The organism is Candidatus Villigracilis saccharophilus, from assembly GCF_016711665.1.
In genome coordinates this window covers 1-57507 of record NZ_JADJSO010000048.1, presented here as the reverse complement: position 1 = coordinate 57507, position 57507 = coordinate 1, and the positions used below count along the sequence as shown (strand labels likewise).

59 protein-coding genes (1 of these 59 only partly in view) are annotated in these 57507 nt (G+C 49.7%); 28 read left to right on the top strand and 31 right to left on the bottom strand.

What is annotated here, in order from left to right; translation table 11 throughout:
* The 4 genes from IPL17_RS14690 to IPL17_RS14675 all read left to right on the top strand — a co-directional run.
* Positions 1-1939, top strand: partial view of a helicase-related protein gene (locus IPL17_RS14690; RefSeq protein ID WP_345307830.1) — the 3' portion only. 473 nt of this gene lie to the left of the window's left edge; only the last 1939 of its 2412 coding nucleotides appear in the window; its start codon lies beyond the left edge, outside the window; it ends in the stop codon at positions 1937-1939.
* A 184-nt stretch (positions 1940-2123) separates the two neighbouring features.
* Complete coding sequence (locus tag IPL17_RS14685) at positions 2124-2720, top strand: hypothetical protein (RefSeq protein ID WP_345307829.1); 597 nt, start codon at positions 2124-2126, stop codon at positions 2718-2720.
* Between the two features lie 31 nt (positions 2721-2751).
* On the top strand, positions 2752-3567 hold the full coding sequence (locus IPL17_RS14680; protein ID WP_345307828.1) for a hypothetical protein: 816 nt from the start codon (positions 2752-2754) through the stop codon (positions 3565-3567).
* Between the two features lie 91 nt (positions 3568-3658).
* Positions 3659-4468, top strand: coding sequence for a putative metalloprotease CJM1_0395 family protein (locus tag IPL17_RS14675; RefSeq protein WP_345307827.1), 810 nt, complete (start codon positions 3659-3661; stop codon positions 4466-4468).
* Positions 4469-4574: 106 nt separating this feature from the next.
* Here the strand turns inward: IPL17_RS14675 and ahcY are convergent, their stop codons facing one another.
* The 5 genes from ahcY to IPL17_RS14650 form a co-directional block, all read right to left on the bottom strand.
* A complete protein-coding gene (ahcY, locus tag IPL17_RS14670; protein ID WP_345307826.1) occupies positions 4575-5906 on the bottom strand; it encodes an adenosylhomocysteinase in 1332 nt (443 codons plus the stop codon).
* Between the two features lie 92 nt (positions 5907-5998).
* On the bottom strand, positions 5999-6955 hold the full coding sequence (locus IPL17_RS14665; protein ID WP_345307825.1) for a carbohydrate kinase family protein: 957 nt from the start codon (positions 6953-6955) through the stop codon (positions 5999-6001).
* A 129-nt stretch (positions 6956-7084) separates the two neighbouring features.
* Positions 7085-8119: an S-methyl-5-thioribose-1-phosphate isomerase gene (gene mtnA, locus IPL17_RS14660; RefSeq protein ID WP_345307824.1), complete on the bottom strand. Its 1035-nt coding sequence runs from the start codon at positions 8117-8119 to the stop codon at positions 7085-7087.
* Between the two features lie 3 nt (positions 8120-8122).
* A complete protein-coding gene (locus IPL17_RS14655) occupies positions 8123-8791 on the bottom strand; it encodes a class II aldolase/adducin family protein (protein ID WP_345307823.1) in 669 nt (222 codons plus the stop codon).
* Between the two features lie 13 nt (positions 8792-8804).
* Entirely contained in the window at positions 8805-9941 is a 1137-nt protein-coding gene (locus tag IPL17_RS14650; protein WP_345307822.1) for a spermidine/putrescine ABC transporter substrate-binding protein, read from the bottom strand.
* Positions 9942-10047: 106 nt separating this feature from the next.
* Between IPL17_RS14650 and IPL17_RS14645 the strand changes: the two genes are divergently transcribed.
* Positions 10048-12465: a tetratricopeptide repeat protein gene (locus IPL17_RS14645; RefSeq protein ID WP_345307821.1), complete on the top strand. Its 2418-nt coding sequence runs from the start codon at positions 10048-10050 to the stop codon at positions 12463-12465.
* 74 nt (positions 12466-12539) lie between these two features.
* Here the strand turns inward: IPL17_RS14645 and IPL17_RS14640 are convergent, their stop codons facing one another.
* From IPL17_RS14640 to IPL17_RS14580, 13 genes are all read right to left on the bottom strand, one after another.
* Positions 12540-12848, bottom strand: a complete 309-nt coding sequence (locus IPL17_RS14640; RefSeq protein WP_345307820.1) for a DUF167 domain-containing protein — start codon at positions 12846-12848, stop codon at positions 12540-12542.
* A gap of 7 nt (positions 12849-12855) precedes the next feature.
* Positions 12856-13113 carry a YggT family protein gene (locus tag IPL17_RS14635; RefSeq protein ID WP_345307819.1) on the bottom strand — a complete coding sequence of 86 codons (258 nt, stop codon included), beginning with the start codon at positions 13111-13113 and terminating at the stop codon, positions 12856-12858.
* Positions 13110-13850 carry a YggS family pyridoxal phosphate-dependent enzyme gene (locus IPL17_RS14630; protein WP_345307818.1) on the bottom strand — a complete coding sequence of 247 codons (741 nt, stop codon included), beginning with the start codon at positions 13848-13850 and terminating at the stop codon, positions 13110-13112. The genes IPL17_RS14635 and IPL17_RS14630 overlap by 4 nt, the downstream gene beginning before the upstream one ends.
* Positions 13851-13952: 102 nt before the next feature.
* Positions 13953-14732, bottom strand: a complete 780-nt coding sequence (pgeF, locus tag IPL17_RS14625; protein WP_345307817.1) for a peptidoglycan editing factor PgeF — start codon at positions 14730-14732, stop codon at positions 13953-13955.
* Positions 14732-15742 carry a DUF2085 domain-containing protein gene (locus IPL17_RS14620; RefSeq protein ID WP_345307816.1) on the bottom strand — a complete coding sequence of 337 codons (1011 nt, stop codon included), beginning with the start codon at positions 15740-15742 and terminating at the stop codon, positions 14732-14734. The genes pgeF and IPL17_RS14620 overlap by 1 nt, the downstream gene beginning before the upstream one ends.
* 87 nt (positions 15743-15829) lie before the next feature.
* Positions 15830-16558: a cytochrome c biogenesis protein CcdA gene (locus tag IPL17_RS14615; RefSeq protein WP_345307815.1), complete on the bottom strand. Its 729-nt coding sequence runs from the start codon at positions 16556-16558 to the stop codon at positions 15830-15832.
* 42 nt (positions 16559-16600) lie between these two features.
* Positions 16601-17749, bottom strand: coding sequence for a L,D-transpeptidase (locus IPL17_RS14610; protein WP_345307814.1), 1149 nt, complete (start codon positions 17747-17749; stop codon positions 16601-16603).
* A gap of 75 nt (positions 17750-17824) precedes the next feature.
* Complete coding sequence (locus IPL17_RS14605; protein WP_345307813.1) at positions 17825-18532, bottom strand: hypothetical protein; 708 nt, start codon at positions 18530-18532, stop codon at positions 17825-17827.
* On the bottom strand, positions 18525-18752 hold the full coding sequence (locus IPL17_RS14600) for a hypothetical protein (protein WP_345307812.1): 228 nt from the start codon (positions 18750-18752) through the stop codon (positions 18525-18527). The genes IPL17_RS14605 and IPL17_RS14600 overlap by 8 nt, the downstream gene beginning before the upstream one ends.
* Positions 18749-19630 carry a patatin-like phospholipase family protein gene (locus tag IPL17_RS14595; RefSeq protein WP_345307811.1) on the bottom strand — a complete coding sequence of 294 codons (882 nt, stop codon included), beginning with the start codon at positions 19628-19630 and terminating at the stop codon, positions 18749-18751. The genes IPL17_RS14600 and IPL17_RS14595 overlap by 4 nt, the downstream gene beginning before the upstream one ends.
* An 87-nt stretch (positions 19631-19717) precedes the next feature.
* Entirely contained in the window at positions 19718-20218 is a 501-nt protein-coding gene (locus tag IPL17_RS14590) for a LysM peptidoglycan-binding domain-containing protein (protein WP_345307810.1), read from the bottom strand.
* Positions 20219-20727: 509 nt separating this feature from the next.
* Positions 20728-21420 carry an NBR1-Ig-like domain-containing protein gene (locus tag IPL17_RS14585; RefSeq protein WP_345307809.1) on the bottom strand — a complete coding sequence of 231 codons (693 nt, stop codon included), beginning with the start codon at positions 21418-21420 and terminating at the stop codon, positions 20728-20730.
* 117 nt (positions 21421-21537) lie between these two features.
* On the bottom strand, positions 21538-22236 hold the full coding sequence (locus IPL17_RS14580; RefSeq protein WP_345307808.1) for an NBR1-Ig-like domain-containing protein: 699 nt from the start codon (positions 22234-22236) through the stop codon (positions 21538-21540).
* 172 nt (positions 22237-22408) lie between these two features.
* On the opposite strand from IPL17_RS14580, the gene IPL17_RS14575 reads away from it, so the two are divergent.
* From IPL17_RS14575 to IPL17_RS14560, 4 genes are all read left to right on the top strand, one after another.
* On the top strand, positions 22409-23971 hold the full coding sequence (locus IPL17_RS14575) for an ATP-binding protein (protein ID WP_345307807.1): 1563 nt from the start codon (positions 22409-22411) through the stop codon (positions 23969-23971).
* Positions 23972-24042: 71 nt separating this feature from the next.
* Positions 24043-25014: a M3 family metallopeptidase gene (locus IPL17_RS14570; RefSeq protein WP_345307806.1), complete on the top strand. Its 972-nt coding sequence runs from the start codon at positions 24043-24045 to the stop codon at positions 25012-25014.
* Positions 25005-25847 (top strand): M3 family metallopeptidase, encoded by an 843-nt coding sequence (locus tag IPL17_RS14565; protein WP_345307805.1) that lies wholly within the window; start codon positions 25005-25007, stop codon positions 25845-25847. Before IPL17_RS14570 ends, IPL17_RS14565 begins: the two co-directional genes overlap by 10 nt.
* Before the next feature lie 76 nt (positions 25848-25923).
* Positions 25924-27285 (top strand): CpXC domain-containing protein, encoded by a 1362-nt coding sequence (locus IPL17_RS14560; RefSeq protein WP_345307804.1) that lies wholly within the window; start codon positions 25924-25926, stop codon positions 27283-27285.
* Positions 27286-27328: 43 nt separating this feature from the next.
* Here the strand turns inward: IPL17_RS14560 and IPL17_RS14555 are convergent, their stop codons facing one another.
* The 3 genes from IPL17_RS14555 to IPL17_RS14545 are packed head-to-tail and all read right to left on the bottom strand — an operon-like array spanning position 27329 to position 29288.
* A complete protein-coding gene (locus IPL17_RS14555) occupies positions 27329-28138 on the bottom strand; it encodes a PIG-L deacetylase family protein (RefSeq protein ID WP_345307803.1) in 810 nt (269 codons plus the stop codon).
* A 2-nt stretch (positions 28139-28140) separates the two neighbouring features.
* The gene (locus tag IPL17_RS14550; RefSeq protein WP_345307802.1) at positions 28141-28614 is read right to left on the bottom strand and encodes a pyridoxamine 5'-phosphate oxidase family protein; all 474 of its coding nucleotides are present in this window, start codon (positions 28612-28614) and stop codon (positions 28141-28143) included.
* 5 nt (positions 28615-28619) lie between these two features.
* Positions 28620-29288, bottom strand: coding sequence for an FHA domain-containing protein (locus IPL17_RS14545; RefSeq protein ID WP_345307801.1), 669 nt, complete (start codon positions 29286-29288; stop codon positions 28620-28622).
* 239 nt (positions 29289-29527) lie between these two features.
* On the opposite strand from IPL17_RS14545, the gene IPL17_RS14540 reads away from it, so the two are divergent.
* Entirely contained in the window at positions 29528-30517 is a 990-nt protein-coding gene (locus IPL17_RS14540) for a serine/threonine-protein kinase (RefSeq protein WP_345307800.1), read from the top strand.
* Between the two features lie 3 nt (positions 30518-30520).
* On the opposite strand, the gene IPL17_RS14535 is transcribed toward IPL17_RS14540, so the two are convergent.
* Together IPL17_RS14535 and IPL17_RS14530 are read right to left on the bottom strand one after the other, a co-directional pair.
* Complete coding sequence (locus IPL17_RS14535; protein WP_345307799.1) at positions 30521-31456, bottom strand: ATP-binding protein; 936 nt, start codon at positions 31454-31456, stop codon at positions 30521-30523.
* A 5-nt stretch (positions 31457-31461) separates the two neighbouring features.
* Complete coding sequence (locus IPL17_RS14530) at positions 31462-31656, bottom strand: MoaD/ThiS family protein (RefSeq protein WP_345307798.1); 195 nt, start codon at positions 31654-31656, stop codon at positions 31462-31464.
* Between the two features lie 84 nt (positions 31657-31740).
* Between IPL17_RS14530 and IPL17_RS14525 the strand changes: the two genes are divergently transcribed.
* The 3 genes from IPL17_RS14525 (at position 31741) to IPL17_RS14515 (ending at position 35523) form a co-directional block, all read left to right on the top strand.
* Complete coding sequence (locus IPL17_RS14525; protein WP_345307797.1) at positions 31741-32937, top strand: glycosyltransferase; 1197 nt, start codon at positions 31741-31743, stop codon at positions 32935-32937.
* Positions 32934-33287, top strand: coding sequence for a YraN family protein (locus IPL17_RS14520; RefSeq protein ID WP_345307796.1), 354 nt, complete (start codon positions 32934-32936; stop codon positions 33285-33287). The genes IPL17_RS14525 and IPL17_RS14520 overlap by 4 nt, the downstream gene beginning before the upstream one ends.
* 61 nt (positions 33288-33348) lie before the next feature.
* The gene (locus IPL17_RS14515; RefSeq protein ID WP_345307795.1) at positions 33349-35523 is read left to right on the top strand and encodes an SH3 domain-containing protein; all 2175 of its coding nucleotides are present in this window, start codon (positions 33349-33351) and stop codon (positions 35521-35523) included.
* Between the two features lie 74 nt (positions 35524-35597).
* Here the strand turns inward: IPL17_RS14515 and IPL17_RS14510 are convergent, their stop codons facing one another.
* From IPL17_RS14510 to IPL17_RS14490, 5 genes are all read right to left on the bottom strand, one after another.
* Positions 35598-36482 carry a sensor domain-containing protein gene (locus tag IPL17_RS14510; protein WP_345307794.1) on the bottom strand — a complete coding sequence of 295 codons (885 nt, stop codon included), beginning with the start codon at positions 36480-36482 and terminating at the stop codon, positions 35598-35600.
* A 4-nt stretch (positions 36483-36486) separates the two neighbouring features.
* Complete coding sequence (locus IPL17_RS14505) at positions 36487-36843, bottom strand: PadR family transcriptional regulator (protein ID WP_345307793.1); 357 nt, start codon at positions 36841-36843, stop codon at positions 36487-36489.
* Between the two features lie 146 nt (positions 36844-36989).
* Entirely contained in the window at positions 36990-37901 is a 912-nt protein-coding gene (locus IPL17_RS14500) for a bifunctional 5,10-methylenetetrahydrofolate dehydrogenase/5,10-methenyltetrahydrofolate cyclohydrolase (RefSeq protein WP_345307792.1), read from the bottom strand.
* Between the two features lie 174 nt (positions 37902-38075).
* Positions 38076-38732 (bottom strand): hypothetical protein, encoded by a 657-nt coding sequence (locus IPL17_RS14495; protein WP_345307791.1) that lies wholly within the window; start codon positions 38730-38732, stop codon positions 38076-38078.
* 54 nt (positions 38733-38786) lie between these two features.
* A complete protein-coding gene (locus IPL17_RS14490) occupies positions 38787-40187 on the bottom strand; it encodes a tetratricopeptide repeat protein (RefSeq protein WP_345307790.1) in 1401 nt (466 codons plus the stop codon).
* Between the two features lie 212 nt (positions 40188-40399).
* Here IPL17_RS14490 and IPL17_RS14485 point away from each other — a divergent pair, with 212 nt between their 5' ends.
* The 4 genes from IPL17_RS14485 (at position 40400) to IPL17_RS14470 (ending at position 46070) form a co-directional block, all read left to right on the top strand.
* Positions 40400-42757: an ATP-binding protein gene (locus IPL17_RS14485; RefSeq protein ID WP_345307789.1), complete on the top strand. Its 2358-nt coding sequence runs from the start codon at positions 40400-40402 to the stop codon at positions 42755-42757.
* A complete protein-coding gene (locus IPL17_RS14480; RefSeq protein ID WP_345307788.1) occupies positions 42757-43548 on the top strand; it encodes a LysM peptidoglycan-binding domain-containing protein in 792 nt (263 codons plus the stop codon). Before IPL17_RS14485 ends, IPL17_RS14480 begins: the two co-directional genes overlap by 1 nt.
* A gap of 34 nt (positions 43549-43582) precedes the next feature.
* Entirely contained in the window at positions 43583-45082 is a 1500-nt protein-coding gene (locus IPL17_RS14475; RefSeq protein WP_345307787.1) for an LCP family protein, read from the top strand.
* An 88-nt stretch (positions 45083-45170) separates the two neighbouring features.
* On the top strand, positions 45171-46070 hold the full coding sequence (locus tag IPL17_RS14470) for a site-specific integrase (protein WP_345307786.1): 900 nt from the start codon (positions 45171-45173) through the stop codon (positions 46068-46070).
* A gap of 32 nt (positions 46071-46102) precedes the next feature.
* Here the strand turns inward: IPL17_RS14470 and tilS are convergent, their stop codons facing one another.
* The 3 genes from tilS to IPL17_RS14455 form a co-directional block, all read right to left on the bottom strand.
* The gene (gene tilS, locus IPL17_RS14465) at positions 46103-47545 is read right to left on the bottom strand and encodes a tRNA lysidine(34) synthetase TilS (protein WP_345307785.1); all 1443 of its coding nucleotides are present in this window, start codon (positions 47543-47545) and stop codon (positions 46103-46105) included.
* The gene (gene mce / locus IPL17_RS14460) at positions 47545-47952 is read right to left on the bottom strand and encodes a methylmalonyl-CoA epimerase (RefSeq protein WP_345307784.1); all 408 of its coding nucleotides are present in this window, start codon (positions 47950-47952) and stop codon (positions 47545-47547) included. The genes tilS and mce overlap by 1 nt, the downstream gene beginning before the upstream one ends.
* Before the next feature lie 186 nt (positions 47953-48138).
* Positions 48139-49086 (bottom strand): phytoene/squalene synthase family protein, encoded by a 948-nt coding sequence (locus tag IPL17_RS14455; RefSeq protein ID WP_345307783.1) that lies wholly within the window; start codon positions 49084-49086, stop codon positions 48139-48141.
* A gap of 181 nt (positions 49087-49267) precedes the next feature.
* Between IPL17_RS14455 and crtI the strand changes: the two genes are divergently transcribed.
* The 11 genes from crtI to IPL17_RS14400 all read left to right on the top strand — a co-directional run bounded on the left by crtI (position 49268) and on the right by IPL17_RS14400 (position 57373).
* Complete coding sequence (gene crtI / locus IPL17_RS14450) at positions 49268-50797, top strand: phytoene desaturase family protein (protein ID WP_345307782.1); 1530 nt, start codon at positions 49268-49270, stop codon at positions 50795-50797.
* A gap of 74 nt (positions 50798-50871) precedes the next feature.
* A complete protein-coding gene (locus tag IPL17_RS14445) occupies positions 50872-52194 on the top strand; it encodes a MerR family transcriptional regulator (RefSeq protein ID WP_345307781.1) in 1323 nt (440 codons plus the stop codon).
* Positions 52195-52247: 53 nt separating this feature from the next.
* A complete protein-coding gene (heR, locus tag IPL17_RS14440) occupies positions 52248-53027 on the top strand; it encodes a heliorhodopsin HeR (RefSeq protein WP_345307780.1) in 780 nt (259 codons plus the stop codon).
* A gap of 30 nt (positions 53028-53057) precedes the next feature.
* Positions 53058-53894, top strand: coding sequence for a DegV family protein (locus IPL17_RS14435; protein WP_345307779.1), 837 nt, complete (start codon positions 53058-53060; stop codon positions 53892-53894).
* A 3-nt stretch (positions 53895-53897) separates the two neighbouring features.
* A complete protein-coding gene (locus IPL17_RS14430) occupies positions 53898-54224 on the top strand; it encodes a DUF1475 family protein (protein WP_345307778.1) in 327 nt (108 codons plus the stop codon).
* Between the two features lie 3 nt (positions 54225-54227).
* Positions 54228-55205, top strand: coding sequence for a DUF3159 domain-containing protein (locus IPL17_RS14425; protein ID WP_345307777.1), 978 nt, complete (start codon positions 54228-54230; stop codon positions 55203-55205).
* The gene (locus IPL17_RS14420; RefSeq protein ID WP_345307776.1) at positions 55120-55422 is read left to right on the top strand and encodes a DUF4345 domain-containing protein; all 303 of its coding nucleotides are present in this window, start codon (positions 55120-55122) and stop codon (positions 55420-55422) included. Before IPL17_RS14425 ends, IPL17_RS14420 begins: the two co-directional genes overlap by 86 nt.
* Entirely contained in the window at positions 55419-55910 is a 492-nt protein-coding gene (locus IPL17_RS14415) for a peroxiredoxin family protein (RefSeq protein ID WP_345307775.1), read from the top strand. The genes IPL17_RS14420 and IPL17_RS14415 overlap by 4 nt, the downstream gene beginning before the upstream one ends.
* Before the next feature lie 31 nt (positions 55911-55941).
* The gene (locus IPL17_RS14410; RefSeq protein WP_345307774.1) at positions 55942-56955 is read left to right on the top strand and encodes a hypothetical protein; all 1014 of its coding nucleotides are present in this window, start codon (positions 55942-55944) and stop codon (positions 56953-56955) included.
* A complete protein-coding gene (locus tag IPL17_RS14405) occupies positions 56955-57119 on the top strand; it encodes an SDR family NAD(P)-dependent oxidoreductase (RefSeq protein ID WP_345307773.1) in 165 nt (54 codons plus the stop codon). The genes IPL17_RS14410 and IPL17_RS14405 overlap by 1 nt, the downstream gene beginning before the upstream one ends.
* Positions 57120-57130: 11 nt before the next feature.
* Positions 57131-57373, top strand: coding sequence for an SDR family NAD(P)-dependent oxidoreductase (locus IPL17_RS14400; RefSeq protein ID WP_345307772.1), 243 nt, complete (start codon positions 57131-57133; stop codon positions 57371-57373).
* Positions 57374-57507 lie beyond the last annotated feature (134 nt).

The window sequence follows — 57507 nt, the reverse complement described above, 5'->3', positions numbered from 1 at the left end:
TGTGGGCGGGAAGATCGCGCAGCCCAACCTCATGCAGAAACTGGCGGCGTATCGCGTGCTATCTGAAAAGCGGCTCGGTAACTGGTCAGGCGTCGGCGCGGGCAAGACCCTCTCCGCCATTCTGGCAAGCCGCGTCATTGACGCGCGCCTGACGGTCATCATCGCCTTCAACAGCACGGTCGAGCCGTGGGCGCAGCGCGTCAAAGAAACCTATCCAGACAGTAAGATCCACATCAAGGAACGCGGCGATGTCAGCATTGACCCGTCGAGGCACACCTATCTCATTTTGAATTTCGAAACATTCCAGCAGCCCGACTCCGCCGCGATGGTGGCGCAGCTGGTCGAAAAGCACAAAATAGATTTCGTGGTGCTGGATGAAATTCAAAGCGTCAAACAGCGCACACCCAAAGTCACCAGCAAACGGCGGCAGGTGGTCAGCGGCTTGCTATCTTCCGCGAGCGAAAAGAATCCCGACCTGCGCGTGCTGGGCATGAGCGCAACCCCGGTCATCAACAACCTGTACGAAGCCAAAGCCCTGCTCGAACTGGTACGCGGCGTGTCGTTCGATGAACTGGAAACCTTCAGCAATATTCCCAACGCCATCGCTATGCACGAAAAGTTGATCCTGTACGGCATCCGCTACCGCCCCGAATACAAGCAGACCATCGAAACGGAATTCATCGAGATCCCCGCCAACGAATACCTGCCCAAGCTGACCAGGGTCCGCAAAGGCGCGATCCTTGACCTGGAACGCGTCCTGCTCGACGCGAAGATGGAGACGCTTCTTTCCGCGCTCAAGCCTGGTACGCTGATCTACACACATTATCTCGGCGGATTGATCACACCGCTGCGCGAAGCGATCGGATCGGCGGGTTTCAAGGTCGGCTTGTTCACAGGCGACGACAAAAGCGGTTTGGAGTTATTCAAAAAAGGAAAAGTGGATGTGTTGATCGGTTCCGTTCCCGTCGGCACAGGCGTGGACGGATTGCAATACGTCTGCAACCGCATGATCATCCTCAGCCTGCCGTGGACGAACGCCGAATACGAACAACTCATCGGGCGCTTATACCGTCAGGGCTCGGCCTTCGACAAAGTGGAAGTCATCGTTCCGCAGGTGGTCCTCGAACACAACGGCGACATCTGGTCATGGGACAAGATGCGCATGAACCGCATCCAATACAAAAAGACTCTCGCCGATGCCGCGATGGACGGCGTCATCCCCGAAGGCGAATTGTCCTCGCCCGAAGTGATGTTCAAGAAAGCGCGCGAAGCCCTGCAAACATGGATCCAGCGCATTGAAGAAGACGGCATCGCGGTCATTGACCGCGCCCAATTAAAAGTTCCGATGCCCAAAGATACCGCGGCCATTATTCAACGCCGCTTCGGCGACCTGTCTGTGATGAACAGCCGTTTCAACACAGCCTACAGTTCCACCACGCACGAACGCCTGAATCAAAATCCCGAGGAATGGTTCCTGTATCACACCCTCTATCGTGAAGCCCGCAAAGAATGGACGGAAGTTCCATTTGAACGCATCGCCAAATCCCTGAAGAAACGCCCCGATTGGGTCATCGGTGATTTCGGCTGCGGCGAAGCCAAACTCGCGTCCCTGCTCCCGAACAAGGTCTATTCCTTCGATCACATTGCCATCAACGAAAACGTGCTCGCCTGTGACATCACGCATGTCCCTGTGGAGGACGGCGCGCTGGATGTGGCTGTCTTCTCCCTCTCGTTAATGGGCTTGAACTATCCCGACTATCTCAAGGAAGCCTATCGGGCATTGCGCTTCGGCGGACTGCTAAAGATTGCCGAACCCATTTCCCGCTGGGCAGACAAACGCCCCGAACTACTTTCGGCCATCTCCGAGGCTGGCTTTTCACTGGTCGGCAAGGTCGAGGAATCAAATCAATTTATGTATATTGATGCGATCAAAATGTAATTATAAGGGCTTGAAAATTAATAACTTCCGTCATTGCGAGGAGGGTGCACTTCCCGACGAAGCAATCTCCCTCACAAAAAAGGGATTGCTTCGCCCTGTCGGGCTCGCAATGACGAGGTTGCGGGAAGTTATATTTTTACGAACTCTAATAGAACTTCGGAACTCTCTGATGCAAGGAGAACTCATGTCAAAGAAAATTCTTTTCGCGGTCATCCCGATCATCATCCTCGCCTGCAACATTCCAGGCGGACTCATGCCTGTCAGCACCCCAAATTATATAGCGACCATCACCGCGCAGGCGGCTCTGCTTGCCCAACAGACGATGGTATCCTCCGCACAAACGGCGTCCCCGCTGATCGTGCCAACCGAGGCAGTCATTCAACCCACAGTTGCGGCAGCTCCGCCGCCAGAAGCGGTCATCCAATCCAACCTGCCCACGGTCACCATGGATGGAGGCACGGGGTATGTTTTTTCCAGCCAGGCAATGACCAAGGATGAGCGCGATATATGGTGGAACGCGGCTCAGTTCGTTCCGGAGCGCACAGTTCGAATGGTATCGCTCGGCATCATCAACAGCCCGTCCGATATCAACTCCCTCACGTTTGCAGGCGCGTGGCAGGCGATTTTCGAGCCGGTCATCGGCGAAGGCTATGGGGTCGAGATCTCAAGCAATGATGAGAAAAAATATGCCGTCATTCGAGTGATGAAGATCGAAAGCGATGGAAAAATAACATTTGATTGGGTATATCCTTATAATGGCCCCGTGACGAGCAATCCATAATTTGCAAGCAGGATACAGACCAGGAGCAAACATGTCAAAGTCAAATAGATATCTGTTCTCGATCATCGCTTTAATAACCATCCTTGCATGTACCATGCCGGGCGGAATAACACCCACCGCCGGCCCGGATTTCGTCGCCACCATCACGGCGCAGGCAGCCTTACTGATCCAGCCGCCCGTAAATATCCAACCATCGCCGCAGCCGAGCATCGCCTCCGAGACTCCCGCGCCCCCCGCGCCTCCCGCAAATACCCAGATCGTGTTCACTGAGACACCATCACCAACCGCGAGCATCACGCTAACATCCACCTCCAGCGTTCCCATGGTCACCGTCAGCAAGGATACCAACTGCCGCACCGGCCCGGGCAAGGAATACGATTATCTGGGCGCGCTCCTGATCGGTGAAACTGCCGAAGTGATCGGGAAGAACACGGTCACTGACTATTGGATCATCAAGAACCCTGACAGGGACGGGAACTGCTGGCTATGGGGAAATTACGCTACTGTGACTGGCGATGTATCAAAACTGCAGGAATCTGCCATTCCGCCTACCCCTACCCCGGCCCCGCCTGAAGCGCCAAAGGGACTATCGGCAAACAAGATCTGTTTCTTCAATGGCGTGAATTACGATCTCGGCGGTTTCGTCTCATGGAATGACGGCGCTAGTGAAACGGGCTACAACGTCTATATGAACGATGTATTGCTTGTTTCGCTCCCTGCGAATAGCACCTCAAATCCCCTCCCCGCCATGGTTATGGTTCCGGGCGGCTCTATTCAAATTTCAGTGGAGGCGTTTAATTCCAGCGGAAAATCAGCCAAAAAGAGTATACAGGTCACCTGCCCGTAGATTTACCCCTATTCAAGTTTTTGAGTCTGTAACCGATACTTAAATTAGTCGAATTGTATTTGCCAACAGGCGATGCAGGAAGATCAAAACCATGAGCACAAGCTTTGACACCTCCGTAACAAAAATTTCGCTCCCTATTGAGAATGTTTACTCAACTGGGTCGAATCAAGGCGCCCAAAGCCAACGGGACGGTGCTTTTCCTGCAACCCAGCCCAGCACTTTTGAGCCTGATCGAGCCATCATTTCAGAAGAAGCATTGCGCAAAGCCGGCTTGTTGAAAGAAGACGCCAAAAACGGCGCGCCAGCTGAGAAAAAAGAGGCGGCTTCCAGGAACAACTCCACTTCTGATAAATCCGATGCCAATTCACAGGAAGCGCGTGAACTGGAACAGCTGAAGCAAACCGACCGTGAAGTCCGCGCACACGAACAAGCGCATGTGATCGCCGGCGGTTCTCTGGTGCGCGGCGCAGCCAGTTTCGGGTACGCTACAGGCTCGGATGGAAAGCTATACGCAGTCAGCGGCGAAGTATCGATCGACTCAAGTGCAGTAGCGGATGACCCCAGCGCGACCATCAGCAAAATGATGCGGGTCGTCTCAGCCGCTCTCGCCCCGGCACAACCCTCCGGACAGGACCGGGCAGTGGCATCCGCGGCTACAAAAACGCAAGTGGAAGCCCAGCAGCAGCTTACCCAGGAGCAAATGGATAAGATGCAAAGCAGCGGTAGCGGGGAATCTGTAGAAACAAAACCAAGCGGCGCTTCGGATCCTAAAAAAGCCGCCCCAGAAAAAAAGGCTGAAGAAGACCCCAAGGCTGCAGGCGAGTCCCAACTCCCGACGGGCAAACCAGAGCCTCAGAAACAAACCAACTTCCAGGCAAAACACATCAACATTCAAGCCTGAACTGAAAAAATAAACACAAAATAAAAAGCCTCGCGAGCGCTGTGCGTCCGCGAGGCTAAATCTTTAATCGTCAATCTGAAATCCCAAATCAAAAATCGAAATCGATTTAGGTTCCTTCTTCCCAGGAATTCAGATAGTGAAGTTGTTCATCGGTCAGGATGTCGATCTTGACGCCCATCGCTTCGAGCTTAAGGCGGGCGATCTCATTGTCAATATCAGCCGGCACAGAGTAAACCTTCTTCTCCAGCTTGTCGGCGTTCTTGGCCATGTATTCAGCAGAGAGAGCCTGATTGGCGAATGACATATCCATCACGGAAGCAGGGTGACCTTCAGCGGAAGCGAGGTTGATCAAGCGGCCTTCGCCGAGGATATTGATCTTGCGGCCATCCTTGGTGAGGTATTGTTCAACGAACGGGCGGACACGATTGGGCTCACCCACGCTCATTGCGGCAAGGGAAGGAATGTTGATCTCAACATTGAAGTGACCGGAGTTGGCAACAAGCGCGCCGTCTTTCATCACTTCGAAATGTTTCTTGTCGATCACGTTCAAATCGCCGGTCACTGTGCAGAAGATATCGCCGATCCTGGCGGCATCGGTCATCGGCATGACCTGATAGCCGTCCATGACCGCTTCGAGCGCCTTCATCGGATCGATCTCGGTCACGATGACCTGAGCGCCCATACCGCGAGCGCGCATGGCGAGACCGCGTCCGCACCAGCCGTAGCCGGCGACGACGAAGTTCTTACCCGCGAGCAGCACGTTGGTGGCGCGGATGATACCGTCCACTGTGGATTGACCGGTGCCGTAGCGGTTATCGAACAAGTGCTTGGTCAACGCATCATTCACGGCGATGACGGGGAACTTCAAGACCTTATCAGCTTCCATCGCCTTCAAGCGAATAACACCCGTGGTGGTCTCTTCGGTACCGCCAATGACATTCGCAAGCATCTGCTTGCGCTGCTCGGCGCTCAGACCCTGCGCCCATGCGGCGAGAGAAGGCTCAAGTTTTTCGAAGCGTCCCATTTCGATGAAGAACAGGGAGGAAACAAGATCAGCGCCATCATCCTGGGTCATGTGGGGCATGTGCTCCAGCGCGGCGCGGATATGCTTGAAGTAGGTTACTTTGTCTTCGCCTTTGATCGCGAAAACTGGAATTTCATATTGGTTCACCAAAGCGGCGGCGACATCATCCTGTGTGGAAAGAGGATTCGAAGCAGTGAGGACAATATCCGCGCCGCCTTCCTGCAGGGTGATCATCAGGTTCGCAGTTTCGGTGGTGACATGCAAACAGCAGGAAAGACGCAGACCCTTAAGGGGCTTCTCTTTTTTGAAGCGTTCGCGGATGGAACGAAGAACGGGCATTTCGCGTTCCGCCCAATCAATACGGCGGCGTCCGCCTTCGGCCTGGTCTAGATCTTTTACATCGTAATTATTCATTTATTGCTCCTTTATTTACTCATCGGATCGCGGACTTTAGTCCGCACATTTTACTCTTAAGGCTTGCGGACTACAGTCCGCACTCCAAAATTTTACTTCAACATTACGTCCAATTTTCCGCCATCGTCAAAATGCTTGCGGAAGCGTTCCACAAAATCTTTTCTTGTGTATGAATGGCTTTGCGGACCGCGCTGCTCAAGACAGTATACCGCAGCCAGAGAACCGATCTCACCGCATAATTTCCAATCAAAGCCGTGGGAATAGCCCGCGAGGAATCCGCCGCGGAAGGCATCCCCCACACCGGTCGGGTCAACGATCTCATCCTCAGGGACAGTTGGGATGTGAACTGCATCGCCGTTCATGTATAAGTCAGCGCCATCCTTGCCGCGTGTGATCACCAGCACCTTAACATGTTCAAGGATCTGATCCAAACTCCAACCCGTCTTCTTCGAGATCAAGCCGAATTCGTAATCATTGCAGAACAGGAAATGCGCGCCTTCCATATCACGGGCAAGTTCACTTCCTTCAAGGCGTAACACCTGTTGACTCGGGTCATACAGATAGTTAATTCCCAGTTCCCGGCATTCGGCGGGGAACTTCATCATCGCATCCGGCGCATTCGGTGAAACGATCACGAGGTCGGGTTTGCTCTGCAGATTTTTCAGGGATTGGGAGGAAGCCACCCCCATCGCTCCGGGGTAGAAGGATGCGATCTGCGCTGAATGCTGATCGGTCGTGGCAAAGAAAGAGGCTGTGAAAAGCCCGGGCACCACTTCCATCAGGGTCGTATCCACACCCTTTGCATCCAGCCAGGCGCGGTAGTCGCCAAAGTCCTCGCCTACCGTTGCCATTACACGCGGCTTCTGACCGAGCAATGCCATGCTGTAGGCGATATTCGGCGCAACACCACCGCGCTGTTTGGACATGGAGTCCACCAGGAAAGAGAGGCTGATGGAGGCCAGACGTTCAGGCAAAATTTGTTCCTTGAAGAGACCGGGAAAGGTCATCAAATAATCGTAAGCGACAGAACCAGTGAGCAGAATATCCATGTAACCTCAATATAAAATTGCAAAGGCGGGAGTGACATCCCATTTGCAGGAAAAAGCGCACTCGCAGGAGTGCGCTCAGATACGACGAACGGGCAAAAGTTTATCACGCGATGTATGGATTGTAAAGTTTTAGCGGACAACTTTTGGAAGATTGATATCAAAGGGCGGATAGACGACCCCATTCTCGGTGACTATTCCCGAGAGCAAGCGGTTCGGAGTGACGTCGAAAGCTGGGTTGCGCGCTTTGGCATTTTTCGGCGCGACAGGTTCACCGTGGAATTGAATGCCCAGCACTTCATCGGTATCGCGCTCTTCAATGGGGATCAAATCACCATGCGCGAGAGACAGGTCAACTGTGGAAGTTGGAACGACTGAATAGACAGGCACATTATTATCATGCGCCGCCAGAGCGAGCATGTAGGAACCGATCTTATTGGCTACATCCCCATTGGCCGCGACACGGTCCGCGCCGAAGAAAACCTTTTGCGCCCTGCCCGCTTTCAGGAAATAACCCGACATGTTATCGCTGATGATCTCATAGGGAATTCCATATTGTTCCAATTCCCAGGCGGTAAGGCGCGCTCCCTGCAAGCGCGGACGAGTTTCATCGACAAGCACATGAATGTGTTTGCCCTGCTCATGCGCGGTACGGATAACGCCCAACGCAGTCCCCCAATCCACAGTGGCGAGCGCGCCTGTGTTGCAGTGATGAATGATCGTGTCTCCATCGTTGATCAACGCCGCACCGTGTTCGGCCATGCGTTTGTTGATCTCGACATCTTCATCCGCCAGTTTTTGGGCTTCGGCCAAAACAGCAGCACGCACATCGTCCGCCGAACCTGTTACCGATCGGGCGACTGTCATAAGACGATCCACAGCCCATGCCAGATTCACGGCAGTAGGACGCGACGCTTTCAAAACGGCGGAAGCTGCTCCCAGATCAGCAAGCAAGCCTTCGGTCGAAGAGGAAGCGGATTCATATCCAGCGAGCGCAAGTCCAAATGCGGCGGCGGCTCCAATGGCGGGCGCGCCGCGCACCACCATATCCGTGATGGCGAATGCGACATCCTTGTGCGAGCGATAAGATACAACTTCAAAGCGCGCTGGCAATATGCGCTGGTCGATCATTTTTAGTTCGTTGTTTTCCCAGAATACAGTTCGCATGGATCAACCTTTGAAATATTTTTCGCGCAGTGAGATTAATTGAGCTTGCGCTTCGGGCGGAACACGTTTGACAGTTCCCATCATTTTTGCGCGCCAGTAGATCTCTGAAACGTGTTCAATACGCTCCAAATGGATCAAGGCTTCATCCAGATTTTTCCCGAAGGTGAGACTGCCATGCTGGCGGAGAAGCATCGCGCTATGATCCTTAACAAACGGACGGATCACTTCGGCATCTTCGTGCGAGGAAGGGGTGGCGTATCTAGTGATCGGCACCTCCCCCATGGTGAGTAAAACTTCGGGCAGCACATCAATGGGAAATTCAATGTCCGCCACCGTTAGTGTGGTTGCAAAAATGGGATGCGCATGAACGACCGCGCGCACATCCTCACGCTGTTTATACACTTCAAGATGCATGGGGGTTTCAGAGGAAGGACTGCGGTCTTCTCTCGAAGAAATGATTTTGCCATCGAGATCAACCACGAGCATATCATCGGGAACCAGGCGTCCCTTGGAAATTCCAGAAGGTGTAATAAGCACACAACCATTATTCATTCGAACGGAAATATTCCCGTCATTCGAAGTCATCAAATGGCGTTCATAAGCGATCTGTCCACATTCGATGACAGCCGAACGCAGCTCTGTTTCAGTTGCAGAAGCGGAAAAATTTAACATGGAATGGTTCGCGTTATTCCTTTACCGCAGTCCAGATCTGATCGTAAAGTTGAAGCGCGGTACCAAGGTCTTGCACTTCATGTCCCTTTGCGAAAACGTCCGCGGGAGTATTGGTGATCGGGGAAGCCATATAGGCATCGTAAACGTCTTTGTGATTTGCTTTTGCAAATTCCAGCGCGGCTGTATTCGGGTTTGTGTAGGGATAATCCACCAGCGTCAACCAGAATACATCGCCCTGCAACAAATAATTAAACCAGGCGTAACTAATATCAGGATGCGGCGCGTTGGGCGGGATGCCCATGCCGTCATAGAAGATGATCGAACCTTCCGAGGGAAACACATATTCAAAAGCCGGGTTTTCCTGCTGGGCTAAAAACGCTTCACCGTTCCACACAATGCCGAGATCCACGTCACCGGCCAGCAGCGGCGTCTTTGGGCTGTCGCTGTCAAAGACACGGATGTTCGGCATCAGTTCGATCAGTTTTTGTTTGGCTTCTTCCAACTGCGCTTCATCGGTTGAATTGACATCATAGCCGAGCGCGAGCAAGGCCATGCCGATCACAACACGGTTATCGTCAACCGCCACAATGCGGCCTGCGTATTCAGGTTTCCAAAGATCTGCCCATGAGGCGGGCGGATTTGTCACAGTCTCGCTGTTGTAAATGATGGCCTGAGTCCCCATTTGATACGGCACAAGATAATCCTTCGTAGCGCCATATGCATCCACCAGTCCCGCATCAAGATTCATAAGATTGGGCAATTTGCTTTGATCGAGCTTTTGCAATAATTCTTCGCGGATCAAAACGCTGATCATGTAATCACTTGGATGAACGACATCATACGGGTTTACGTTCTCGCCGAACGACATCTTTGTATACAACTCTTCATTGGATGAAAAATAATCCACATTCACATCCACACCATAGACCAGGCCAAAACAATCAATGATGTCGGCTGGCACATATTCCGTCCACGTAAAGATGTTGATCTCTTTACTATCAAAATCAACGCGCGGGCTGGGTTCAGGGCAGACGAATCCAGTGGATGTGACCTGCGCCGCTGAACTTTCAGATTTTGGCGCACATGCCGCGGCCATAAACAACACAAAAGCAGACAAACCCAAACGAATGATCTTTTGTTGTATGTTCACTTTTCCTCTTTTTTTCAGTTTGAATTTTTGTGAGCGATTATATATCACACAGAACTCGAATACAACCTCGCTTGACGACTTAATCTTTTGCCAGTATAAAAACCTGATGAAATACATCCGCATCCTCCCTGGACTTTGGCTTGCCGCGGCGATAACGGCATGTTCGCTCTTCCCGGCGCTTCCGACCATTCCCCCGGGCTGGACAGTGACCCCAAGCATCTCTCCAACTCCCCCGGCGACGATCACTCCAACCATCACGCCGACCCCGCTTCCGCAGGCACGCGTAAGTGTCGGTGACAAAGCCTTCTTTAATGGTGATTACGATGCCGCCCTGCTGGATTATCAGATCGTACTGCAAGATTCACCAGACGCCTTATTACGCGCTGCCGCAAAATGGGGCGAGGCACGCATCTATTTTGCCAGAGAACAATATGAAGACACACTCGCCGCGCTTCAAACCCTGATCACAGAATACCCTGATTCTCCGCATTTTGGCCAGGCTTATTTTCTGCAAGGGCTGACCCATTATCGCCTGGAAAATTATCAGGCGGCGGCCGATTCGTGGCAGAGCTATCTCACGCTCCGTCCGGGATATTTGGATGCCCTTGCGCAGGAATTTCGAGGCGACGCGCTTTTCGACGCAGGCAACTACGCGGATGCCTTGTCTGCATACACAGCCGCGGTACAGGCGCCATCCCTTGGCGACGATATCAACCTTGACCTCAAGGTCGCGTCAACACAAACCAAGTTGGGAGCGTACGAATCGGCATTGGCGTTATACGATGGAATTTCAGCACGCGCGTCAAATGATTTCATTAAAGCTCAGGCGGCGTACGAGTCTGCGCTGGCGTATCAGGCTCTCGGTCAAACTGACGCGGCGCAGGGAAAGTTCCGCCTGTCAGTCGAAAATTACTGGAAATCCCCCTATGCCTATCTCAGTCTGGTTGCCCTGTTGGATGCCGGCGTGGAAGTCAGTGAGATCGACCGCGGCCTCGTGGATTATTTCTACGGGCAATACGATGTCGCCATCCAGCGCTTGGATCTCTACATCGAGACAAATCCATCCAACGACGGCACGGCATATTATTACCGCGCACTTGCAAAAAGCAGTTTGAATCATTTCGAAGACGCAGTACAGGATTACACAACTTTTATTACGAACTATCCAACACACCCGCGCTGGGAGGATGCCTGGGGCGAAAAGGCGGTAGTGGAATGGTTCAATTTAGGCTCGATCGATACTGGAATCAAAACTTATTTGGATTTTGTTAGAGCGGTTCCGGGCAGCACATTGGCCGTTGATTACATGATGACCGCCGCCCGAATTTATGAACGCAATGGACGATATGATGAAGCGGCACAATTGTGGTCGCGGGTTGGAAACGAATATCCCGGCAATGAACAGGCTTCAACAGCGGTATTTTTAAGCGGCATCGTCTTTTATCGCAACGGAGATTTTTTCTCGGCGTTGGAATCATTCAACCGCAGCCTCGGACTGGCGCTGACAAACACCGATAAGGCGCGCGCCTATCTCTGGCTCGGGAAAGCCCAGCAAAAACTTGGCAATCCTGACGACGCCATCAATGCGTGGCGTGTGGCGCAGGAGCTTGACCCCGGAGGCTACTATAGTGAACGCGGCAGGGATCTATTGATCGATCGTGCTCCTTTTGCGCCAACCATTGCGGGTAATCTCTCGCCCGATCTGGCAGCTGAACGTGTTGCCGCAGATGCTTGGGTACGATTAACTTTTAACCTTCCAGCAAACACCAACTTAAGCGGGCTGGGCGCGCTGGCTTCCGATGAGAGGGTCATTCGCGGATCTGAACTTTGGGCGCTTGGTTTGTACGAGAATGCCCGCCTTGAATTTGAAGGATTGCGCGTGGAATTGGAAGTAAACAAAAATGCCATCGGCAGTTACCAATTGGCAAATTACCTGATAGATCTGGGACTGTATCGCACTGCAATTTTCACAGCGCGCCAAACGCTTACCCTGGCCGGGTTGGACGAGCACTCCGAATCCATGATGGCGCCGCCCTATTTTAGCCACCTGCGCTATGGTTTATATTATTCCGACCTGGTCATTCCAAATGCACAGGCTAATGATTTTGATCCGCTGTTTATATTCAGTGTGATCAGGCAGGAAAGTTTCTTCGAAGGATTCGTCAACTCCAACGTGGGCGCGCGTGGATTGATGCAGATCATTCCTGAAACAGGCGAGCAGATCACTTATGAACTTACCTGGCCCCGCAACTACACAGACAAAGATCTCTACCGTCCGGATGTGAGCATAAGATTTGGCACTCATTACCTTGCGACCAATCGAAACTTTTTAAATGGCGACCTTTACGCAACCCTGGCGGCATATAATGGCGGCCCCGGGAATGCCGCTGCGTGGAAGGAACTGGCTGGTGACGACCCTGACCTATATCTTGAGACTGTGCGGTTTGAGGAAACACGCAATTACATCCGCAATATTTATGAGATCTTTGTGATCTATAAACGATTATACGGTTTGGCGGAATAGCAAGGTTTTAGAATCAAAAAAGGATGAGACTTCTCTTCATCCTTTTTTGATTCTCGCTTTCATGCAGACGCGTGTTAATCCATATGCGCGATAATCCGTTGATTGACCGTATCCACATCCATATCCAACACAGCCACCAATTTATCCCTGCCCACGGGTCCAGCGACGATCTCCAACCGGGATCTTGGCACCCCGATCACTTCTGCCAGAAAGCTGACCAGCTGTTGATTGGTCTCTTCATCCGAAGATTCTGAAACAAGATGCACCTTGACCGTGCCATCGTTCAAAACACCGACGATCTGATTGCGGCTCGCGCGCGGTGTAATGCGAACAGCCAGTGCAGATCCGCGCCGTCCACTGTGGAGATCAAAATTTCTGGTCATCATTGCCTCACCTTAAAATATTGATCAAAAATCCAGACAAGACCTGAACTACGATTATCAGTATCAATGGACTGAAATCTAGCGTGCCGGCTAAAGGCACCACACGGCGGATCGGCGCTAAAAAGGGATCCACAATACGATCCAGCGCTTCACGCACAGGATGGTCTGGCGGCATAAAAAAAGAGAGCAGTGAAGATGCAATAATAACCCAGATAAAAACCTGGGAAACCGTCCCTATCAACAAGATCAAAAGCTCAAAATTCATACACTCTCCGTTTTATATTGACGTGCTCCAACAATCGCAGTGCCCACCCGCACCAAGGTGGCGCCTTCCTGCACAGCCACTTCGTAATCTGAACTTGTCCCCATGGACAACTCATCAAACCTGGTCAGCGGAAATTGCGCGGACAAAAAATCCTGTAAGCGCTTCAAACGCTGGAAGTATGGGCGCGAGTATTCCGGGGCGCTGCCGAGCGGGGGCATGGTCATCAATCCGCGTACCTGCAAATTGGGCAAGGCGATTACCTTTGAAATCTCATCGACCAGCGTGGACCAGCGGGCTTCGTCCCAGGCCGACCAGCCAGATTTACTTTCCTCGCCGCCGACATTGAATTCCAACAACACGGGCATGGAAAGGTTTGCCTCGCCGCAAAACCGATCCAACCTTACGGCAAGTTTCAGGCTGTCCAGTGAATGTACACAGTTAAAGTTGACAGCCACAGTTTGAGCCTTACGGCTTTGCACATGACCGATCATGTGCCATTCTACCGCAGAAAATTCACGCAGGGTCTGGATTTTCGCAGCACCTTCTTCGGGATAGTTCTCCCCCAGGTAAAGCGCACCTGCCTCGATCGCGGCACGCGCAACAGCAACAGGCTGGGCTTTGGTAACGACCACCAACTTTACAGACCCAGGATTGCGGCCAACAGAGCGCGCCGCATCTGAGATCTTTTCCAGGGTGAATAAATATTTTTCTTGAATTGATTTGACCAGATCGTTCATGCGCTTATTTTATCCCGAAGCGCGCCTCTTTCCCAACCCATTCCTGCTCAAGCGGCAAAGGCATGGTCCACCTTTGAGAATCTCCCAAATTTACAATCCCAGTTATCCGAGCGCCATGATCGCACCAAATCTGCCGGTCTTGCCTTGCTCGGCGCGGTGGGAGAACCAATCCTCCAGATGACAAGCGGTGCAAAGACTTGAAACCTGGATCTGTTCCACACCCGCCTTTTGCAATTGAATGGCGTTCGCTGTCCACAGATCAAGATACGTGCTTCCATTTCTGATTTGCAATATTTGATCTGCATCCTCAGAATATTTTTCCTGAAATTGCGTGATCACATCAGCGCCTACTTCGTAATGATCCACGCCAATGGAGGGACCAATCCCAGCGACAATATCCTCTGGTTTACACCCATAATGAGATCGCATTCCATCTACTGCGGCTTGAGCCACGCCGCGCAGCGTTCCCAGCCAGCCTGCATGGGCAATACCGATCACTTTTTTCTTTGGGTCATGAAACAGGATCGGCACACAATCGCCAAAACGCATATACAGGGAAACAGCAGGGTTATCAGTAAATAAAATATCCGCTTTCGCCGACGGCTGTTCGAGCGGACGCGGCGCATCAGCGTAGACAATGTCTGTGCCGTGAACCAGCCACACGTCGTGGATCGAAGCGGGGTCAGATCCCATTGCATTAAATACACGGATACGATTCTGTGCAACGCGCGCAGGATCATCCCCAACTGATCCGCCAAGATTTAAGGAATGCCAGGGAGTTGGGCTTACTCCGCCGTGCCGCGTGAAGACCGCCTGCTTGACAGCTTTTGAAAAAATATCAAAGCTATAGTAACGAAGCCCGTTGGTTTCTTGAAAAGGCATTATTGGGAAGCCTGATTGACCGCGAATTTCTTGACATAATACTGAACGGTCTCGTTCATCGATTCTTCTATATTAGGATAAGCAAACCACGCGGTCGTGAAACCAAAAAGCGCGCCGGTAATGACACGCAGATAAACCGTACTTTCACGATATGGGAGTATGGATGAGAGCCACTGCCAATTGAATTGACTGAAGAGTTGAGAGAAACCATCCAGGCCGATCGGCGCAAGTCCGATCAAAAGCCACAAAGCCCAATGCAGTGATTTAATTCTGCGGCCGGATAACCCAAAGAGGATCCCAAAAAGGAGAATGGCCAGATAGATCGCGACATCGCGCTCACAGAGAGCGACTTTGAATCCAACAACTTCATCCCCTGTAAATTTTCGCGCATCAAAACGTGTGGGGCTGTATGGATCATCAAGGTTGACAATGCCCGTCGCCTGTTCGAATGTTTTCACACCGCTCATGCCAGCCTCAGCCAGCGGATAAACAACCTGGTCGCCATATAAAAAGAAAGAACGGAATCCAAATTGATGGCAAAGCGGACTGTACATACGATAGATCGCGCGGGCGGGCAGTTCCGCTCCCAGTTTCATCAAGGTCGGCGCTAGAAAAGGCAGGCCGACATAAATTAACATGAACATATTTAGCATCAATAAATAACGCTTCGCGATCCAGAATGAGACTTTATCTCCAGTTGTCACTTTTTTACCTTTCTCCAATTTCATTTTATATTCAGGGTCGCCAAGTTTTTCCAATTGATTCTTTCTATCAACAGCCGCGCCGAGAGTCATTTGCAATTTCTGGCGCGTGATGGGGGATTTTAAAGTATATGGTCCAACTTCCACCACGGGGATTTCGAGACCAAATTTCGCAAGCAGCACCGTCTCAGATTCAATATCCACTTCCACCAGCCGGTGTGGATACTGGGATTGCAGTTCATTCAAGTCTGCTTTGACTTCATCACATAGTGCACATTCTTTACGGGTGTAGAGCGTTACATTCAGCATGGAAAATCCCTTAAATAAATTTCGGAAGTCTCTTTGGCGCTCCTCAATTTAAGGACCCTGGCCAAGACTTCCGAAATTTTTGTTGATCTAAATCCCAAAATCGAACCAGAAGAATTGAGCGCGTTGAGCAATTAATTCAAAGATGCCTGTAAAGAGCAGGACACCCACAATGACCAGGATCACGCCCATCGCGATCTCAACATAACGCATGGTCTTGTTGTATTTCTTCAAGATGGTTGAAACCCATCCGATACCAAGCGCAGCGATCAGGAATGGAATCGCCAAGCCTGCCGAATAGGAAGATAAGAGAACTGCTCCCAGAGAGACTGATCCGCCATTGATGGCAAGCGTCAGAATGGTGCCAAGCACGGGGCCAACGCATGGGGACCAACCCGCAGAGAAGAACACTCCCATCAGCGCGGAGGATAAATATCCCAGCTTCGGGTCTGGGGCTTGCTGGACGCGCGTATCGTACGCGAGGAACGGGATATGGAAGACGCCGATCATGTGCAAGCCGAAAATTATGACAACAATTCCGCCGATCTTTGCCAGCCAATAACGCAGTTCAAAAAGCAATCCACCGGCAACAGAAGCAAGAACGCCAAGCAGAACGAATACGACGCTAAACCCCAGCACAAAAGCAAGTCCGTGGCTGAATGTAACCCAGCGGTTGGAGGCTTGACTCCTATCTCCGCCTGCGGCCAGTCCGCCCAGATAGCCTACGTAGGCAGGAACCAACGAAAAAACACAAGGGGAAAGAAAAGACGCCAACCCTGCCAGAAAAGCAAGCCACACACTAACTTGAGAAAATTCCATTTAACACCTCAAAAAGATTTATCACAGCAAATCGTGCAAACTTTATACTTTTAACTCTGTTGTAGTCACCACAGTGCCATGATCCGGCAGCGACATGCGCATCTCACTTTGAGCCAGGGAAATATAGGGCGTCGTCCAGCGGAATAACCATTTTGCGTCTTCAGGTTTCACATTGATACAGCCGTGAGAACGCTTCTCGCCAAAATCGTTATGCCAGAAAGCACCATGAATGGCGATCCCCTCCCCTGAAATAACAGTATCCCACGGAACAGCAGGCGTGGAATATCCCGCCGCAGAACCGCCGCCGCTCATATTGAGTGAAATGATCTTCCAGTGAGTCAACAAATCGCCCACCGGTGTTGCGCGTTCATCTGAGATCGCGCCTGTTAATGGATCAAAAACCGCTCCGCTGGAAATACGGCAGAAGAATACTTCTCGACCGGCTTCAAACGCAGAAAGAGTCTGATAGGTCAGGTCAACCACGATCTTCTTCTCAGCAGGATCGATCTCCGGGCTGATCGGAGCGACATCCGCCTCGGTCAGAACTTTAAGTCCCGCGCCATCCGCCCAGAAAATATCACCAAATCCATATCCATGCCCGTTAGGGGATTCATTCCAACGATATTCAACAAATCCGTTCGTCTGGCGGATCTGATCGATCCAAAGCACCTGACTATAGTATGCGCGCGGAGGGAATTGATATTGGATCAGGCTTTGGATCCAGGGCGAGACAGGTGCGCCATCCAAAGTAAGGTCAACATACGGCACAGTCACTTCAGCCCAAAAACCAGATTGTCCTGCGGGGATCTCCGTAATGGGAGTATTCGGAAGATTGCGCGTCGGTTGAATGCGCGAAGACCAGATATATCCCTCCGGTGTTTCAAGATATTTCTGATTGGTCAAAGCGACCACGCTCCCGATCACTTCACGTGTCCAGGGAATCAAGGTATCGGCGCCCAGGGTTTTGATCGCTGTGTTCTGGGCTGGGTCATTGGTCGGACGACTGCGAATATCTGTGGCATCCACAAGCCGCCCGATGATTTCAGCATTCGGAAATTGTGGAAGACGTTTGGGTGTGTAATATGGCGCGAGATTGTTTATAAGTGATAGATCAAAAGGATTGAACGCCAGTGCGCCCAATCCCAGGCCAGCCACTTTCAAGAAATCACGACGGGAAAACGATGGTTGCATATTCACCTTTTTGAAACTTAATTGAGCAAGCATACCTGCAAATAAAAAGAGCGTCAACAGACTTGTGAGAATGGATTAATCTTTACCCTCACGCTTCGGTAAACTCAGTGCAGCCCCTACCCTCTCCCAGTGGGAGAGGAAAGATAATTTTCCAATGCGCGCATACAGGTAGCGCTCAACCTTATGACCGACCTCGTCTTCACAATACGTCACCTGTGCACCAGCCTGTTCGAGCAGTTCGATCGATGCGCGTGCGCGGTCAATGGGAACCATATTGTCCTGTGTGCCGTGCGCAACAAAAATATTTTTCCCAGCCAGCGGTCTTTGTGAAATTAATTCTTCAAGACCCGCTGGAACAAAACCAGCCAACACACCCATCTTGCGGACTCTATGCGGATAGAGCATCCCAACCAAATTGACCATGGCCGCACCCTGACTGAATCCTGCCAGGTCAAATTGCAGCGCATCCAACTTAACCGAAGCTGAGTACTCGTCAATGAGGCGGATCAACCCGTCAGCCGCCGGACGAAGCGCCTCGAGGCTGGGCCTGCCAAACGTCTCGGGTTGATGCGGACGCCACGAGAATCCACTTGGTTCCGCAGGATACGGCGCACGCGGAGCGATCATCCAGTGATCCGTTGCAAGTCCGCGCGTGAACACCCACATGGAGTTTTCATCACCAGTCCAGCCATGGATCAAAACAAGCAAACGCGGAGTCTCAGTCTGGGAAGCGCGTACGCGCAAGGTCCAGTTATTAAAAGTGATAAGTTCGGTATTAGTCACGGCCTGCACGTTTCACGATCCAATCTGTAACAAAGAGAAAAAGGAATATAAAACCGATCGGCACAAACGCACCGAGCATACAAAGAAGTCCCATCATCGCCGCGCCAAAACCATAGATGAGCCAGATCAGCCCGTCACCCACAATAAATAATAAAGCCAGTGCGCCGATGATCAGGCGCACATTCGTATCCTTCATATAAATGCGCAGATCGCGGCTCATCGCTTTGCGCCAAATATTCTTTTATTCAACCGATTCATCCACGAGACAGCCTTCTTTAATTCAGGCAATATTTTTTCCACCGCCGCATCTCCCAGCAGCGCCACATCCTTGACCACCACCTTGTCCAGCAGATCAAATTGATGAACATTGGGGCGGACGATGATATCAGGAGCGTCAGCTTCAAGGCGGTAATGCGCAACTGCGCGGCTGCTCAGATCCACTGCGCGCATGAAAATATCAAATGCCTGCGCGACATGCAACCGATGGATTCGGTCTGTAATTTGCTTCGGCAAAATGGACGGGACAGGGATCGAATAAGTACGAACTGGGGTATCCAAAGGATCATTCAAAACAACCGCAACAATTGGCAGGTCTGGTGAGAGCATACGCGCCACGGTCACAGGGACGGGGTTCAAGACACCGCCGTCCATCAGTTCCCAATCATTTAAAGAATGCGGCGGAAAAACACCAGGCAAGGCGATCGTGGCAAGCACACCGTCCCTCAAAAATCCTTCAGATATGACAATTTCACTACCGGTCTTTGTGTCCACAGCAGTGACCGCGCAGGGAATTTTCAGATCATCGAAAGTCTTATCGCCCAATACCGCATCCAATAATTTGCGGACACCGGAGAGCCCCAGCAAGGAGGGACCATCATTCGCATCACGTCCATATAAACTGCCTTGATCTGTCGAGGTGAAAATTTCCTCGATCTCCGCCGGTGCGAGCCCCGACGCGTAAAAGATCGCGACCAAACCGCCCATACTTGTCCCTGCTACCGAGCGGATCTGATAGCCTTCTTTTTCAAGGCGTCGAATGACCCCAATATGCGCGTTGCCTTTTGCCCCGCCGCCGCCTAACGCCAATGTGATTTCCATTATATTTTATACCTCTCGAAAAATTAGACAGTGTGAATGAACGGGATTATACCTTGCGGGAATTTCATGTTATTACGAAGCCTCAAACTAGTTCGGGTCGCGGATCAACCAAACAGCCACACCTGCGCCGACAAAAGCGGCGAAGATCAAAATCCCCACCAATAATTTTGAAGATTGAGCGTTCGTTACCGGCGATTCAATAGTCGGCGTAAATGTGGGAGAAACGATGATCTGCGTTGGTAATGACAAGGAAGGGGTACCGCTTGCGGGAATCAATGTTGAAGTAACTGTGACAATAGGCAAGGCTGTTGATGGGGGCAGGGCGGGTTGTGTAGCAGCTTTCTTTACCAGCAATTGTTGACCCTGATAAACAACCAAGTCCTCACCAAGGTAATTCAACGCCTGAATATTTTTGATGGTTGTCCCGTATTCAATGGCGATGCTCCACAGTGATTGTCCATACTGAACTTTATGGAAGACATCTCCATCCGGACGGGCAGTGCTCAACGCGACTGGAACCATGTACTGACTGATACCAAGCGAGTTCTCGCCTGCTATCTCCGCACCAGGCAAAATAGTAATATCCATCCGCCCCTTGAGATATTCCCGCGCCGATGTGGGTAAAATTCTGTGAAAGCATGGTGTTCATGTGCAGAGCATCCTGCCATCCAGGCGGTACTCCGTTCCAAACCAATGGCTCCGAACTCATAAGAATATTTTCTGCGCGAAATCCCCCCAGGGAAAGATCGCCGGACAGGGGGAAACCAAGAGCCAATAGTTGTTGTGTAAAAGAGAGCCCGCTCGGGCGCTCGTGAGTGACCTGTCCAGTGGCAGCCATATAATCCGCCTGAGACTGGGAGGACTGGATGAGAATCGGATGTACTATCAGGGGTTGCAAACCATAGGAAAGCCGCAAACCGTTCACGGCATCGATCAGTTGCGAAGGGGATATGATACCCTGTTGAAGTTTCGGTTTTGCGGTGACGTTTTCAAAAGGAACAAGCCCAAATACAATGATCAGTGCGATCTGAAAAATATAACAGACGCGGGTTCTGATTACCATAAAGCTCGAACAGCAAGATCAATCGGTTCCTTGATCAAGGAACAATAATTGAGACCCCGAGCGTGTCACCAAACAGATTTGTTCCATCAGACATTTGCCAGTAACTTGTATACTTGCCCGACTTTTTAGGAGCGGTCAATTCTAAAGTAATCTCAGTCGAGCCACCAGGCTCAATTTGCTTTCGCAGAACGGTTGTTTGACCAGCGTCAAAATCCTCGCCGCTAAGAAGGACCAATCTAAATGGATACATCCAGGGGCAGGTTCCTGTATTCTGAACCCGCCAGGATTTCTTAAAGGTCTCCCTGGAATTAATTTTCGTTCCATCAGGTATCGAGGTATCACGGATATAAGCCAGGTTATAGCATCCTGATGCCGACCCTGACCCAGATCCAGCAGCTGGAAGATTGGGCACAGCAGTAGCAAGCGGACTCAGAGGCGCCAAAACAAAAGTTGGTGATGCAATATTAAGTGATGGCGGCGGCGGAAAAGTTACAACAGAAGAAACGATCGTCACAGTTGGGATCGGGGTTTGGCTTGGAACAAGAGTTGGCGTGGCTAAAGGAACACTGGCGGTTTGTGTTTCAAAATAAGCGGCAACCATGGTATTGATCATAGCTGTCTGGCTTACATCCACTTCCGGCGCTTTAGGTGTTGTTTGGATCCCAAACGCGCCAAGTAGAATTAATGCCAAAGCAAAAACAAGAATTTTGGTTAGGGTCTTCTGCATACTCACCTCCCCTTAAATCTAACACAAAATCAGGGAAAATATGGGGATAAATCTCCAGCGGTTTGATTGATATGATGATGGAGTAAGATGATCTATACAATGAAGTTTAAGCGATTTTCATTTGACCACTTGAAAAGAGAGTACAAGTGTTGCGCCAAAAGCATTTACTCCATCAGATAAACGCCAATAAGCCGTATAGGTGCCTTCTTTATTGGGCGCATCCATGTTCAGAGAGATCTCGGACCAGTCATTGACAGTAACCTGTCTGTCCAATTTTGTTGACCCGGCGCTGAATTCCTCCCCACTGACCAACACCATCCTGTATTGGTACATCCACGGACAGGTACCTGTATTTTGAACCTTCCATGTTTTTGTAAAATTTTCGCCTGGTTTAAGGGTGGTTCCCGCAGGGATGGTCACATCACGGATAAATGCCAAATTATTACATCCTGAACCTAGTGAAACGGGATTGACTGTTGCAGTCACAAACGTCCCCGGAGTTCCCAGTGTTAAGGTTGGAACGGCCGTCCCCAAAATGGGTGTGGAATAGACGATCACTGCTGTGGGCGGCGGTGGAAGTGTGGCGGTCGGATAAACAATCGTGGCGGTAGGGACCGGCGTTAAACTGGGGGCAAGGGTTGGCGTAGCTAATGGGACACTGGCGGTCTGTGTCGTAAAAAAGGATGCGACCATCGTGTTGATCGCCGCAGTCATGACGGCATTAACATCCTGCGTCGGAGATGCTGTTCCGCCACAGGATACGAGCAGCATGGATGCTAAAAAGATGACAAGGGTTTTGTATAAAATTTTATTCATTTTTACCTCACCTATAAATCTAACACAAAATCATTAGAAATTAATTCAAGAAAATTATGGATAAGTGTTCTAAATTGCGCGTACTCCAATTGTTAATACACCTCCAATGATTATCAGCCCAACCCGGTGATAAAATACTTGCACTCCTTTAGCATCCTGATTTCCACAAACCATGCTCCCCTCCAACCTGCTTCCCGACTTCCGCGTTCGCCAACGAGATTATTTGCTCGAAATTTCACGCATGCTCACTCAAGAGTTAGATCTTGAGAAGTTGCTGGCGCGCATTTTACGAGTCTCGATTGAAATGCTGGCGGGACAGGCAGGCATCATCGCGCTCAAACAACCTGAAGGCTGGCGTGTATCTGCGGCACATGGAATCGCCCCCGCGTTCATGAGCTACCTCACGCCCTTACTCGCAGAGGAAATTGTCAGTGAATTGGACGTGCGTGAACTGAACCGCATGTTGAAAGACCTAACCTATACCGCAAGCATGGGACTGCTTAACGGCACTGGTCTGCCCCTTGCCGCGCAGGGAAGGATCATCGGCGTCATCTTTATCTTCCGAAACTATGCGGACTTGTTCACCCCTAACGACCGCATTCTTTTGCAATCTTTCGCAGACCAGGCGGCGATTGCAGTATTTAACGCCCAACTATACGGGGATGTCTCCTACGAAAAACAACGGCTGGACGCGTTATTGGAATCCGCGGCAGATGGGATTTTGATCCTCAACGCCGAGTTGGTGATCGAACGCTGTAACGGAGCATTTGAAAAACTTTACGGTCTGACCCGCGATGAAATTGTCGGCAAAAAACATAATGAGATCGTGCACTGGAAGAAGGAGCCGCAAGGCACAACCCTTGAAGAATCAGTGTCAAGCGGCTGGCCGCTGACCCCCAACGCAACCCTTTATGTCGAAGGCGACATCGCACGACCCCTGCCTCCGCATCTTCCAGTAGGGATCACTTACGCCCCTCTATTATCCAGTGAAAATAAATTACGGAATGTCTTTGTCAGCGTGCGCGACATTACCCATTTCCGCAACGCAGATGAGATCAAGGCGACTTTTATATCCATCGTCAGCCATGAACTTCGCACACCGGTCGCGCTGATTAAAGGATATGCCTCCACACTGCGGCGCGATGATGCGCGCTGGGACAAACGCACCATTAGTGATTCGCTGGCCGTTATCGAAGATGAAGCCGATCGTTTGTCGAAGATGATCGATGACCTGCTGGATGCTTCACGTTTGCAGGCTGGCGGCCTAAGCTTGAACCAGGCCGATGTCGCCATCCCCAACCTGGCGTTAAGGGTGATCGGGCGTTTCGCGGCGCAGTCGCCCAAACACCATCTTGTCGCTGAGTTTCCGCCAAATTTTCCCATCATCATCGGTGATGAAACCCGCATCGAACAGGTAATGGCAAATCTCGTTTCTAATTCAATTAAATACGCGCCCAGCGGCGAGATCAAGATCAGCGGCAGTGTGCGTCCTGAGCAAATCATTGTTTGTGTGAGCGACGAAGGCAGCGGCATCGAAGCAAAAGACCTGCCGCATATTTTTGACAGATTTTATCGGTCAACTGGGGCGGTTAAGCAGACGAAAGGCGCAGGCCTGGGACTCTATCTTGCGCGCGCGATTGTTGAAGCCCACGGCGGCCGCATCTGGGCAGACGCTTCAAACGGCTCAACGAAACCTGACTCTGGCGCGAGGATCTGTTTCTCCCTCCCGCGATGAACAGAGCTGGAGTGTTTTCAAATCTTCTCAAATGGTAAAATCAAATAGCAAATCAAAAAAAGGATAAACACATGGCCACAATTCCCTTACGCAGTAAAGTCAACAAAAAATATACATGGAACGCTGAAAGTGTTTACAAATCGCCAAAGGAATGGGAAGCCGCATTACAGGCGGTTCTGAACGATATTCCCAAAGTAAAGAAATTTGAAGGCAAACTCAGCGAGAGTTCCACTGCCCTGCTGAAGGGATACACAGCCATTGAAGATCTGATCCTGCGCGCGCAAACCATATTTATGTACGCGCAGTTTTCCTACGCCGTGGATACAACAAATCAAGCCGCAGGCGCGATGATCGGAAAAGCGCAGGGTATGTATGGTCAGGTAGCCGCGGCAGTTTCGTTCCTAAACCCTGAATTGCTTAAGATCGGCAGGAAAAAGCTCAGCGCGTGGATGAAGGAGAATAAGAAGCTGGCTGAGTACAATCAGGCCATTGATGATCTCTTCCGCCAGCAGGCGCATGTGCGCTCCGGCGAAGTGGAGGAAATCCTCGGCATGTTGGCCGACCCATTTGGCGGACCGTCCACGAGCACCAGCATGTTGGTGAATGCCGATTTCAAATTTGCACCCGCTGTGGACAGCAAAGGCAAAAAGCATGATGTAACTCAGGGTAATTTCTATTCCACCCTGCTGGAACACCCCGACCGCAAAGTTCGCCAGAGCGCGTTTGAAAGCTATCAGGACAAGCATATCGAATTCAAGAATACGCTGGCCACGAATCTATCAACTTCCATCAGTGCCAATGTGTTCAATATGCGCGTGCGCAAGTTCAACACAACCCTCTCGGCATCCTTGTTCAACAATAACGTCCCTGAAGAAGTATTCCACAACCTCATTGATACTTTCAAGAAGAATTTACCGATCTGGCATCGCTACTTTGAGATCCGCCGCAAGGCATTGGGTTTAAAAGAAATCCAATATTACGATATGTGGGCGCCAATCGCAAAAAGAAAACCACACTTTCCTACGAAAAAGCCGTGGACTTAATCAGCGATAGTCTCGCTCCACTGGGCAAGGATTATGTAAATACACTTCGACAGGGTACCCTCAAAGATGGCTGGGTTGATTCCACCGCCAATCAAGGCAAGATGAATGGCGCTTTCTCTTATGGCGCACCCAAGACCCATCCATTCATCATGATGTCCTTTACGAATGATGTCGGCAGTATGAGCACGCTCGCGCATGAGCTTGGTCATTCCATGCACTCGTACCTCACCTGGCAAAACCAACCGCTGGCTTATTCCAATTATTCGCTCTTCGTGGCTGAAGTCGCTTCGAACTTTAACCAGGCCATGATGCGCGGACATCTGCTCAAGACCATCACCGACAAAAACTTCCTGATCTCGTTGATCGAGGAAGCGGTCGGCGGCAACTTCTTTAGGTATTTCTTCCAGATGCCGACACTGGCCCGCTTTGAACTGGAGACACACCAACGCTCCGAACGAGGCGAACCCCTGACAGCCGATTCAATGCAAAATCTGATGGCTGATCTATTTACCGAGGGTTTTGGTCCCAAGGTGAAGATAGACCGTCCGCGCGTGGGCATGGTCTGGTCTACGTTCAGTCACCTGTTTGCGGATTACTACGTTTATCAGTACGCGACCGGCATCTCGGGCGCGCATGCTCTTTCAGGCAGAATTCTGCGTGGTGAGCCAAACGCTGTGGAAGATTACCTTGGCTTCCTTAAATCAGGCTCGTCCGTTTATCCATTGGATGTATTGAAGAAAGCCGGCGTTGACCTGACCACACCCAAAGCTGTTGAAGAAACCTTCGCAGTGATGGAAAGTTATATTGACCGTCTCGAGGAATTGGTCGGATAGTTATCATAATACGTCGTTGCGAGGAGCGGATATGCTCCTCGCAACGACGTAAATTAAAGAAATCGGAAAATCATATATGGCACAAACACAAATCTCTTGCCCGCGCTGCAGACAAACGATCCCAGCCAACGTTGAACAATTATTCGACGTCACATACGAACCCGCCGCCAAACAACGCCTATTGAGCGGACAATCTAACTTTGCCCGTTGTCAATTCTGCGGGTATGAAGGCAGGCTTGCAACTCCTGTTGTATATCATGACAACGAAAAGGAATTGCTGTTGACCTTCTTCCCCATGGAATTGGGCATGCCCATCAATGAGCAGGAAAAATTGATCGGTCCGTTGATCCGTCAGGTCATGGATCGTCTGCCGGCTGAAAAAAGAAAAGGATATTTGCTTAGTCCGCAAGCCAACCTAACTTTTGAGTCGATGATGGAAACCATTCTAAACAAGGATGGCATTTCATCTGAAATGATCAAAACCCAGCAGGAACGTGTGCAACTGGTTGAGCGCCTGATCAAAGTCACCACAGCGGAAGTCCGCTCGGAAATGATCAAACAGAACGAAAAGATCATTGACGAACAATTCTTCGGGCTGTTTAGCCGCATCGCGCAGAACGCCATGCAAAGCGGACAGGAGCCCATTGCCCGCGCATTGATCGAATTGCAGAAACAACTGCTGGAAGAAACTGCTTTTGGCCGTCAACTTAAGGAATCTGTTGGAGAAATTGAAGCTGCAACAAAGATATTGCAGGAAGCGGGACAAAGCCTCAACCGCGAGAAATTGTTGGATTTCGTCCTCGAAGCTCAGAATGATGCCCGCATCCGCGCCTATGTCCAACTTGCGCGCGGCGGCATGGACTATGTTTTCTTCCAGAATTTGACGGAGAAGATCGACAAGGCTTCAGGCGATGAAAAGACGCGGCTTGAAACCATCCGGGAAAAAGTACTTGGCTTTGTGGCTGAAGTGGACAAACAACTTGAAGCGCGTTTCAAACAGGCAACGGATTTTATTGAGTCGCTTCTCAAGGAAGAGGATGTGGAGAAAGCGACTCGTGAAAATATCGAGAACTTCACACAAGACTCTGTGGAAGTGGTGAACCAGCTTTTGCGGCAGGCCTCTGAAAAGAATGATTACACACGCATGGGGAAACTGCAAAAAATGGCGCAAGTCTTACAGGAAGCCAGCGCTCCCCCACCAGAAGTGGCTTTCATCGAGCAATTGATCCAGGCACCGGACGACGCGGCGGTTGAGCAGATGCTGGCCGAAAACGATGGCGTGATCAATGACCAGTTCCTCGAAGCCTTAAGTGGGCTGGTGACTCAAATGGATGCTCAAGCCGAACAGGGAAACACCGAAGCCCAGCCAATCGCGCAAAGGCTCAGTGAAGTCTTCAAGATCGCGCTGAAGTATTCGATGAAAAAGAAAATGGGATAACACAATTCGGGGCTGGTCTTTTGTGACCAGCCCCGAATTGCGTTTACCTCAATCCCGCAAATAGATCCGATTCCGCTTCCCTGCCCCCATTGACCAAACTATATGCTCGATAAAAAGTCCCTTGCATGGCGAGGACTGCGGCGGCTGATTCTTTTGGCATATCTGCCAATGCGCCAATGGTAACCAATTGACTCTTGTGGCATTGAATGGCATCCCATGCGATGCCGCAATGTTCGGCCATATTTATACGAGTAGTGATCATCCAATCCTTCCACGGAAATTCTGCACGGATCTGATCATCCAATCGAAAGGTCATATCATCCACAAACGGGGAAATGAGGTTGATGAAGTTCTCCCCATCCACCATGTAATAAAGTTTGGAAACACGATGCGATGGAAGGTTTGCCGAATCTTCATAACTTGCGTCTACAGCACAAACGATGGCGGCGGATGTGAATTGTCCGATAGCGATGTGATCGGGGTGGCCGTAATTCCCATCGGGCGGAAAGGTCACGACGACCTGTGGCTTGATTCGGCGAATGTGAGTGACGATTTTTCCAATAGCTTCGGCGTGATCGGCTTTGTCCACTTCACCGTCTATATAATCGAGAAAACTCAGCGACGTCATGCCGAGTCCTTTAACCGCGTTCTCCAGCTCAACCGTGCGGATTTGACCAAGAATGCTCAAGCCTGGATTCTCTTTCTCGAGGCCGAACCAGCCCCGCTCTCCGCGTGTTGCGCAGACAAGGTGTGTATCCACTCCTTCGGAGGAGTATTTCGCCAGTGTCGCGCCCATCCCCATTGATTCGTCATCAGGATGAGCAAAAACTGCCAGTAGTTTTAGCGGATCCATACTTAACGAGCCGCAACTTTTAACAAGGTCTCAGGCGTAATATTAAATGCCTTCGCAAGGCCGGCCACATATCGCCCGCCTTTCGGTTTAATGCGCCACATGCCAAAATCTTCCAAATTAAACAACATTGCAGACTCCGGGAAGCGTTCAATATATTGGCGCTTGACCGGGGTATACCCAGGTTCGCCAATTTCCATCATCTCTGCAGAGCCGCGAATGGTGACTCTTGCCAGTGTTTGCGGGTCAGCGCGACCATCATCGGTCTCCGCTATGAGCAGGCACATGCGTTTATCTTTTTGCATATCAATTGTATGTTGCGCCAGGCGACTGACAAAAATGTAAAATGCGGAAAAATCCTGCGCGGAGACATAAGCCACCATGGAAACAAGCGGAGATTCGTCACGCAATGTGCCCAATGATGCAACGCGAGTATTGCGAATGATCTGGGCCAGAAGCTTTTCTGATTGAACATCCATAATGTTTAATCCCCGACCGGCGGGTTATCCAGCCGCATACCATGACCGCGCACGGTATCGATAAATTGATGGGTTGGATCAAGCGCCGCAAGGCGGTCACGCAGGCGGCGGATAAGCGCATCCAATGCCTGATCTGAGACACCTGCCATTTGCTCCTCACCCCACACAATACTGACAAGCTCACTGCGGCTGATGACCTGACCTTGACTCTCGTACAACTTCCACAACAACCTGAATTGCTGTGCAGATAATGGCGGCGCAACCTGTTGTTGATTAACCCAAACCTGCCTGGATTTCTGATCCATCAGCAAGCGGGAGGAACGCATGCCGCCATCCGCAAGCGGCATGGTCGCATCAGACGTGAGAAATAAAAATTGTTGAGCAAGTGCAATGCCGAGCAGATCGCCATCCTGCAGCATGACCGGGGTGGCCAGTTCAACGCCATTATGAATGGTACCGTTCTTACTGCCGAGATCTTCGATCGTGACGCCTTCAGGTGTAGGTGAAATGCGCGCATGGAAGCGGGACACCTGACGGTCCTGAATAATTACCTCACAGGTGGGATCGCGCCCAACCATTAATGTGCGGCTTAAATTCCAACGTTGTCCTTTTAGCGGACCATCCTGCGCGACGAGAATTGGATACTCCTCATCTTGTTGTTGTTTTTTTTTCATATTGCCTCAAAAATACAAATCCCAAAAAGACCCTCAAATTTCAATGTGTATAATAACATCATAAGAATGGTGTATGCTCCATGGAAAGACGTTTATAATATAGCAGAAAATCGGTATTCTGTGCAAGGCAAGGTGAAAATTTTTATGTTCTTAATATAAAGGGTGATACACGCCGAAAATATCACCTCATTAAGCACACCCCCTGCCCAGAGTCCGCCGTTAGGCAATAAGGAGAAGATTTGCCCCAGCCGTTAAAAAATGGGGAGACCCTGCGTGACCGCTATAAGATCCGCGAACAGATCGGACAAGGCGGCACCGGCAGTATTTATCTTGCAGACGATACCCGCCTGGAAGGTAGATTATGCGCGATCAAGGAAGTTGAACACAACCAGGCTCTCCCGATCGAAGTTTTTAAACAGGCACGCGAACAATTCTTTCGCGAGGCATCTGTTTTGGCGCGCCTCGATCACCCCAACCTCCCAAAAGTATCCGATTTCTTTTCAGACGGCCCGCGCGACTACCTGGTAATGGACTATGTGCCCGGCAAGGACCTGCGTGAACGCATGCTGGCAGCGCGGCGCGACCAAACCTTCCTCTCAGAAAGTGAAGTCATCCGCTGGGCTGTGCAAATTGCCGATGCCTTGAATTATATGCATAATCAGGAACCATCCATTATCCATCGTGATATTAAGCCCAGTAACCTAAAGATCACACCCAGCGGGGTGATCAAGCTGGTAGATTTCGGTCTTGTCAAGATTCTCGCGCCGAACGAAGTCACGATTACGATCATCCAGGGGCAAGGAACTGCGCTATACACACCACTCGAACAATATGGCGGTGATGATACTCACACGGAAGCCCGCGCCGATATTTTTTCTTTTGCCGCAACCTTGTATCACCTGCTGACCAATGAACCTCCCGCTGAAGCACGTAAACGCTTCCTGGACACCCGCAGTCTGACCCGGCCACGAGAACTTAACCCTCGCATCAGCAGTCGCGTGGAACGAGCCATCTTATGGGCAATGTCATTGCATCCGGATGAACGTCCTAATAATGTGATCGAATTTCGAGACGCGCTGCTTGGCAAGCATGAAATCCCCGAGCGCGCTGATCTGCAGCAAACCAGTTTTGACGCTCCTACATTCTCAATTTTTCCAGAGGAACGGCTGGCAGTTTACACGGCCTTGGGATTATTTCTGCTTGGGTTGATCTCGACGTTATTGAGATAAGCATTACCCCGTTTCAGTTTGAGTCTTCTCAATCATCCTGCAAAATGAACATTGATCTGGGGTTGATGTGGGTTGTCCGCAGCGGGGACAGGGATGCAAATTCGCCAACTCCACATTTTTTTCCAAAAATAATTTCCCACTTTTCTTCGCCTCCAAAAAATTTAAATAAAAAATAAGCTTCGCGCCTGGGCGGGCAGTTTCCAGTTGATTCAAAGACTCTTTATAAAAAATCGATTGCGATCCATCTGCGAATGGGCATTCTTCATATATATATTCAATGCCGCTCATAATGGCATAGGCGGTCATTTCGCGTTCGTAAAAACGACACAATGGCTTGACCTTGCGGGCCAATCCAGCCGTGCCGGGCAAGACAGGTCCCTGCCGCAAAAGGTATTCACTGGACCAGTTCAATGTGTTGCCGAAAAGCACAGCCGCCTCGTCGTCAAGATTATGACCCGTCGCGAGCACATCATACCCAAGGTCGCGCGCAATGCGGTTCATTTCATGGCGTTTTGCCAGGCCGCACACAGCGCACGGTTTCCCATGTCCGCGATGACTTCTTTCCGCGATCACAGGGATGGGCTGACCATATTCCTTTTCAATATCGACAATATGGAGTTTCAGGTTATGACTGGCAGCGAACTCCTCGGTCAAGCGCTGGGATTCATGCGAATAATTGATACCTTCATCAATGCCAAGGCCAAGATATAGTCCGTCAGCCTGATAACCCAGCTTGATGAGAATGTGCCATAACGAGAGAGAATCCTTGCCGCCAGAAACCGCAACAAGAATCTTCTCATCATGCGCAAACATTTCATATTTTTTGATAAAGCGCGCGGTCTGCTCAGGGATCCATTCGAGATAGTGTTCCTTGCATAAAGCCAATTTATGCTGACGCATATGGACGGAGGCTTTCCTGTCACATCGACGACAATTCATAATTTTTATCCGCCAGAAATTACAGCGACAAGCTTGATCACATCGCCATTTTTCAGGATCTCATCGTCGGTGATCAACTCGCCATCACGGACCGCGATAACCGATTCGGGCACGATATTACTCTTTTTCAGTGCATCCGCCAAAGCCATGCCTGGGCGCACTTCATATTCCTTGTCTCTCAAAATCAATTTAGCGACCATATTTCTCCTTATGGTGGATTTTATCATCCTTCAGTACTCTATTTTCTGCTTGACATTCCTCCCGCCTTGTCTTAGCATATTAGCATGAGAATTGGAATGATGGTGGATTCATATAAACCGTATGTCAGCGGCATAACCAACTATGTCGATATCAATAAGCGCTATTTTGAACTGGCGGGACATGATGTTTACGTCTTCACGTTCGGCAATCTCGATTATGAAGACGGCGAGAAAAATGTGGTCCGCAGCCGCGGCGTACCGCTGGCAGATTCTGGATTTTACCTATCGATGCGGTATTCGCGTGCCGCCAGAAAACTTTTGCAAACCATGGATGTTATCCATGTACAGCATCCATTCCTGAGCGGGCGGCTTGCTTTAAGATATTGCCGTGATATTCCGATCGTTTACACCAATCACACACGCTATGACCTGTATGCACAGGCTTATTTGCCCATGATGCCCGAGGAAATGAGTCAGGGGCTTTTACAGGCCTACATGCCTTCTTTTTGTAACGCGGTGGATCTTGTCATTGCGCCCTCGAAGGGCATGAAAAAAATCCTGCGCCAGTTAAATGTCGAGAGAGATATCGAAGTGGTGCCGAACGGTGTGGATCTTAAGGATTTCCTTACAGCACAACCACTCCCCCGCGACCAATTCGGCTACAAGCAAGATGATATCCTGCTTGTTTATGCTGGCCGCATCGCGCTTGAAAAAAACCTGCCTCTCCTATTAAGATCGTTTGCGGGGATTGCAGAAGCACTTCCGCAGACACACCTACTATTGCTCGGAAGCGGGGTCCAGATGTACGAGGAGGAGATCCGCTCTCTGGTTGGGGAGTTAAATCTTTCCGAACGAGTCCGCCTAACTGGCAGAATCGCCTACGATCAACTTCCAGCATACCTCGCCATGTGTGATATTTTCGTGACAGCTTCTGTTACTGAAGTTCACCCGCTTTCTGTCATTGAAGCCATGGGCGCAGGGCTCCCCGTAATGGGAATTCAATCTGTTGGCGTGGGTGATACCGTACAAGATGGCATTACTGGCTTCCTTTCGACTCATGAACTGTCTGCCTACACCGCGAAACTTACCCGCCTCTGTCTTGACCCGGGCCTGCGTGCTCAAATGAGTGTCTCAGCACGAGAAGCCTCTACCGCATATGACATTGAACGAGTCAGCGCCATCCTGCTAAAGCATTACGAGGAATTGGTAAAAGAATCAAAGCCGCGCAAAGGCAACTGGTCCATCCGCCTGCGCAGACTTTTGGAAAGCTTTTCGGAATGACGAAGCACAAAAAAGAGATCGGCGCGTGGGGCGAGTCCGTCGCCGCAGACTGGCTGGCAGAAAAAGGGTACCAGATCATCGCGCGTAATGTCCGCACGCCATATGGGGAAATAGATATCATTGCACAGCAGGCCGATGTCACAATATTCGTGGAAGTCAAAACACTGACCTCAAGCAGGGATTTTTATCCAGAAAAAAATATTACCCCAGCCAAACAAAAACATATGATCAATTGCGCACAACATTACAGCGCGGGCCATGAAATAGATCACTGGCAGATTGACGCCGTCGCCATCGAAGGAAAACCCGGCTCCAAGCCGGTTATCACACATTTTGAAAGCGTCATCTAATAAAAACGCAATTTTCTTTTTGATATAATTTCAACAGGCAGTCAACAATAAGGAGATCAGCATGGCTAACATCATCGGTCCGGATGTCAGTTTTTATCAGGATGACCCGCAGACCCCTCAAGGCATTGATTTTGCAAAAATGCGCACCGCCGCAGAATATGTGATCCTGCGCGCCGGTCAAAACCTTTGGGCGGACAGGGATTTTAAAGCCAATTGGCGCGAGTCAAAAACCGCAGGTTTTCCACGCGGTTCTTACTGGTTCTATGACAGCCGCGCAGACCCCAAAAAACAGGCCGATCTTTGGGTACAGCAATTCGAGGGAGATTACGGTGAACTTCCGTTATTTGCAGATTTTGAGGATCGATATAACGGGGCGTATAAGGGTTGGAAGCATTGGTATACATTTCTGGAAAGACTCAAAGTACTGATTCCCGGCAAGGAAATTGCAATTTACACCGCCTATTATTACTGGCTGGAATTTGCGCCAAACCCCAATACTCAAGCAGCCAACCTGGCGTATTTTCATCAATATCCCTTATGGATCGCCAACTACAATACAGCCGACCCCTTGGTCCCGAAGCCCTGGTCGAAAAATGAGTGGCTTTTCTGGCAATATACAGATAATGGAGACGGCACGCTGTATGGCGTGGAAAGTCTCAATATTGATCTGAATTATTTCAACGGCGATCTGGATGCTTTCCGTGCAAGGTTTAAACTATCCTCTCAACCGCCACCGCCACCACCACCGCCTCCCCCACCGCCCCCCACGTATCCACAGTATCGGGTTACGGCCACATCCCTGAACGTCCGCGAGGGGCCAGGCACAACCTATAAATCTCTCGGTTTTATTCGCCTCAATGAAATTGTGGAAGAAATCGGTGCCAACGCAGATAGAACCTGGCTCAACGTCCGCAAGATGGATGGAAGTTTGATAGGCTGGAGTTCTGCCACATATCTGAAAAAAATATCCACCCCGAACCCCAATCCGGACAGCCAGGGTACGTACCGGGTAACCAGCTCGTCATTAAAGGTCTTTGATGGACCGGGGTTATCCTACGGCGCGATCGGCTATGTTTACTTCGCAGAACTGGTTCAAAAAATAGGGGCGACTTCTGACAATGCCTGGCTGAACATTCGCAAGACAGATGGAAGTTTGACGGGCTGGTGTCAGTCAGAATTTTTGATCGATGCCAATGGGCAAACGCCTCCCCCGGATCCGTATGACCAGCCCGACCCCATCCCAAGTTACGAATCTAATAACTGGTATAAAGTAAACGCTGCCAGTCTGTATATACGCGAAGCACCTTCCACATCAGCCAGAGTTGTTGGAACAGTCTACAAGAATGACTCACTGCCAGCGCTGGATGATACAACTGATCCAAATTGGGTAAAAATCGAACGACTGGACGGCTTATCCGGTTGGTGTTCCAAAAATTATTTGATCCTTTTGGGAACGCCTCGTCCCTCCTCGATACAGCAAGTTTTATTTAATGGGATCACATATTTTCGCAAAGTGCTGAGTGTGCCTCGTCCAATCGTTCTCCACGTAGCTGTGATTGACTTGAAAACTCCCAACTTCGAATTTCTGGTTACCCCCACCTCAAACCCGGAAGGAATTATTTGCACCCGCGAAACATCCAGATTTCTTGAGGAATTCAAGATGCATTTTGCCATCAATGGAGACGGGTTTGATTATTTACCCGCCAGCTATGTGCCGACAACATACTGTCCAAATGGCGGCGACCCGGTTAAAACGCAGGGTTTTGCAGCATCACGCGGAAAAATATACTCACCCTTGAATACCATCCAGCCTGAGGTCTATATCGGCGCGCGCAACCAGGTTAGTATAAACACAGCTCCAGGAAATATATTCAATGCAGTATCCGGTGACCGCATGGTCGTCGAAAAAGGAGCTGCAGTGAAAAACCTAGCCGCAGCATTGCCAAATCCGCGTACTGCGCTGGGATTAAATAGAAACGGGCGATGGCTTACCTTCATGGTAATTGACGGCCGTCAACCAGGGTACAGTGAAGGTGTCACCTTCCCAGAACTGGCGAACATATTGATCTCCTATGGCATCTATACTGGCGTAAACATGGATGGCGGCGGTTCATCCACCATGGTGATGAAAGGCGCAGATGGGAAACCACGTGTCTTAAACTCTCCGATCGACATGAATATCCCCGGCAGACAGCGTGCCGTCGCAAATCATTTGGGAATATTTATTAAAAAGTAATTTGTACCTGCACCTCAAACAAAAAACGACAACTCTTTCGAAAGAGTTGTCGTTTTTTGTTTCAACAATGTATGTTATTCAGATACAAGCAGCATCTTGGCAAACCGTCCATGCAATTGACCAATGCCACGCACAATGTTCATGAACAAAGTCCATAGGAAGAATCCGCCAGCAACCAAAAGTGGATATGACCAGACCGGAAAGAAAAACCGTACTCCGCCATCGAATATCGCACCTTGTTGAAATACTTCCTGTAAAACCGGGATGGCAGCAAATGAGAGAGAAATGCTCAAGACAGTAACAATCAAAACGAAGTATATCGTGCCCAAAATAAATTGGGCGATCATATACACAAGCATAAGCCAGGTGGCCTTATCAGTTAATAGCGCTTTGAGTCTGTCAAGCCACTTCATACCCTGATGTGAAAACAACGGACGCCGAGGCATACGCACCCCGAGCAATGCTTCTACAAGGCGGCCCTCGAGCAAAGCCAATCCGCGCACAGAGAGTAAAAATAAAAGCGCAAACGGAAAACCAAAGATGAAGATCAAAAACGATACAGAAACTGATATCCCAGTAACGGCCCAGGTAAAGTAAAACACGCCGGTTACAAAAGCAATGAACATATAAAGCAACGCACCCCATGCACGCGGGTCCATATACACTCCAAGGAAGCGACCGAATGCTGACTGTGACTTGACGGGCTGTTTCAATGCCGGGGATGTGCGCCTTTCCACTTCCCTGTAAGCTGCGGCAGTTTCTTCGGGAGTACCATATTCTTCGATAATCGTTTTCAAAACATCTGCTTCATTCAAATCAGGTTTTGCATCTCGGACCACCGCCAACGCAGTGGAAAAATGTTCGCGGGCATCTGCTTGCGCATCCTGTAATAATGCAGGGTCGGCATCTTTCATTTCGTTTCTCAAAGCTTCGAGATATTCTTCAGTGGTATTAAACATGATGTCATCCTTTCAAGATTATGTCTACAAATTTCTTGGTCTGCTTCCATATCACAAGCCATTCCTCTAAAGCGGAGCGCCCGTCACTAGTGATCATATAATATCGGCGTGGCGGGCCTGAGACAGAAGGTTCCACAGTACTTTCCAATAATCCGTTCTCTTCCAAAGAACGCAGGACCGGATAAAGCGTCCCTTGTTTCATCATTGGGAACTCAGGGCTGCTTTCTTCAAGCATTTTTGCGATCTGATACCCATATAACGCTTCTTTGCTTCGACTGAGAACACTCAACAGCACGAGGGCTGATGTGCCTGAATTCAACTCTTTCTGGAATTTCTTGATTTGTGCGCTAACATCAGTCATTTTTGCTCCTTCCAGTATTATCAATTTCTTACTACTAACATATTAATAATAGTAATAAATTGATATTATGTCAAGGGTGATAATATAAAAAGTCCCGCCTATCGACGGGACTGAAAACTGATCTGCCATAACTTTCTCTTGCCAGCTTATGGGTCCTGAATCTCCGCGGCACGAAGTGTATTATTCATCAGCATCGCAATGGTCATGGGACCGACGCCGCCAGGCACAGGGGTAATAAAGCCCGCAACTTCCTTTGCCTCTTCATAATTGACATCACCAACAAGTCTCTGGAGCGGTTTGCCCGTCTTCTGGCTGATCATTTGTGTGCCGTCGGGATTAAGTTTCGGAATGCCATTAATACCCACGTCTATGACAGCAGCGCCGGGCTTGAGCCAATCACCGCGCACCATTTCCGCGCGGCCAATCGCTGCGATGACGATATCTGCCTGACGCAAAACTGCGGGAATATCCTTCGTACGCGAATGAACAACTGTGACCGTGGCATCTTCCTTTACAAGCAGCAATGCAGCCGGCATACCCACAATGTTTGAACGTCCCAGCACGACCGCATTGGCGCCCTTGATCGTCACGCCAGCTTCCTTGAGCAGGTAGATGCATCCATAAGGAGTACACGGAACAAAGAGCGGTTCACGCCCCTTCTGCGCAAGACGGCCAAGGTTGATCGGGGAGAAGCCGTCTACATCCTTCTCAATACTGATGAGCTGCAGAACACGTTCTTCGTCAAGGTGTGATGGCAGGGGCAATTGCACCAAAATACCGTTAACTTTTGGATCTGCATTCAATTCCTTGATTAGTTTCTCAAGGTCTTCCTGGTTGATGTCTGCAGGTACGGGGTGATGATACGAAGTCATACCCAATTCAGCGCATGCTTTCTGTTTCATGCCCACATATGCGGCTGAGTCTACACGGTCACCGACCAATACAGTTGCCAGGCCCGGCTGCGACTTTCCAGCCGCGATCCTCGTTGCAACCTTTGCCTTAACCTCATCACGAACCTTCTGCGCAATCGCAGTTCCGTCAATTAATTGAGCCGTCATGTTTTGCTCCTTCTATATTTTACATATTATGAAACATCGGATTTTTTGTGAATTAACGCACAAACATTATACATTCCTTCCCCCATTTCGTGAAAGTGACACTTATCCTGATTTGAAAAGACCATAGAAATAATGCGAAACATAACCGCAGCGTTACTGTATTACATCATATACTTACGGCTTCAAGACCACGAAATTATCGAAGATCACATCCACTCCAGGCTGCCCGAACGTCCCCGCAAGAAGCCCGACGTCGCCCGACTTCAATGTTGCATCCTGCGCTGAGGCGACTTGAGTTCCATTTACATAAAATGTGAGCGTGTCGCCTATGCAATCTGCCCTGAGATGGTTAACCGCCAAGCCGGTCTTGATATTATGGTCCGACTTTAATTCGTCAGTTCCAAGCAGGAGAGCTTTTTCGCCAGAATACATCCCAATCCCATAAAAACCGTCACTGGAGATCATAAAAAAATAATAATCAGTGCCCGTATAACGGCAGATCAACCCAATGCGATTCTCGTCCGGCCCGCCCAACTTGCCTGCATCGACTTCCAAACGAATATCAGCAAAATTCTTATGGGGTGTTGACCAAAAATTCGTTTCAGGCGAATTAACCAGCAATCGATATCCGCCCGCATCGTAATCTATGGTGCCTTCAGAGGCCGTAAAGCGATCCCAGCCAGTAACAGGCTGGGTAAAATCATCTTGAAATAACATGCTTCCAGATGGCGCATTCAGGTCTAACGGCGCAGGGGTGGCCGGTGTTGTTGTGGTGGAACAGGCGAATGAAAGTACGATCAATACAGTGAGGGCGGTCAGCATACGATTCATAATCGTGATTTTATCATGAGGGAATATTATTCTTTATCTCAAATAGAAATATCTTTATGGAAAATATTTTTCAAGTAGTTGAATGGCAAACGCACCTTCGGGACCATTCATATCTGCATCACGAACATAAGTTAATTCAGCAAAAGCGGCAGTGCGATCATCCTGTGCCAGATAGGTCATGGCCAGATGAATATGTGCGGGAAAATGATTCGGAAATCGCTCAATGGTATCCAATAAAACCTGCTCGGCGTTTGCAAGTCTTCCGGAAGAGAGATACAGCCAACCCAACGCATCCAAGGCCAAAGGATCATCAGGCGCAAGTTCCACTGCTTTTTGCGCGGCGGGCAAACCCACATCTTCGGTATGCACATTGTTATCGCCGCAAAAAATAGCCAATAACCGCCAATAGGTCACATCGTTCGGCGCAAGGTCTGCAGCAAGTTGATAAGCATTCAAGGCTGAAGCAAGATCGCCAAGTTTAAAATAAGCATTCCCGATCTCAGCCTGCCAAGCGGGATTGGCCGACTCGTACTCAGCAGCTAATAAGTATTCCGCAAGCATCTGAGCATATTTCCCCTGACGGTTCCAATATAAGCCGCGCAGTGCGCGAATAGTGGCAGAGGTGTGGTCGAGAGTCACAGCCTGGTCAAGTTGCGCGCCTCCATCCTGACCGATCTGTTGTTTCGCTTCGCCGAGCCAAGCCCATGCCTCAGCATTTTCCGCATTAAATTCGATGGCTTTCTCAAAGGCCTCCATCGACAGATCCCATTCCTGAACTAATCCCAGCGCACGCCCTATGGTCACAAACTGCTGTGACGGATCGGTTTGTGCGGCGGATATATTCAAAGCGGAGCGCATTGTCTGCACCGCAGGATCAAATTCAGGGTTCAGAGATGAAGCGGTCATTAATTCTGAAAGCGCTTGCCCGGTCTCTGTAAAAGTCAACAGAAGTCCAAGCCGGTAATGAGCGTAGACATCTCCCGAATTCGTGCCTAATTGAATTTGATTCATAAGAGCATCGCGTTCTGAGTTCCAGTCTTTTTGTTGCCGATATATAAATGCAAGCCCTGCGTATAAGGAAGGTGAATCGTAAAACTGCAATCCCTGTTGATACGCTTCAAGCGCGGATGGCATGTCGCCGTATGAATAATAGGAAAATGCAAGCGACAGCCAGCCCTGCTCTGATAGTTGTGGGACGCGTTTTAGGAAAGCAATCGCGCGCAATGCATCTCCGCCCGCGCTTGCGGCAATACCGGCCCGCTCCCAGAGATCATTCCGCCAGGGGAAAAAACGGGCAGCGCGTGAAAACGAATCAGCTGCGCTTGCGTAATTTTGCGAGGCAAATTCAGTTTCGCCATCCTTTATGGAGAAATACCCTGTGAAAGCCACAGGCACAAGGATGGCTGCGAGCAGTACAGATACTATGAGCGGAGCGGACCATTTGGGATTGCGCATTGTCGATATGATTAGACGGACGGGTTCCCTTGAACACATTGAGTTTTATATGCGAACACTTTACGCGCAGAGGGCAGAGATAAGACCAGGATTACTGGTGTATCGGTAAAATCCGTGCCTCCTCATAAAAAAATGTCTGATATAAGCTGACACCCGCCTAATTATACGTTGACTACTCATAAATTTTGAACTGGCATTATAATCATGAAAACATGAACGCATTTTCCAGTTTAATCCTCACTCAACTCACTGTTCCCCCTGGGGATTTAATTTATTATGTTGTGTTGGCGTTCTCAGTTGCCAGCGCACTTCAATCGGCTCTTAACCATTGGCGCGTAAGCGAATTCCCACAAGCCCGCCGTGCTTTTTTTGGTCTCGGCATTCTGCTCGCCGCACAAATAGCAATGTTTGTTTTTAGCGGACTGGGTTGGCAGCATGTCCTGGAGCCCAAAACAGTCCTGCCGCCCATGGATCGCGCATTTATCGTATTTGGTATTATCTGGATCACATGGCTGTACGCCTTTCCTGAACCAAGCCGTATCGCTGACGGCGCAGCGAGTTTACTAAGTGTGCTGGTGCTCGCCGCGCTTGGGTTAAGTTTGCTAACCTGGCAGCCACAAATTCCCCTCGTGAGTTACAACCAAACCCCCGATGATTGGTATTGGCAGATCGGTTCACTGGTGGCCGCGCTGCTTGGTATTATCATATTGATCCTACGCAAGCCGGACGGGATGTGGCAGGGGATTATATTACTGACATTAGGATCTGCCGGTCATGCGGGGCATTTATTTTTTCCAACAGAAGGCAATTATTCAGGAATTGTACGCCTTGCTTACATGGCTGCCTTTCCAATATTACTGACCCTGCCTCAGCGTTTTTCATTCTCCTCACAAGCGGCAACGCCTGCACGATCAACACCCGTGGCAATACCTGCAAAACAAGATACTGCGACACAGGACCGCAGACGATATAGCACGGACCCCAAGACCTTTCATGCCATGCTGGCGCTTGCGGTTGAATCAAATCCGACCAAGATCAGCCAAGCTATCACACGCGCCATTGCCCAGACCATGCTTGCCGACCTGTGCTTTATGATCTACCTAACAGATAACAACAATCAAATCGTGATCGGCGGCGGGTATGATCTGATCCGCGAAGATGCATTGGAAGGCGGGTCGCTTAAGAAAAGTTCCATTCCCATGCTTGCAAATTCGCTTCAACGCGGACGTCCATTAAGGATGCCTTCAAGCAGCACTTCTGCCGACATTAAAGGATTGGGGGATGTCCTTGGCCTGCCCAATCCAGGTCACCTACTGAGCGTCCCGATCCTGACTCCAGATAAGGAATCTCTGGGCGGCATATTATTGCTTTCTCCATATTCCGACCGCACCTGGACAGCTGAAGACCAGGCGTACCTTGCAAACATCGCCGCGGCGCTTGTGCCAATCATAAAACGGGGCCAAAAAGTAACAAAATTGGAGGTACAAACTGACCATGCTCGCGGACAAGCGGAGGAATTGGAACGCCGCAATCAGGAACTTGTACAACAATTAGAATCAGCGCGCGCTGAATTACAGAAAAATAACAATAATACGGAATTGGCCTCCCTGCGAATGGCGCAGGAAGAATCCCAACGCATTATTGAAAAACTACAGGCTGAAAACGGCAGCCTACTAACAACCCAATCCGAGCAGCCTTCAATACCTGACTCGCAAATTGAAGATAAATTAAAGAATGCCCTGCAAGAAATCGACCTTTTGAAAAATCAACTCCTTGAAGCAAGCCTAAAAACAGAAGAGATAGAAAAAGGCAAAGTGGCAGTAAAAAGCACAGAACTGGCTGAAGTGATCGCATCCATTTCGCAGGAATTACGCCAGCCGCTTTCATCGATCGTTGGTTACACCGACCTACTGTTGGGTGAATCGGTGGGCATCCTTGGCGCATTACAACGCAAATTTGTGGAGCGAGTAAAAACATCCACGGAACGTATCCGTAGTTTAACGGATGACATGATCCAGATCACAACACTGGAAACAGAGTTGAATGATCTCAAAACCGAATCAGTTGATCTGAATTCGATCATCGATAACGCCATGTCGTATACGAGTACGCAGGTGCGCGAGAAGCATATTTCAATGCATCTTGAATTGCCGAAAACCCTCGCGCCCATTCAAGCGGACCGTGAAGCGCTGCAACAAATACTCATCCATCTTTTACAAAATGCCGGGGCGGCGACTCCCTTCGAAAGCACGATCAGGCTGACGGTCCAGACACGAAACGAGGATGGAAAGGATTTTATTCTCATTCAAGTTGCTGATTCCGGCGGCGGAATCCCCGCTGATGATCTCCCGCGCGTCTTCACCCGACTATATCGCGCAGATAATGTTCTTATTCAAGGCATTGGCGATACAGGTGTTGGGCTTTCAATTGCCAAGACACTTACCGAAGCTCAACATGGAAGGATCTGGGTGGAAAGCGAACCCGGGGTCGGATCGGCATTTAGCGTGTTACTACCTATTGCCGGCGCGAATTCTGTTAACCAGGAATCTGCGTCTAAAGGAAATGGCTGATGAAAAGCCTGCGCGACATTGGAAACGCGCTGCTGGTAGCATTTGTGGCAATCGGATTGATCCTGGGGGCGTTATCAATTTCGCTTGTGGAATTCGCGCCAGAGGCTACTCCAACAGCGACCAATGACCTGTTCGAATCTCCCGTGCCTTTGACAGCGACCTCATCATTAACACCATCGCTGACTCCAACGCTTGAGGTAAAAACCCCCACAGCCACAATTACAGCAACATTCACAAATACGACCACTCCTCCAACTTCATGCCAGCCTCCAACGGGTTGGTCTCAAATCACCGTTCAAGTTGGGGATACACTCGACAGTATCGCCGCGCGGTATCAAGCCAACAAGAATGAAGTAAGTATCGCAAACTGTTTATTGAGTGACAGCCTGATCATAGGTTCAAAATTGTATGTACCGCCCGCCCCCACCAGCACCTTTGCCGTTTGTATTCCAGGCGCAATTGGATGGTTAAAGAATTACATTGTGCAATCTGGCGACTCTTTATATCGCATTGGTTACGATCATTACACCACTCTAGAGTTGATGCGCCGTGTGAATTGCCGCGTGAATGACACTATCTTTGCCGGCGAACGCCTTTGGGTTCCGAATGTCGCCACGCGCACACCCGTCTCTGCGGTCACAAGTACAACCTATCCAACCGCGACATTCACTGAAACCGCCATTCCCTTTACGGCCACTGTTGTTCCCACCACCACACCTGTTCCGCCTACAAACACACCCACAAATACTCCCGTACCAACGCCTACGGACATCCCCATAGTAGTTCCTTAGTAAACGCGGCTCAATTGCGCCTTCAAAGATTTGCATGAAATCATCCCGGCACCTCTTCATTCTGCTTCCAATTATTGCGTTCGTAATATCCGCCTGTGGTTCCACGCCGCAATCAACCACATCCAACGCGCTTCCGTTTATTCTGATTACATCAGCGCCAAATCCATCCCCAACGCCCACGCCATTTCAGCCAGCACTTTACACGCCTACGCAGGTTTCCCTTCTATCATTTGAGATCAATACGCCATTATTACTACCCACTGAGACACCATCTCCCTCGCCAACACCGCCAATTGACGCAACCGCCACGGTTGATATTAATCAACTCTTCCCGACCTCTGCCGCACCTCCAGCCGCCGATTCACTCGCGGGCAATCCCACAGCCTTGCCGCCGCTGACCGATAACGAAACAATCAACTTCCTGCTGATCGGTTCAGATCTACGGCCCGGGTCATCGTACCGCACAGATACCATCATTGTCGCGGTGGTCTGGCCCAAGGAAGGACAGGTCTCGCTCATCTCAATTCCGCGTGACTTGTGGATCTACATCCCCACCGTGGGAATGCAGCGTGTCAATACAGCCTATCAAAGCGGAGAGATCACCGGCTATCTTGGCGGCGGACCGGGTCTACTTAAAGATACGATCTCTTACAACCTCGGCATTCGCATTGACCACACCGCCATGGTCGATTTCGACGGGTTCCGCCGCATCGTGGACACCCTCGGCGGCGTGGAAATTCCCATCGCATGCTCCTACACTGATTGGCGTTTGATAGATCCGTCATACGATCAATACAATGAAGATAATTGGTGGCTTTACACCGTTGGCCCCGGCCAAATTCACATGGACGGCGATCTCGCGCTCTGGTATGCCCGCGCGCGCTCAAAATCCAACGACTTCGACCGCGGACGCCGCCAGCAGGAAGTGATCCGCGCCATTTTTGGACAGGCATTACAAACCAGCACCTTTGGAAAAATTCCACAGCTTTATAACGATCTTTCCAGCACTGTCATTACAGATCTCGGCCTCGCAGATTTGGTTCGCATGGCTCCCTACGCGCTCAACTTCACGAATGCAAATATTCGCGGCTACTACATCCGCCCGCCCTATGTCAGTTCGTGGATGACCCCAGGCGGTGCGGCGGTACTCCTGCCAAACGATGCTGAACTGAGTCAAATGCTCATCGAAGCAACAACCCTCTCCACGTTTGCTGTCGAGCGAAAATCCGTCAAAGTGGAAGTTCAAAATGGAGTCCCCTTCGACACATGGGACTCCCTCGCCGCAGCACGTCTGAACTATGCCGGGTATCAAACCATACTTTCGAATGCCGACCGCCGCGACTACGCAGCCTCCGTCCTGGTGGATTTCACACCCGGGCAGGATCCTACTCAACGGCAGACGATCCTCTCGACCCTCAACCTGTTCTCTGCAAATGTGATTTCCCAACCCGACGCAAACAGCCCCGTGCAGTATCGGGTGATCCTCGGCTATGACTACGAGCCATGCTTCCAGCCGCAGGACCTTTCGCATTAAATTTTTTAATTCCCAACCCTGTTGACAATCCTTCCCACATTCGTTAAACTATACGAAAAGACTATGCGCTACTATTACGAGGTAACCTATGGCAAAAACAACTGATTCTGCACACATTACAACCAAGACCCTGCTCCCAACCGCCATCAACGGTTGGGAAATGTTCATGCAAGACCAGGGGCGTTCTCACCACACCGTGAAGGCTTTTCTATCTGACGTGCGGTTGCTCACCAAATTTCTCGCCCCAGACAAAGCCATCGGAACGATCACAACTGATGACCTGAACCGTTTCTTTGCGTGGATGGAAAAAGATCGCGGCATACCATGCAGTCCCAAGACCTTGTCGCGGCGCATTACATCGGTCAAGTCATTCTTTCGCTGGCTGCATCAATACGGCACGCTGACCATCGACCCCGCTGAAAAAGTCCTACAGCGCTCGGCCATCAGTCCACTCCCCCAAGTTCTCACAAATGACGAATACGAAAGGGTTCTGCTAGCCGCAGATCGTCACCGCCGCGAGACAAAACCCGACGCCCGCATGTACGCGCTCGTTTACCTTTTGCTTACCACCGGTATCAAGAAAAATGAATGTCTCAGTATTCGCCTAAACCACATTGACCTGAATGCAAAGAACGGACCGCACATCTTCATCCGCTATGCCAGCCCGGCCAACCGCTACAAGGAACGCAAGATAGAACTGCAAGAGGATTGGATCGCAGCCTACAAGGAATATCTCACGCAATACCATCCTGCTGATCAGGTATTTGCCTGGTCACCGCGCAGGTTGGAATATTTGTTGGAAGATATTGGCGCCGAAGCCAGTCTTACAAAACACCTATCATTTGACATGTGCAGGTGGACATGCGCCTTGCGTGACTACCAATCGGGTATGGAATCAGATCTGATACGTCAGAAACTTGGCGTCTCAAAGATCCAATGGCGCGAGTTGTTCATCAAGATCAGAAAATTGAATGGTGAAATAAAATAATAAAAATTCCCCGCCAAACAAGCGGGGAATTTTTATTCTCTAAATTTATCCAACGGGCGAGTCACTGAAAAATAGACAATGCTCCGCGATGTCGTTTTCAAACGGTACGGGTGCGCGGAACGATACCCAGGCACCCAAAGGATCTCATCTCCAACACATAACAAGGGCCAATACTCACGCGCCCGCAGGGGCATTTTTTCATTTACCAGAAAATCTGAAAGTTTTTGTGAATGACCATCCATGCCCAGCGGTGCAAAACGATCACCCTGGCGGCGCGTGCGCAGCTCGAACTGCCCGGACAGATTTTCAGCATCCAACCAGACCTGAAACTGGTCCTCGTTCTGCCTGGCCTGTTCCCTCGCCAAAGCTGGGATTCGCCAAATCTCAGTAGATAATTTCCAGCCGCCTGCAAGAGAAACCTGACCGGGAATTGAAATTGACACGGGATCATTTCCGATCATTTGAGGCCAAAGATTAAACGGCAATTCAGCATTCAATGTGCAAATATAAACATTGCCGAGTTCGCGGAACATGCGCATGCCGCCTTTCAAGTCAACGCGCGAAGAGAGTCCGCTGCTGTTGATCATATTCGTTGCACGCTCAAGAACGGAAAAGCTGATATCCACTTCAGGGCGAAGAAACTGCATGGCATGTTTGACCAGATTGCGCTGCAGACCGATCGAGTAGTCGGAGAGCAGGTCAGAGTCGAAGGTAACAACCTCATCATTTTTAGCGATCACAGATTCTTGCCAGGCTTGATCCAGTGTTTCCATCACAAAAGCGTAATCGCCCTTGAGCGATTCGGACATATGCAAAACTGCTTCACGGAATTTTGGATTGTAACTTTCAAGGTTTGGTATCAAAAGGTGACGAACGCGATTCCGCTGAAAGTTAAGCGAATCATTGCTTGAGTCATAATGCGGGCGCAACCCATTGACCGCGCAATACACAACCGTTTCTTCACGCCACATTTTTAGCAGAGGGCGAATAATGGGAATTTCCGCGTCAAAGGTTTTTATAAGTGAACAAAAAGACATGCCCTTTAACCCGGTGAGCGCACTACCACGCAGAAAGTGCATGAGGATCGTTTCGACTTGATCGTCCGCAGTATGCCCTACGGCGACGGCCTGTGCATTTCGTTCGCGTGCCAGCTTGAACATAAAGCGATAACGTAAATTACGAGCTGCTTCTTCGAGTGAAAGTTTTTCCTGATCTGCGTACGCCCGCACATCCGCGCCATCAACGACGCAAGCAAGCATTAATCGCGCCGCGATCTTTTCCACCATACGGGCGTCCTGCCCCGATTCCTGACGAAGTTGATGGTCAAAATGAGCGACAATGATGGGATAGCCCGCCTGCCGTAGCGTTTCCATCAAACATAGACTGTCAGGACCGCCCGAAACACCGACAATGATCGGGCGGTCTTTTACAAGTCCGCACTCATCTTTTAAGGTGCTTTCAATGTTCTCTGACATTATTTAATTTGATACAACTCCACCAGCACCCCGCCCGTGGACTCAGGGTGAATGAAGACGTATTTTTTTCCATCTACAGAAATACGCGGTTCTTCATTGATTAATCGGATGTTTTTAGCTTTCAATTGCGCCATCATTCCTTCAATATCGTCCACTTCAAGGCAGAGGTGATGCATTCCCTGGCCGCGTTTGGCGAGATATTTGGCAATGCCTGAGTCGGTGGTGGTCGGCATGACGAGTTCCACTTCAGCGCCTGCAATGGGTAGAAACGCAACCTGCGATTGTTCTGCAGGTACATCGCGCAGTTCGTGTAATTGAATTCCCAGCGCGTCGCGCCAGAATAAAAGGGATTTCTCCATATCTTCCACTACGACAGCGACATGATTGACAGCAGTGATCTTTGCCATTTTTCCTCAAAGTTGATCTTGGTTTATATTTCTTGAATTTTACTCTGCTTCTGCAGAAACGAAAAAGTTTGTTCTGTTTTTGGAATGTGGAATTAGATCTTTGTTGGGATAACAAATAAAAGACAGGTCATGCTTGCTCAAGGCATGACCTGTCAAAAAAAGAGGAGTGCCCCCGGCACAAGTTAGCTATAACGATTTAATTTTCAACCATAGTCCAGGAACTCGGCTGACTTTGCCCCATGCTGAGAGGCTCGCGCGGCGGGTGAATACATCGTAATCGTGTTTTTCAATGTAGTCTAAAATACCGCAATAGAAAGTGGACGCAGCGCCAATCGCAAGTTGGCCTTCGCGATCGAGCATTTTCACGCCATCCCATGATTCTTTGTACAACTGTCTGGTGCGGTCAATTTGGAATTTCATGAACTGACGCCAGTTACTGGTCAGGCGTCCATTGGCAATATCATCTTCTTTGATGCCATAAAAGGCCAGTTCTTCACGCGGAAGATAAAGCCGTCCATTGCGATAATCTTCGCCCACGTCACGCAGGATGTTAGTCATTTGCAGAGCGACGCCAAGTTTGATGGCGTAGGACACAGCTTCATGACTCTTGAAGCCGACAATGTACATGCTCATCAACCCGACCGTGGAAGCGACTCCGTAGCAATATGTGGCGAGATCATCAAAGGTTTGATAACGTGTTTGAGATAAATCGCGTGCCACCCCATTGATCAATTGCAGGGCGTAATGGCGCGGAATATGGTAGCGGGTAAGGGTATCTGCCCATGCGGCGGCGACCAGATCATCGGTTGAGGCGGAAGCGGTTTGAACGATGTTGCGCCAATAATCCAATTCAAAGTCACGATCTTTTTTTGATTCGACTTCATCCACAATGTCATCTACCGTGCGGCAAAACGCGTACAGCGCGCGGACAGCGGAGCGCTTTTCTTCCGGAAGAAGCCCGGATGCAAAGTGGAATGATTTACTATGCTCGGCAGTGATAACCGAGGCTTGCTGATATGCCTTGCGCAAGGAAGCGTCACCTGCCCAATAAGAGAAAAAGGGGCGAATTGATGGGTGCGGAATATGTCCCGCAAGATCGAGTAGTTGGTTCTCCCAGTTTGCCTGTGCTTGCATTTTGTTCTCCTGCATGGTTTTTTCTGTCTTTTGATTCCATAATTATGATCTTCAATGTTCAAATTTTACTGGGTTTATCTGGTTTGTCAAGGTTTTGCAAAGCAATTATTTAAAAACCTTGACAAATAATTGACAACAAGTACAATAGTATAAGTAATTCGTTGTGTAATAAGGAGATCCTATGAAACAAACTGCTCTTGTAATTGGCGCGGGGATTGGTGGAATTGCTACCGCTGCCCGCCTTGCGAAAAATGGATACGATGTGACTGTGGTGGAAAAGGAATCCACTCCCGGTGGACGCTGTAATCAGATCATTAAAGACGGTCATCGCTTCGATATTGGACCAACCCTGTTCCTGATGCCCGAAGTTTGGGAGGAGACTTTTGCCGCTCTTGGCGAAAAGATGAGCGATCATCTCGACCTGCGCCGCATTGACCCGACCTATAAAGTCCGCTTTGACGATGGTCTGGAATTGGAGTTAACTTCTGATATCGGCAAAATGCAGACTCAGCTTGAGAAGGTGGAAAAAACTGCTTTTACTGGTTTCCTGAATTACATCGCTGAAGGAAGCAAACATTACAAAATTTCACTTGAGAAATTTGTGGGGCGCAACTTCTTTAATATTTTTGAATATTTCAGCCTGAGCAATTTGCCGTTGATCTTCCAACTTAAGGCATTGGGGAAGCACTACAAGAACACAGGCCGCTTCTTCAAAGATGAACGCTTGAAGGCTGCCTTCACGTTTCAAAATATGTATCTGGGATTAAGTCCCTATGATGCTCCAGCCACATATTCCCTGCTTCAATATACAGAACTCGCGGAAGGAGTCTGGTATCCCATGGGCGGAATGTACGCGGGCATTCAGGCACTTACTGCTGTGGCCGAAAAGCTTGGTGTGAAGTTCATCTACAACGCACCAGTGAAAAGACTGCAGGTAAATAATTCAAAGATCATCGGTGCTCAACTTGAAGATGGCCGTGAATTTTATGCTGATATTTTTGTCGGCAATGCGGACCTGCCCTATATTTATAAAGAACTTCTTCCAAATAAAGCAGAAGCGAAAAAACTCGAAGATAAGCTCTACACTTGTTCCACCATCATGTTCTATTGGGGTGTGGACAAAGAGTATCCGCAGATCGCGCATCACAATGTGTTTCTCGGCGGCGATTACAAGGCTTCCTTTGATCAGATATTCAATGACCATACTTTGCCTGAAGTGCCTTCGTTCTATGTCCATGCGCCGAAACGCACTGACCCAGCCGCTGGCCCCGAAGGTCAGGATACGCTTTATGTTTTAGTGCCTGTTGGTCATCTTGATGCGCGCACCGAACAGGATTGGGAAGCGATGGTCAAGCGTGCCCGCCAAACCGTGCTGACCCGCCTCGCAAATGAATTGGGAGCGACAGATCTCGAAGCGCATATCAAGTTTGAGATTTCGTACCAACCCAAGGTTTGGAAGGAACGCTTCAATCTGGTGAATGGCTCGGCGTTCGGGCTGAGTCACAACTTCTGGCAGGTCGGATATCTGCGCCCACAGAATCGTCACAAGCAATATAAGAATATGTACTTCACGGGCGCGTCCACACATCCCGGTACAGGCTTGCCCATCGTACTTCTTTCAGCCCGCTTAACAACTGAACGGATTCTTAAGGAGTTCACAGGTTCGCAAGTTGAAGGTTACAAGCTGGAACGCGCCGCAGTAAATCAGTAAATTTTGCGCAAAGCAGGTACAATATCCGTGCAAAACCTATACAGCCTGCCGACCATCATGTAACTGGAGTTCTTATGTCTATTAGTAAAAATCCCGCCTTTAACTTAAAAGCCGTTCTGCAAGAAACCAATATTGCGGCAGACACTTTGCGCGCCTGGGAGCGTCGCTATGGCCTGCCCATGCCCGAGCGCACTGAGGGCGGGCATCGCCTTTATTCACAATATGATATCGAGACGATTAAATGGCTGCTGGCGCGGCAAACAGAGGGACTCTCGATCTCGCGCGCAGTGGATCTGTGGAATGAAAAGATCGCATCCAAGATCGACCCGCTTGCTGGTTTTACTTCTTCGACTTTAACTTCCCTGCAAACGACTCCTGCCATCTACACCTCGCCTGATACGAATCTTGATTCCCTGCGCGCGCAATGGATCCAGGCTTGCTTAAGCTTCAGTGAAACAAACGCGGAGCAAATTCTTAATCAGGCTTTCTCAATGTTTCCAGTTGAAGCGGTCTGCATGGAAGTTTTACAAAAAGGACTCTCAGAGTTCGGCGGACTTTGGTATACAAACCGCGCATCGGTACAACAGGAGCATTTCGCATCTGGCCTCGCCATGCGTCGCCTTGATTCGCTTTTGGGCGGCTCTCCAACTCCCACGCGGAATCAAACCGTACTGGTTGGATGCCCATCGAATGAATGGCATACATTCACGCCTCTGCATCTCGCCTTACTCCTGCGCCGCCGCGGATTGAACGTGATCCATCTTGGCGCAAATGTCCCTGCTGAACAATTCGAAGAAACTGTCACAGCCGTACGCGCTAATCTGGTCATCCTTGTTGCCCAGACATTAACTACAGCTGCCGCATTGCAAACCACCGCGCAAGCGTTGTCAGGGTTGCGCGCCCCAGTTGGTTATGGCGGCCGTATCTTCAACATGCATCCCGACCTCGCCGATTTTATCCCCGGTCATTATCTTGGAGATTCGCTAACCACATCACTTAAAACAGTGGAGACGCTTTTACAGACCAAGGTAAAACCAAATCCGCTCAAGACAATTTCACCAGAATACGCTGCCGCACATCAGGCTTTTATATCTAAGCGCATTCACATCGAAAGCACAATCAAGGAAATGATCCCGTTTGCTCCCCAATCTGAAGGCATGGATACCGGCATTCGCTTCCTCGGTGACAACATCACGGCTGCGCTGCAGCTTGGCAACATGGAACATGTCACCAAGGAAATGGAATGGGTGAAAATTCTGATGCAGTCGCATCAACAGCCCCCAAGCGTACTCGCTGAATTCATAAACACTTATTCCACAGCCGTTGACAAGCACATCAATGGTAAGGGCGAACCAATCAAAGCCTGGTTGAAAACACAGGCCGACTCAGCCCGTTAGATTGAACAAGTTTAAAACAAGCAATCCAAAAATCAAAAGGAGTTGTTATACCAATGTCTGAAACAAACGATAAAACCTATTCAAAGCTGCGCCGTTTCAACTTAATCATGGGGTCCCTGCACCTAATTCAGGGAGTATTTATGTGGGTTGTCAGTAACGATACCACCTATCCCGTTTTTACAAATTTTCTCAGTTTTAATACCACAACCTTCTCGCTTTCTCCGCAAGCTACACTGTTCTATGAATTACCGCTCGGACCCTCGGTGGCAATCTTCCTGCTACTCTCGGCCGTGGCGCACTTCTATCTTTCAACCATCGGCTATTCTCACTATGTTGAAAATCTAAAGCTGGGTAAAAACCCCATCCGCTTCTACGAATATGCCCTCAGTTCATCACTGATGATCGTACTGATCGGCATGTTGGCCGGAGTCTGGGATCTGGGAGCCATCATCGTAATGTTCGGCTTGAATGCCACAATGAACCTGTTTGGCCTGCTAATGGAAAGCCTGAATCAGGACAAGAAAAAACTGGACTGGACGCCGTTCACTTTCGGCTCAATTGCCGGCATCATCCCCTGGTTGGTGATTTTCATTTATTTCTTTGGCTCCATCGCATCTGGTGGGGAAGCCAAACCGCCTGCTTTCGTTTATGCCATCATCCCGACGCTGTTTGTTTTCTTCAACACCTTCGGCGTTAACATGTATCTTCAATACAAAAAGATCGGGCCGTGGAAAGACTATCTGTATGGCGAACGCGCTTTCATCATCCTTAGCCTGGTTGCGAAGACAGTTCTAGCCTGGATGATTTTCGCAGGCACGCTGGCTCCTGTATAAAACGAAAGACTTACTCTCAAGGAGGAAATCTTGAAAATTGCGATTGTCACCGATAGCACCTGCGACCTGCCCAACCCGATTGTGGAGAAGCATGGCATCACCGTCATCCCCTTGCACATCAATCAGGGCGAAAACACCTATTTAGACGGTGTGAACCTGTCCCGCGAGGAGTTCTACACCAAACTGCCAGAATTCCGTCCATCACCCAAAACTGCCGCGCCCGGAACTGATGTGTTTTTGAAAATCTATGAAAAACTGACAAATGAAGGCGCACAGGCAATTCTATCCATTCATATCTCAGAGACTTTAAGCGCGACCATTAACTCGGCGCGTATCGCCGCCGAGCAATTTACCCGCATCCCAGTCACCGTGTTGGATTCAAGTCAACTCAGCCTCGGGACAGGCTTCCTTGTTGAAAGAGCCGCGCAAATGGCACAAGCTGGGAATAAGCTGGAAGAGATTGTCTCTGCTTTACAGGAATTGATGAAGCGCACATATGTTTTTGCCTCGCTTAAAACTCTTGAATACCTGCGCCGCAGTGGACGAATGAACTTTGCTATTGCAAGGTTTGGAGAAATATTACAGATCAAACCCCTGTTGCATATGAACATGGGCAAAGCCACTGCTCATCGCACACGCACACAAAAACGCGCCACAGAAAAATTGCTCGCATGGTTGGCTGAATACGCACCGTATGAAAAATTGGCAATCGTACATGCCGGAATTCAAGAGGAAGCTGAGGCGCTTTATGAGCAAGTCCGCTCTTTCTTCCCCCAGGATGTTGTTTCGATTGTTCAGATCACCCCGGCTCTTGGCGCGCACCTGGGCGTTGGCGCATTGGGATTTGCCTGTATATCAAAGGAATAAACCATGAAGATCGCAAAAATCATTTCTGTCCTAGGCATGCTTGCCATGACCTCTGTTCTCATCTATGGCTTTACAGTTGGTGACTTCTTCGGTGAAGGCAGTCAATTATTCGCAATGCCTTGGGGCATCGTTTCTCTCGTTGACCTGTACACCGGCTTCACGCTCTTCTCCGCCTGGATCATCTACCGTGAAAAATCTCTGCCCGTTGCCATCTTGTGGACAATTGCCATGATGACTCTCGGTTTCTTTGCTGGCAGTCTCTACGCTTTCGTTACACTGCAATCCAGCAACGGTGATTGGCGAAAATTCTGGCTTGGGAAACATGCGTAAAAAATGAAACAACAAAAATGGCGGGAGTTACTGGATGAACTCCGCACAGTATTCACAGGACGCAATTCAGTTGTAGACGCAATTCTTCCGCCAATCATTTTTCTGGCGGTCAACAGCCTGATCAGTTTTCAAGCCGCCATGTGGAGCGCGCTGATCGTATCTCTGGTTTTTGCGGTCATTCGGATAATTCGGAAACAATCTTTGTTATACGCGCTGGCGGGTGTGGCAAGTGTCGCAGTCGCGATTGGCATCGCATGGGTTCTTGGAAAATCAGAAGGATTTTTTCTACCCGGTCTCATTAGCGGGAGCATGACCTTGCTTCTGACCATCGTCAGTTTGATCATCCGCCGACCCATGGTGGCGTGGACAAGTTACATCGCTCGCCGCTGGCCTTTGGGCTGGTACTGGCATCCGTTGGTGCGGCCTGCCTACAGTGAAGTGACTTTCGCCTGGACGATTTTCTTTGCCGCCCGCTTGTTTCTGCAATTTTCATTATTTGAAAATCAGAATGTCAACTCATTAGCACTGACCAATTTTCTTACCGGCTGGCCCGCAACAATTTTATTGCTGATCTTTAGTTATCTGTATGGAACATGGCGGCTGGCACAATTGCGCGGGCCCAGTGTGGACGAATTCCGAAACGACACCCCAGCCCCGTGGCAAGGCCAACGGCGCGGTTTTAATGAGGCCATCAGCTTGCTGATGGATAAACACCAAACCAGTAAGCAAACCCAGGAATTGGCCTTGCCTTTTCTTTGGAATTTCGTAGCTTATTCAACCACTCGCGACAGCAAGCTGTCCGAGTCCAGAGTAAAGCCATGCAGCTCAAAATTATATACCCAGGAGAAACATGATCGTTCAAATTTTACAAATCATCGCGGCAATCGCCACGATCTTGACGGGGCTTGTATCCCTGCTCAAGCCAGAGTCAGTTACAGGCTTTACAGGCCTGCGCCCCGAAGGTGGACGCGGAATCACTGAGATCCGCGCCATACTTGGCGGATTCTTCGTCGCGCTTGGCGCCGCTCCGCTTTTCCTCAATTCTCCAGTTGCTTATTTGATGCTGGGCATTGCTTATTTGGGAGTTGCGCTGGTACGCGCAGTCTCCATGTTCACAGACAAATCTATCGTTCAATCGAACGTCATCAGCCTTGTGGTTGAAATCATATTTGGAATTATTTTGGTACTCCCTTCATGAGCCGTGCTGAACTCAATAAACCCGCTCCAAATTTTACGCTAACAGATTACAAAGGAAACGAAGTCAGCCTCGCAGATTTTCAAGGCAAGAAGAATGTTCTATTGGTTTTCAACCGTGGCTTTTTCTGACCGTTCTGCCAACGGCATATGGCGCAGTTGCGCCGAGATTATGACAAATTCGTAGCATTGGATACTGAAATCTTAGTGGTCGGACCTGAAGATGAAAAAGCGTTTTCAAATTATTTTCAAAAACATCACCTGCCCTTTGTTGGTCTGCCAGATCCAAGCCATACCGTCCTGAAGCGCTTTGGACAGGAAGTGAATCTATTCAAATTTGGAAGAATGCCCGCGCAGGTAGCGATCGATAAAAATGGAATTGCACGCTTCGTCCATTATGGACATGACGCGACTGACATCCCAGCGAATGAGGAAATTCTGGAATTGTTGAAAATGATGAACGAAGAAATACCATCTGCGTTTACGGTGTGACGAGAATAGACAATAGGAGTAAAGAAGAATTATGCAAACAAAAAACAACTCCCTGAAACTGATCCTCGGCGGTGTGCTCATTTCCGCTGCGTTGACCGCTGTGATCGGGTTCACAGCCGCCAGCCTGACACGCTTTGAGATCGTCGGGCATACAGTGCCATTCGCCTACCCCTGGCGATTGGTGGAACGCAGTGATATGGCACGCATCACCGCCTGGCTCGGATATATTCTCCACAACCTGATCGTGTGGGGATTGATCTGGTATGCCAAGCGTGAGAAACCAAAATATACGAACAACCTGCACTGGTTCAATTGGGCATTGATCGGTGTGAATATTTTGTTTGCGCTATTACATGTGGCACAGACTCAACTCTGGTATGACGGTCTTGCACAGGATGTGCCAGAGGTCACCGCGCTCGGTTCAGTGGCGGTCATGTTGATGATCATCATCATTCTTGAAACCCCGCGCCGCGGATTGATCTTCGGCAAGAAGTTCAAGTTCCACACCGCCTTCATTGAAATCGTCAAGAAATATCATGGCTATCTTTTTGCGTGGGCGATCATTTACGATTATTGGTATCACCCCACAGCCAATACCTTCGGGCATTTGATGGGCTTCTATTACAACTTCCTGATCATTGCTCAATCCGCGTTGATCTTCAACCGCGTCCATTTGAATAAATACTGGACATTCTTCCTCGAAGCATTCGTGCTGATTCACGGCGTATCAGTTGCCATCTTTCAGGGACAGGCGTTCTGGCAGATGTTCGCTTTTGGCTTTGGCGCGATGATCGTCCTGACCCAAATGTACGGTCTTGGATTAAGTACCTGGGCCAAACGCGGACTCGCCATTGGGTTTCTGGTTATTACAGTCGGCACGTACGCTTTCATGGGGCGTCTTGGAGCGTTGAACGAAGTCATCCGCATCCCAGTAATCGACTATCTCTTTATTTTTGCTATTTACGGTTTATTTCTGCTCATCAATTGGATCGTCAATCTATTCAAGCGTAAGCCTCAGACTGCACTAAATTCAGGAACGGATTAATGGAACTCAAAAACAAAGTTGTTGTCGTGACTGGCTCTTCGCGCGGATTTGGATTCGCCATTGCTGAGTCGCTTCTCGAAGCAGGAGCAACTGTCGCTGTGACCGGGCGAAGCCAACAGGCTGTGGATAACTCTTTAGCAGTCTCCAGCCCAAAGGCCGCGTGAGCGGATTCGTAATGGACGTCCGCGAAGAAGCCCAAGTCTATAAATTGGTTGATGATGTCATCAAAGAATTTGGGCAGATTGATATCTGGATCAACAACGCGGGCTACTCAAACGCGGCAGGCATGATGCTGGATATGGATCCGCAGGATGCCATGGATATGTTCCTTTCGAATAATCTTGGCGTATTGCAATGCACGCAGGCGATCATGCGCTACATGCAGCCGCCAAGCGAGACTGCTGGTCAATATTTATGAGGCAGGAAGTTTTCTGCGCCCCACGTCGCCCCACTGGACTCTACGGCACAACAAAAGCGTGGTTGACTTCCCTTCACGCGCACGCTCGCAACTGAGACCACGGTGGCGGCGTACAAATTTTGGGATTTAGCCCG

Excerpts from the sequence above, each read along its gene's own strand:
- IPL17_RS14525 (WP_345307797.1), top strand. The coding sequence starts at position 31,741 with ATGAGAATTGGAATGATGGTGGATTCATATAAACCGTATGTCAGCGGC.
- heR (WP_345307780.1), top strand. The coding sequence starts at position 52,248 with ATGTCTGAAACAAACGATAAAACCTATTCAAAGCTGCGCCGTTTCAAC.
- IPL17_RS14585 (WP_345307809.1), bottom strand. The coding sequence starts at position 21,420 with ATGCAGAAGACCCTAACCAAAATTCTTGTTTTTGCTTTGGCATTAATT.
- IPL17_RS14555 (WP_345307803.1), bottom strand. The coding sequence starts at position 28,138 with ATGGATCCGCTAAAACTACTGGCAGTTTTTGCTCATCCTGATGACGAA.
- IPL17_RS14425 (WP_345307777.1), top strand. The coding sequence starts at position 54,228 with ATGAAACAACAAAAATGGCGGGAGTTACTGGATGAACTCCGCACAGTA.
- IPL17_RS14510 (WP_345307794.1), bottom strand. The coding sequence starts at position 36,482 with ATGTTTAATACCACTGAAGAATATCTCGAAGCTTTGAGAAACGAAATG.
- IPL17_RS14615 (WP_345307815.1), bottom strand. The coding sequence starts at position 16,558 with ATGGAATTTTCTCAAGTTAGTGTGTGGCTTGCTTTTCTGGCAGGGTTG.
- IPL17_RS14505 (WP_345307793.1), bottom strand. The coding sequence starts at position 36,843 with ATGACTGATGTTAGCGCACAAATCAAGAAATTCCAGAAAGAGTTGAAT.
- IPL17_RS14595 (WP_345307811.1), bottom strand. The coding sequence starts at position 19,630 with ATGGAAATCACATTGGCGTTAGGCGGCGGCGGGGCAAAAGGCAACGCG.
- tilS (WP_345307785.1), bottom strand. The coding sequence starts at position 47,545 with ATGTCAGAGAACATTGAAAGCACCTTAAAAGATGAGTGCGGACTTGTA.
- IPL17_RS14490 (WP_345307790.1), bottom strand. The coding sequence starts at position 40,187 with ATGCGCAATCCCAAATGGTCCGCTCCGCTCATAGTATCTGTACTGCTC.
- IPL17_RS14645 (WP_345307821.1), top strand. The coding sequence starts at position 10,048 with ATGAAATACATCCGCATCCTCCCTGGACTTTGGCTTGCCGCGGCGATA.
- IPL17_RS14455 (WP_345307783.1), bottom strand. The coding sequence starts at position 49,086 with ATGCAAGCACAGGCAAACTGGGAGAACCAACTACTCGATCTTGCGGGA.
- IPL17_RS14675 (WP_345307827.1), top strand. The coding sequence starts at position 3,659 with ATGAGCACAAGCTTTGACACCTCCGTAACAAAAATTTCGCTCCCTATT.
- IPL17_RS14410 (WP_345307774.1), top strand. The coding sequence starts at position 55,942 with ATGCAAACAAAAAACAACTCCCTGAAACTGATCCTCGGCGGTGTGCTC.
- mce (WP_345307784.1), bottom strand. The coding sequence starts at position 47,952 with ATGGCAAAGATCACTGCTGTCAATCATGTCGCTGTCGTAGTGGAAGAT.
- IPL17_RS14530 (WP_345307798.1), bottom strand. The coding sequence starts at position 31,656 with ATGGTCGCTAAATTGATTTTGAGAGACAAGGAATATGAAGTGCGCCCA.
- IPL17_RS14400 (WP_345307772.1), top strand. The coding sequence starts at position 57,131 with ATGGACGTCCGCGAAGAAGCCCAAGTCTATAAATTGGTTGATGATGTC.
- IPL17_RS14515 (WP_345307795.1), top strand. The coding sequence starts at position 33,349 with ATGGCTAACATCATCGGTCCGGATGTCAGTTTTTATCAGGATGACCCG.
- IPL17_RS14570 (WP_345307806.1), top strand. The coding sequence starts at position 24,043 with ATGGCCACAATTCCCTTACGCAGTAAAGTCAACAAAAAATATACATGG.
- IPL17_RS14485 (WP_345307789.1), top strand. The coding sequence starts at position 40,400 with ATGAACGCATTTTCCAGTTTAATCCTCACTCAACTCACTGTTCCCCCT.
- IPL17_RS14405 (WP_345307773.1), top strand. The coding sequence starts at position 56,955 with ATGGAACTCAAAAACAAAGTTGTTGTCGTGACTGGCTCTTCGCGCGGA.
- IPL17_RS14685 (WP_345307829.1), top strand. The coding sequence starts at position 2,124 with ATGTCAAAGAAAATTCTTTTCGCGGTCATCCCGATCATCATCCTCGCC.
- IPL17_RS14600 (WP_345307812.1), bottom strand. The coding sequence starts at position 18,752 with ATGAGCCGCGATCTGCGCATTTATATGAAGGATACGAATGTGCGCCTG.
- IPL17_RS14665 (WP_345307825.1), bottom strand. The coding sequence starts at position 6,955 with ATGGATATTCTGCTCACTGGTTCTGTCGCTTACGATTATTTGATGACC.
- IPL17_RS14680 (WP_345307828.1), top strand. The coding sequence starts at position 2,752 with ATGTCAAAGTCAAATAGATATCTGTTCTCGATCATCGCTTTAATAACC.
- IPL17_RS14545 (WP_345307801.1), bottom strand. The coding sequence starts at position 29,288 with ATGAAAAAAAAACAACAACAAGATGAGGAGTATCCAATTCTCGTCGCG.
- IPL17_RS14610 (WP_345307814.1), bottom strand. The coding sequence starts at position 17,749 with ATGCAACCATCGTTTTCCCGTCGTGATTTCTTGAAAGTGGCTGGCCTG.
- crtI (WP_345307782.1), top strand. The coding sequence starts at position 49,268 with ATGAAACAAACTGCTCTTGTAATTGGCGCGGGGATTGGTGGAATTGCT.
- IPL17_RS14430 (WP_345307778.1), top strand. The coding sequence starts at position 53,898 with ATGAAGATCGCAAAAATCATTTCTGTCCTAGGCATGCTTGCCATGACC.
- IPL17_RS14655 (WP_345307823.1), bottom strand. The coding sequence starts at position 8,791 with ATGTTAAATTTTTCCGCTTCTGCAACTGAAACAGAGCTGCGTTCGGCT.
- IPL17_RS14550 (WP_345307802.1), bottom strand. The coding sequence starts at position 28,614 with ATGGATGTTCAATCAGAAAAGCTTCTGGCCCAGATCATTCGCAATACT.
- IPL17_RS14560 (WP_345307804.1), top strand. The coding sequence starts at position 25,924 with ATGGCACAAACACAAATCTCTTGCCCGCGCTGCAGACAAACGATCCCA.
- IPL17_RS14590 (WP_345307810.1), bottom strand. The coding sequence starts at position 20,218 with ATGGATATTACTATTTTGCCTGGTGCGGAGATAGCAGGCGAGAACTCG.
- IPL17_RS14445 (WP_345307781.1), top strand. The coding sequence starts at position 50,872 with ATGTCTATTAGTAAAAATCCCGCCTTTAACTTAAAAGCCGTTCTGCAA.
- IPL17_RS14640 (WP_345307820.1), bottom strand. The coding sequence starts at position 12,848 with ATGACCAGAAATTTTGATCTCCACAGTGGACGGCGCGGATCTGCACTG.
- pgeF (WP_345307817.1), bottom strand. The coding sequence starts at position 14,732 with ATGCCTTTTCAAGAAACCAACGGGCTTCGTTACTATAGCTTTGATATT.
- ahcY (WP_345307826.1), bottom strand. The coding sequence starts at position 5,906 with ATGAATAATTACGATGTAAAAGATCTAGACCAGGCCGAAGGCGGACGC.
- IPL17_RS14500 (WP_345307792.1), bottom strand. The coding sequence starts at position 37,901 with ATGACGGCTCAATTAATTGACGGAACTGCGATTGCGCAGAAGGTTCGT.
- IPL17_RS14480 (WP_345307788.1), top strand. The coding sequence starts at position 42,757 with ATGAAAAGCCTGCGCGACATTGGAAACGCGCTGCTGGTAGCATTTGTG.
- IPL17_RS14535 (WP_345307799.1), bottom strand. The coding sequence starts at position 31,456 with ATGAATTGTCGTCGATGTGACAGGAAAGCCTCCGTCCATATGCGTCAG.
- IPL17_RS14475 (WP_345307787.1), top strand. The coding sequence starts at position 43,583 with ATGAAATCATCCCGGCACCTCTTCATTCTGCTTCCAATTATTGCGTTC.
- mtnA (WP_345307824.1), bottom strand. The coding sequence starts at position 8,119 with ATGCGAACTGTATTCTGGGAAAACAACGAACTAAAAATGATCGACCAG.
- IPL17_RS14580 (WP_345307808.1), bottom strand. The coding sequence starts at position 22,236 with ATGAATAAAATTTTATACAAAACCCTTGTCATCTTTTTAGCATCCATG.
- IPL17_RS14620 (WP_345307816.1), bottom strand. The coding sequence starts at position 15,742 with ATGCTGAATGTAACGCTCTACACCCGTAAAGAATGTGCACTATGTGAT.
- IPL17_RS14520 (WP_345307796.1), top strand. The coding sequence starts at position 32,934 with ATGACGAAGCACAAAAAAGAGATCGGCGCGTGGGGCGAGTCCGTCGCC.
- IPL17_RS14575 (WP_345307807.1), top strand. The coding sequence starts at position 22,409 with ATGCTCCCCTCCAACCTGCTTCCCGACTTCCGCGTTCGCCAACGAGAT.
- IPL17_RS14630 (WP_345307818.1), bottom strand. The coding sequence starts at position 13,850 with ATGAACGATCTGGTCAAATCAATTCAAGAAAAATATTTATTCACCCTG.
- IPL17_RS14495 (WP_345307791.1), bottom strand. The coding sequence starts at position 38,732 with ATGAATCGTATGCTGACCGCCCTCACTGTATTGATCGTACTTTCATTC.
- IPL17_RS14635 (WP_345307819.1), bottom strand. The coding sequence starts at position 13,113 with ATGAATTTTGAGCTTTTGATCTTGTTGATAGGGACGGTTTCCCAGGTT.
- IPL17_RS14470 (WP_345307786.1), top strand. The coding sequence starts at position 45,171 with ATGGCAAAAACAACTGATTCTGCACACATTACAACCAAGACCCTGCTC.